General features: G+C 60.9%; 44 protein-coding genes and 2 pseudogenes (1 of these 46 running past the window's edge). 28 read left to right on the top strand and 18 right to left on the bottom strand.

Annotated elements, in window-relative coordinates; genetic code table 11:
- A pseudogene (locus ACGSLL_RS28260) lies at positions 1–169 on the bottom strand (DUF6124 family protein); the annotation flags it as partial.
- Positions 170–832: 663 nt separating this feature from the next.
- Between ACGSLL_RS28260 and flhA the strand changes: the two are divergent.
- From flhA to ACGSLL_RS21545, 14 genes are all read left to right on the top strand, one after another.
- Positions 833–2,962 carry a flagellar biosynthesis protein FlhA gene (gene flhA / locus ACGSLL_RS21610; protein WP_394507860.1) on the top strand — a complete coding sequence of 710 codons (2,130 nt, stop codon included), beginning with the start codon at positions 833–835 and terminating at the stop codon, positions 2,960–2,962.
- 11 nt (positions 2,963–2,973) lie between these two features.
- On the top strand, positions 2,974–4,314 hold the full coding sequence (gene flhF, locus ACGSLL_RS21605; protein WP_090282373.1) for a flagellar biosynthesis protein FlhF: 1,341 nt from the start codon (positions 2,974–2,976) through the stop codon (positions 4,312–4,314).
- A gap of 116 nt (positions 4,315–4,430) precedes the next feature.
- Entirely contained in the window at positions 4,431–5,261 is an 831-nt protein-coding gene (gene fleN, locus ACGSLL_RS21600) for a flagellar synthesis regulator FleN (RefSeq protein ID WP_016771060.1), read from the top strand.
- Positions 5,258–5,998, top strand: coding sequence for an RNA polymerase sigma factor FliA (gene fliA / locus ACGSLL_RS21595; protein WP_090282374.1), 741 nt, complete (start codon positions 5,258–5,260; stop codon positions 5,996–5,998). The genes fleN and fliA overlap by 4 nt, the downstream gene beginning before the upstream one ends.
- Before the next feature lie 167 nt (positions 5,999–6,165).
- On the top strand, positions 6,166–6,537 hold the full coding sequence (locus ACGSLL_RS21590; protein WP_161986607.1) for a chemotaxis response regulator CheY: 372 nt from the start codon (positions 6,166–6,168) through the stop codon (positions 6,535–6,537).
- Between the two features lie 17 nt (positions 6,538–6,554).
- Positions 6,555–7,343: a protein phosphatase CheZ gene (locus ACGSLL_RS21585; RefSeq protein WP_042607546.1), complete on the top strand. Its 789-nt coding sequence runs from the start codon at positions 6,555–6,557 to the stop codon at positions 7,341–7,343.
- A 54-nt stretch (positions 7,344–7,397) separates the two neighbouring features.
- Positions 7,398–9,671, top strand: coding sequence for a chemotaxis protein CheA (locus ACGSLL_RS21580; protein ID WP_394507859.1), 2,274 nt, complete (start codon positions 7,398–7,400; stop codon positions 9,669–9,671).
- 49 nt (positions 9,672–9,720) lie between these two features.
- A complete protein-coding gene (locus tag ACGSLL_RS21575) occupies positions 9,721–10,857 on the top strand; it encodes a protein-glutamate methylesterase/protein-glutamine glutaminase (RefSeq protein ID WP_394507858.1) in 1,137 nt (378 codons plus the stop codon).
- On the top strand, positions 10,857–11,597 hold the full coding sequence (locus ACGSLL_RS21570) for a flagellar motor protein (RefSeq protein ID WP_039763601.1): 741 nt from the start codon (positions 10,857–10,859) through the stop codon (positions 11,595–11,597). The genes ACGSLL_RS21575 and ACGSLL_RS21570 overlap by 1 nt, the downstream gene beginning before the upstream one ends.
- Before the next feature lie 15 nt (positions 11,598–11,612).
- Positions 11,613–12,503, top strand: coding sequence for a flagellar motor protein MotD (gene motD, locus ACGSLL_RS21565; RefSeq protein WP_042607549.1), 891 nt, complete (start codon positions 11,613–11,615; stop codon positions 12,501–12,503).
- A 43-nt stretch (positions 12,504–12,546) separates the two neighbouring features.
- Entirely contained in the window at positions 12,547–13,335 is a 789-nt protein-coding gene (locus ACGSLL_RS21560) for a ParA family protein (protein WP_208938224.1), read from the top strand.
- Between the two features lie 91 nt (positions 13,336–13,426).
- Positions 13,427–14,359, top strand: a complete 933-nt coding sequence (locus tag ACGSLL_RS21555) for a CheW domain-containing protein (protein ID WP_394507857.1) — start codon at positions 13,427–13,429, stop codon at positions 14,357–14,359.
- Positions 14,360–14,449: 90 nt separating this feature from the next.
- The gene (locus tag ACGSLL_RS21550) at positions 14,450–14,935 is read left to right on the top strand and encodes a chemotaxis protein CheW (protein ID WP_016771050.1); all 486 of its coding nucleotides are present in this window, start codon (positions 14,450–14,452) and stop codon (positions 14,933–14,935) included.
- A 1-nt stretch (position 14,936) separates the two neighbouring features.
- A complete protein-coding gene (locus ACGSLL_RS21545) occupies positions 14,937–15,332 on the top strand; it encodes a DUF2802 domain-containing protein (RefSeq protein ID WP_263469768.1) in 396 nt (131 codons plus the stop codon).
- 143 nt (positions 15,333–15,475) lie between these two features.
- On the opposite strand, the gene ACGSLL_RS21540 is transcribed toward ACGSLL_RS21545, so the two are convergent.
- The 3 genes from ACGSLL_RS21540 to fliK form a co-directional block, all read right to left on the bottom strand.
- Positions 15,476–16,870, bottom strand: coding sequence for an RCC1 domain-containing protein (locus ACGSLL_RS21540; protein ID WP_394507856.1), 1,395 nt, complete (start codon positions 16,868–16,870; stop codon positions 15,476–15,478).
- Positions 16,871–17,023: 153 nt separating this feature from the next.
- Positions 17,024–17,353 (bottom strand): EscU/YscU/HrcU family type III secretion system export apparatus switch protein, encoded by a 330-nt coding sequence (locus tag ACGSLL_RS21535; RefSeq protein WP_258450064.1) that lies wholly within the window; start codon positions 17,351–17,353, stop codon positions 17,024–17,026.
- Entirely contained in the window at positions 17,350–18,924 is a 1,575-nt protein-coding gene (gene fliK / locus ACGSLL_RS21530) for a flagellar hook-length control protein FliK (RefSeq protein WP_394507855.1), read from the bottom strand. Before fliK ends, ACGSLL_RS21535 begins: the two co-directional genes overlap by 4 nt.
- A 197-nt stretch (positions 18,925–19,121) precedes the next feature.
- On the opposite strand from fliK, the gene ccmA reads away from it, so the two are divergent.
- The 10 genes from ccmA (at position 19,122) to ACGSLL_RS21480 (ending at position 26,511) form a co-directional block, all read left to right on the top strand.
- The gene (ccmA, locus tag ACGSLL_RS21525; protein WP_394507854.1) at positions 19,122–19,757 is read left to right on the top strand and encodes a cytochrome c biogenesis heme-transporting ATPase CcmA; all 636 of its coding nucleotides are present in this window, start codon (positions 19,122–19,124) and stop codon (positions 19,755–19,757) included.
- Positions 19,754–20,422, top strand: a complete 669-nt coding sequence (gene ccmB, locus ACGSLL_RS21520) for a heme exporter protein CcmB (RefSeq protein WP_090282384.1) — start codon at positions 19,754–19,756, stop codon at positions 20,420–20,422. The genes ccmA and ccmB overlap by 4 nt, the downstream gene beginning before the upstream one ends.
- Before the next feature lie 90 nt (positions 20,423–20,512).
- Complete coding sequence (locus ACGSLL_RS21515) at positions 20,513–21,268, top strand: heme ABC transporter permease (protein WP_394507853.1); 756 nt, start codon at positions 20,513–20,515, stop codon at positions 21,266–21,268.
- Positions 21,265–21,441, top strand: a complete 177-nt coding sequence (ccmD, locus tag ACGSLL_RS21510) for a heme exporter protein CcmD (RefSeq protein ID WP_007939192.1) — start codon at positions 21,265–21,267, stop codon at positions 21,439–21,441. Before ACGSLL_RS21515 ends, ccmD begins: the two co-directional genes overlap by 4 nt.
- Positions 21,438–21,893, top strand: coding sequence for a cytochrome c maturation protein CcmE (gene ccmE, locus ACGSLL_RS21505; RefSeq protein WP_394507852.1), 456 nt, complete (start codon positions 21,438–21,440; stop codon positions 21,891–21,893). Before ccmD ends, ccmE begins: the two co-directional genes overlap by 4 nt.
- A gap of 1 nt (position 21,894) precedes the next feature.
- On the top strand, positions 21,895–23,883 hold the full coding sequence (locus tag ACGSLL_RS21500) for a heme lyase CcmF/NrfE family subunit (RefSeq protein ID WP_394507851.1): 1,989 nt from the start codon (positions 21,895–21,897) through the stop codon (positions 23,881–23,883).
- Complete coding sequence (locus ACGSLL_RS21495; RefSeq protein ID WP_394507850.1) at positions 23,880–24,416, top strand: DsbE family thiol:disulfide interchange protein; 537 nt, start codon at positions 23,880–23,882, stop codon at positions 24,414–24,416. Before ACGSLL_RS21500 ends, ACGSLL_RS21495 begins: the two co-directional genes overlap by 4 nt.
- On the top strand, positions 24,413–24,883 hold the full coding sequence (locus tag ACGSLL_RS21490) for a cytochrome c-type biogenesis protein (protein WP_394507849.1): 471 nt from the start codon (positions 24,413–24,415) through the stop codon (positions 24,881–24,883). The genes ACGSLL_RS21495 and ACGSLL_RS21490 overlap by 4 nt, the downstream gene beginning before the upstream one ends.
- Positions 24,880–26,082, top strand: a complete 1,203-nt coding sequence (ccmI, locus tag ACGSLL_RS21485; protein ID WP_394507848.1) for a c-type cytochrome biogenesis protein CcmI — start codon at positions 24,880–24,882, stop codon at positions 26,080–26,082. Before ACGSLL_RS21490 ends, ccmI begins: the two co-directional genes overlap by 4 nt.
- 24 nt (positions 26,083–26,106) lie before the next feature.
- A complete protein-coding gene (locus ACGSLL_RS21480; protein WP_206414939.1) occupies positions 26,107–26,511 on the top strand; it encodes a hypothetical protein in 405 nt (134 codons plus the stop codon).
- Positions 26,512–26,554: 43 nt separating this feature from the next.
- Here the strand turns inward: ACGSLL_RS21480 and ACGSLL_RS21475 are convergent, their stop codons facing one another.
- Both ACGSLL_RS21475 and ACGSLL_RS21470 read right to left on the bottom strand, forming a co-directional pair.
- Positions 26,555–27,130 carry a PIN domain-containing protein gene (locus tag ACGSLL_RS21475; protein ID WP_258450056.1) on the bottom strand — a complete coding sequence of 192 codons (576 nt, stop codon included), beginning with the start codon at positions 27,128–27,130 and terminating at the stop codon, positions 26,555–26,557.
- Positions 27,127–27,594, bottom strand: a complete 468-nt coding sequence (locus ACGSLL_RS21470) for a helix-turn-helix domain-containing protein (RefSeq protein WP_258450055.1) — start codon at positions 27,592–27,594, stop codon at positions 27,127–27,129. Before ACGSLL_RS21470 ends, ACGSLL_RS21475 begins: the two co-directional genes overlap by 4 nt.
- 267 nt (positions 27,595–27,861) lie before the next feature.
- On the opposite strand from ACGSLL_RS21470, the gene ACGSLL_RS21465 reads away from it, so the two are divergent.
- Positions 27,862–28,272, top strand: a complete 411-nt coding sequence (locus ACGSLL_RS21465; protein WP_394507847.1) for a type II toxin-antitoxin system HicB family antitoxin — start codon at positions 27,862–27,864, stop codon at positions 28,270–28,272.
- 180 nt (positions 28,273–28,452) lie between these two features.
- Here ACGSLL_RS21465 and ACGSLL_RS21460 read toward each other — a convergent pair whose 3' ends face one another.
- The 9 genes from ACGSLL_RS21460 to gcl form a co-directional block, all read right to left on the bottom strand.
- Positions 28,453–29,637 carry an MFS transporter gene (locus ACGSLL_RS21460; RefSeq protein ID WP_394507846.1) on the bottom strand — a complete coding sequence of 395 codons (1,185 nt, stop codon included), beginning with the start codon at positions 29,635–29,637 and terminating at the stop codon, positions 28,453–28,455.
- A 453-nt stretch (positions 29,638–30,090) separates the two neighbouring features.
- Entirely contained in the window at positions 30,091–31,089 is a 999-nt protein-coding gene (locus ACGSLL_RS21455) for a sulfate ABC transporter substrate-binding protein (protein WP_093103385.1), read from the bottom strand.
- 104 nt (positions 31,090–31,193) lie between these two features.
- On the bottom strand, positions 31,194–32,018 hold the full coding sequence (locus tag ACGSLL_RS21450) for an ion transporter (RefSeq protein ID WP_394507845.1): 825 nt from the start codon (positions 32,016–32,018) through the stop codon (positions 31,194–31,196).
- A gap of 21 nt (positions 32,019–32,039) precedes the next feature.
- On the bottom strand, positions 32,040–32,954 hold the full coding sequence (locus ACGSLL_RS21445) for an urea transporter (protein WP_394507844.1): 915 nt from the start codon (positions 32,952–32,954) through the stop codon (positions 32,040–32,042).
- Positions 32,955–33,099: 145 nt separating this feature from the next.
- Complete coding sequence (pyk, locus tag ACGSLL_RS21440) at positions 33,100–34,515, bottom strand: pyruvate kinase (protein WP_394507843.1); 1,416 nt, start codon at positions 34,513–34,515, stop codon at positions 33,100–33,102.
- On the bottom strand, positions 34,512–35,786 hold the full coding sequence (locus tag ACGSLL_RS21435) for a glycerate kinase type-2 family protein (RefSeq protein WP_394507842.1): 1,275 nt from the start codon (positions 35,784–35,786) through the stop codon (positions 34,512–34,514). Before ACGSLL_RS21435 ends, pyk begins: the two co-directional genes overlap by 4 nt.
- Before the next feature lie 162 nt (positions 35,787–35,948).
- The gene (locus ACGSLL_RS21430) at positions 35,949–36,842 is read right to left on the bottom strand and encodes a 2-hydroxy-3-oxopropionate reductase (protein ID WP_056783869.1); all 894 of its coding nucleotides are present in this window, start codon (positions 36,840–36,842) and stop codon (positions 35,949–35,951) included.
- Positions 36,843–37,005: 163 nt separating this feature from the next.
- Positions 37,006–37,788: a hydroxypyruvate isomerase gene (gene hyi / locus ACGSLL_RS21425; protein WP_093103367.1), complete on the bottom strand. Its 783-nt coding sequence runs from the start codon at positions 37,786–37,788 to the stop codon at positions 37,006–37,008.
- A gap of 138 nt (positions 37,789–37,926) precedes the next feature.
- On the bottom strand, positions 37,927–39,702 hold the full coding sequence (gene gcl, locus ACGSLL_RS21420; protein ID WP_096796234.1) for a glyoxylate carboligase: 1,776 nt from the start codon (positions 39,700–39,702) through the stop codon (positions 37,927–37,929).
- A 268-nt stretch (positions 39,703–39,970) separates the two neighbouring features.
- Between gcl and ACGSLL_RS21415 the strand changes: the two genes are divergently transcribed.
- Both ACGSLL_RS21415 and ACGSLL_RS21410 read left to right on the top strand, forming a co-directional pair.
- On the top strand, positions 39,971–40,411 hold the full coding sequence (locus ACGSLL_RS21415) for a GlcG/HbpS family heme-binding protein (RefSeq protein WP_394507841.1): 441 nt from the start codon (positions 39,971–39,973) through the stop codon (positions 40,409–40,411).
- Positions 40,412–40,623: 212 nt separating this feature from the next.
- Positions 40,624–41,081: pseudogene (locus ACGSLL_RS21410) on the top strand (REP-associated tyrosine transposase).
- Between the two features lie 102 nt (positions 41,082–41,183).
- Here ACGSLL_RS21410 and ACGSLL_RS21405 read toward each other — a convergent pair.
- On the bottom strand, positions 41,184–41,792 hold the full coding sequence (locus tag ACGSLL_RS21405; protein WP_394507840.1) for a TetR/AcrR family transcriptional regulator: 609 nt from the start codon (positions 41,790–41,792) through the stop codon (positions 41,184–41,186).
- A 135-nt stretch (positions 41,793–41,927) separates the two neighbouring features.
- Between ACGSLL_RS21405 and ACGSLL_RS21400 the strand changes: the two genes are divergently transcribed.
- Positions 41,928–42,842 carry a DUF808 domain-containing protein gene (locus ACGSLL_RS21400; RefSeq protein WP_394507839.1) on the top strand — a complete coding sequence of 305 codons (915 nt, stop codon included), beginning with the start codon at positions 41,928–41,930 and terminating at the stop codon, positions 42,840–42,842.
- 128 nt (positions 42,843–42,970) lie between these two features.
- Here ACGSLL_RS21400 and ACGSLL_RS21395 read toward each other — a convergent pair whose 3' ends face one another.
- Together ACGSLL_RS21395 and ACGSLL_RS21390 are read right to left on the bottom strand one after the other, a co-directional pair.
- On the bottom strand, positions 42,971–43,759 hold the full coding sequence (locus tag ACGSLL_RS21395) for an MlaA family lipoprotein (protein ID WP_206414944.1): 789 nt from the start codon (positions 43,757–43,759) through the stop codon (positions 42,971–42,973).
- Positions 43,752–43,786, bottom strand: partial view of a serine/threonine protein kinase gene (locus ACGSLL_RS21390; RefSeq protein ID WP_394507838.1) — the 3' end only. The gene runs 1,264 nt beyond the window's last position; only the last 35 of its 1,299 coding nucleotides appear in the window; its start codon lies beyond the right edge, outside the window; its stop codon occupies positions 43,752–43,754. Before ACGSLL_RS21390 ends, ACGSLL_RS21395 begins: the two co-directional genes overlap by 8 nt.

Here is a 43,786-nt window from a genome sequence, read left to right as displayed (position 1 = left end):
CGGTCACGGCGTACATCGTGCGTTTTTTACGCGGCGGTGGCGGAGAGCCGGGCGGGCAGAGGTAGTGATCGAGGGCGCGGTCGGCGGCGTCGTGGAGTTTGTTGGAGTCGAGGGATTCGTAGGGGGAAATGGGGTCGGTTTCGGGTGGGTTGGGGGTTGGTTTGGTCATGGTGGAGCTCCTGAGCTTATGGAGCCACTCTTTTCCCTGTCGCTAAACAGGTGAAGGTGGCAGCTGTACGCAGGTTAGCGAACCGGTCTCAGGCACCCCGGTAGACCCGAAGGTCTCCCGCATACAGCCGCCATAACGTTATTGCGGGCGAAGATCTCCGCAACGTAGCTACGAACGCTGATGCACTGAGAGAATCCGGGTCGCTAAACCCGATCGCTGATTCGTCAGCGACCGATCCACAATAGAACCCGACCCCAAAGCACACAAGCCGGCGGATTCTGGCTTGGCTGTAGGCAATGGCGCAAGGATTTGTAGCCTTGAAGGCGTGTCTTGAGGTGTCGTTTAAACAGCTTCGTTTAAATCAAAAAGTTGTGCCGAATCTGATGGCCTCTTCGCGAGCAGGCTCGCTCCCACAGTTTGGAGTGCGTTTCAATCTGACATTTGGAATGCGGTCCCTTGTAGGCCTTCGCCTGCTCGCGATGGTTTTTCAGTCGATGAATTCGAACCAGACAAACTGCTATCGCGAGCAGGCGAAGGCCTACAGGGGGCGTGATCATTTCTCCAGTTTCATCTCCTTGGCAAAAGTTGGAAGGCTTCTTGCAATAGCCGCCGTGCGCCCACTCGGGGCGTCAAAAGTTTGCTTTAAAGGAACGGGGAAAACCGGTGGATCGCTCTCAGTTATTCAACACTGCTCGCACAAACGTTGCCGACCTCAGTCGAGGCAATCTGGGTGTGCCGTTGTTGCTGCTGGTGATGCTGGCGATGATGATGTTGCCGGTGCCGCCGTTCCTGCTCGACGTCTTCTTTACCTTCAACATCGCCCTGTCGATCGTGGTCCTGCTGGTCTGCGTGTATGCGTTGCGGCCGCTGGATTTTGCGGTGTTCCCGACCATTCTGCTGGTCGCGACGCTGTTGCGACTGGCGTTGAACGTTGCCTCGACGCGGGTGGTAATGCTCCACGGTCAGGACGGCCACGCCGCCGCCGGTAAGGTGATCCAGGCCTTCGGTGAGGTGGTGATCGGTGGTAACTACGTGGTCGGTATCGTGGTGTTCGCGATTCTGATGATCATCAACTTCGTCGTGGTGACCAAGGGCGCCGGGCGGATTTCCGAGGTGAGCGCGCGTTTTACCCTCGACGCGATGCCCGGCAAACAAATGGCGATCGACGCCGACCTCAACGCCGGCCTGATCGACCAGAATCAGGCCAAGGCGCGCCGCCAGGAAGTCGCCCAAGAGGCCGAGTTCTACGGTTCGATGGATGGTGCCAGCAAGTTCGTCCGCGGTGACGCCATCGCCGGCCTGCTGATTCTGTTCATCAACCTCATCGGCGGCATGGCCGTCGGTATCTTCCAGCACAACATGGGTTTTGCTGACGCCGGCAAGGTGTACGCCTTGCTGACTATCGGTGACGGTTTGGTGGCGCAATTGCCATCACTGTTGTTATCGACAGCAGCGGCGATCATGGTGACCCGTGCTTCCGGTTCGGAAGACATGGGCAAACAGATCAACCGGCAGATGTTCGCCTCGCCGAAAGCGCTGGCCGTGGCCGCAGGTTTGATGGCGGTGATGGGCCTGGTGCCGGGCATGCCGCATTTCTCCTTCCTGAGCATGGCCGCGCTGGCCGCTGGCGGCGCCTACCTGTTCTGGAAAAAGCAGAACGTCGCCAAGGTCGTGGCGCTGGAAGAGGTCAAGCGTCAGCAGGAACTGCTGCCGTCGCCGGCCCGGGCCATGGAAACCAAGGAGCTGGGCTGGGACGACGTCACGCCCATCGACATGATCGGCCTGGAAGTTGGCTACCGCCTGATTCCGCTGGTGGACCGCAATCAGGGTGGGCAGTTGCTCGCGCGGATCAAGGGCGTGCGCAAGAAGCTCTCGCAGGATCTGGGCTTCCTGATGCCGACCGTGCACATCCGCGACAACCTCGATCTGGCGCCGAGCGCTTACCGCTTGACGCTGATGGGCGTGATCCTCGCCGAGGCCGAGATCTACCCGGATCGCGAACTGGCGATCAATCCGGGTCAGGTGTACGGCTCGCTCAACGGTATCAACGCCAAAGATCCGGCTTTTGGCCTGGAGGCGGTGTGGATCGAAATCAGCCAGCGCGCCCAGGCGCAATCGCTCGGCTACACCGTGGTCGACGCCAGCACCGTAGTCGCGACGCACTTGAACCAGATTCTCTACAAGCACTCCAGCGAGCTGATCGGCCACGAGGAAGTCCAGCAACTCATGCAATTGCTGGCCAAGAGCTCGCCGAAACTGGCGGAAGAGCTGGTGCCGGGCGTGGTTTCGCTGTCGCAGTTGCTCAAAGTGCTGCAAGCGTTGCTCGCCGAACACGTGCCGGTGCGCGATATCCGCAGCATCGCCGAAGCCATCGCCAACAACGCCGCCAAGAGTCAAGATACCGCCGCGTTGGTGGCTGCCGTGCGGGTCGGCGTATCCCGTGCAATCGTCCAAAGCATTGTAGGCACTGAGTCCGAGCTGCCTGTGATCACATTGGAACCAAGGTTGGAACAGATATTGCTCAATAGTCTGCAGAAGGCAGGACAAGGCTCGGAAGAGGGCGTTCTGCTGGAGCCAAGCATGGCCGAGAAGCTGCAACGTTCGTTGATCGAAGCGGCGCAGCGTCAGGAAATGCAAGGTCAGCCGGTGATCCTGTTGGTTGCCGGCCCGATCCGCGCGATGCTCTCGCGCTTTGGCCGCCTCGCCGTCCCCGGACTGCATGTGCTGGCCTACCAGGAAATACCGGACAACAAGCAAGTGACCATCGTTGCGACAGTAGGGCCCAACGGCTGAGGTAGTGGTTTATGCAAGTTAAGCGTTTTTTCGCCGCCGATATGCGTCAGGCCATGAAGCTGGTTCGCGATGAGCTGGGCGCTGATGCCGCCATCATCGGTAACCGCCGCATTGCCGGCGGCGTCGAGTTGACGGCGGCTCTGGATTACAAATTGTCGGCGCTGGCGCCACGGGTTCCGAACATGGAACTCGAGGACGAGCTGCGCAAGACCCAGTCGCGCATCGTCACCGCTCAGGCCGAATTGAGCCTGCGTGGCGAAGCCGACGGCAACACCAATCAGCAGTTGTTCGCCGGGCTGCCGTTGACGGCCGGCCTGCCGCTGACCGCTGCCGAACCGTTGACCGAGCCGACCTACGCCGCGCCGGCGCGTCCGGCCGCAGCGCCTGCGCAGGCCTCGGCGGGCGTCGATCCGCGTGCGCTGGATTCGATGCGTTTTGAATTGAACAGCCTGCGTGAGCTGATGGAAGTCCAGCTCGGCACGCTGGCCTGGAATCAGCTGCAGGGCAGCCGCCCGGCGCAAGCCAATCTGTATCGCCGTTTGCAGCGCATTGGCCTGTCCGGCCCGCTGTCGCGCGATCTGCTGTCGATGATCACTGACATCGAAGAGCCGCGTCAGGCCTGGCGCATGTTGCTCGCGCATCTGGCGCGGATGATTGCCGTGCCGGAAGTCGAGCCGCTGGAAGAGGGCGGTGTCATCGCCATGGTTGGCCCGGCCGGCATGGGCAAGACCACCACGCTGGCCAAGCTGGCGGCGCGTTATGTGCTCAAGTACGGCGCGCAGAATGTCGCGCTGGTGAGCATGGACAGCTTCCGCATCGGTGCGCAGGAACAACTCAAGACTCTGGGGCGCATCCTCAATGTGCCGGTGACCCACGTCGATCCGGGCCAGTCGCTGGTGCAGGCGCTCGATCCGCTGCTGCGCAAGCGCGTGGTGCTGATCGATACCGCCGGTCTGCAGGCCAGCGATCCGGCGTTGCGCATGCAGCTGGAAAGCCTGGCCGGGCGTGGCATTCGCTCAAAAAATTATCTGGTCCTGGCAACCACCAGCCAGAAACAGGTTCTAACCGCCGCTTATCATAGTTACAAGCGTTGCGGGCTGGCCGGCTGCATTCTGACTAAACTGGATGAAACAGCCAGTCTTGGTGAAGTGTTGAGCCTGGCGATCAGTCATGAATTGCCGGTCGCGTACCTGACCGATGGCCCACGGATTCCGGATGATCTGCATCTGCCGCGCCGTCATCAACTGGTCAGCCGCGCCGTCAGCGTGCAAATGCAGGAAGAACCCAGCGAAGAAGCCATGGCTGACATGTTCGCTGATATCTATCACAGCCCGACCAAGCAGGTTGGCTGAGGTAATCATGAACAGTTTTTGTACCTACATCGATGGTCTGCCACGCATTGTTCCGATCCGGAACGCGCAGCCAGTAATGTGGCCTCCGTCTATGCAAGACAAGGTAAAGAAATAACATGGGCAGCATGCATCCCGTACAGGTGATCGCGGTGACCGGCGGCAAAGGTGGCGTCGGCAAGACTAACGTGTCAGTGAACTTGTCGCTGGCGCTGGCAGAGCTTGGCCGTCGGGTCATGCTGCTGGACGCCGACCTCGGTCTGGCGAACGTCGACGTTCTGCTGGGGCTGACCCCCAAACGCACGCTGGCCGACGTCATCGAAGGCCGGTGCGAATTGCGCGACGTGCTGTTGCAGGGCCCGGGCGGGATTCGCATCGTGCCGGCGGCGTCCGGCACGCAGAGCATGGTCCACCTGAGCCCGGCGCAGCACGCCGGCCTGATTCAGGCGTTCAGCGACATCGGCGACAATCTCGACGTGCTGGTGATCGACACCGCTGCGGGCATTGGTGACTCGGTAGTCAGTTTCGTCCGCGCGGCGCAGGAAGTGTTGCTGGTGGTGTGTGACGAGCCGACCTCGATCACCGACGCCTACGCACTGATCAAACTGCTCAACCGCGACTACGGCATGAACCGCTTCCGCGTCCTCGCCAACATGGCGCAGAGCCCGCAGGAAGGCCGCAACCTGTTCGCCAAGTTGACCAAGGTCACGGACCGTTTCCTTGACGTCGCCCTACAATACGTAGGCGCCGTCCCGTATGACGAAAGCGTGCGCAAGGCCGTGCAGAAACAACGCGCCGTCTACGAAGCCTTTCCACGCTCCAAATGCGCCCTGGCCTTCAAGGCCATCGCGCAGAAGGTCGACACCTGGCCGTTGCCGGCCAACCCGCGCGGCCATCTGGAGTTTTTCGTCGAGCGTCTCGTGCAGCAAACCGCAGGGCCTGTGATATGACCGCCAGTGGCATGAATCTTTACAAGAAGTCGGCGCGTGACGCGCAGTACGAATTGATCGAGCGTTACGCGCCACTGGTCAAGCGCATTGCCTATCACTTGCTGGCACGGTTGCCGGCCAGTGTGCAGGTCGAAGACCTGATCCAGGCCGGGATGATCGGCCTGCTCGAAGTGTCGACCAAATACGACGCCAGCAAAGGCGCCAGTTTCGAAACGTACGCGGGCATTCGAATCCGCGGCGCGATGCTTGACGAAGTACGCAAAGGGGACTGGGCGCCACGCTCGGTCCACCGCAATACCCGGATGGTCAGCGACGCAATTCGCTCGATTGAAGCTAAAACCGGCCGTGACGCTAAAGATCACGAGGTTGCGGCCGAACTCCAATTGAGTCTCGACGATTATTACGGGATTCTGAATGACACTTTGGGCAGCCGCCTGTTCAGTTTCGACGACCTTTTGCAGGACGGCGAACACGAAGGGCTGCACGAGGATGGCGCCAGTGCTCATATGGAGCCGTCACGCGATCTGGAAGATGAACGCTTCCAGACGGCGCTGGCGGACGCGATTGCCAATTTGCCGGAGCGTGAGCGACTGGTGTTGGCGCTGTACTACGACGAAGAACTGAACCTCAAGGAAATCGGTGAAGTCCTTGGCGTCAGTGAATCGCGGGTCAGCCAGTTACACAGCCAGTGCGCGGCCCGTTTGCGGGGGCGTTTGGGGGAGTGGCGAGCGCGCTGAAGGCAGTGTGGGGACACTGCGAAACGAGGCTGGTGCGGTGGTAAGCGGCGCCGGTCTCGATCCGTTGTGCTCCAGACAAACTTTAAGTGCTGCGCCGATTGATTGAAGTGGCGCGTCCAGGTGCTGGGCGCGTTTAAGACTGCTTGGAGGTCGAATTGAACAAAGACATGAAAATCCTCATCGTTGATGACTTCTCAACGATGCGGCGGATCATCAAGAACCTGCTGCGCGATCTTGGGTTCACCAATACCGTCGAGGCCGACGATGGCGTAACCGCCATTCCGGTCCTCAACAGCGGCAGCATCGACTTTCTGGTAACGGACTGGAACATGCCGGGCATGACCGGTATCGACCTGCTGCGCCACGTGCGCGCCGATGAAAAACTCAAGCACCTGCCGGTGCTGATGGTGACCGCTGAAGCCAAGCGCGAGCAGATCATCGAAGCCGCTCAGGCCGGTGTGAACGGCTACGTGGTCAAACCTTTCACGGCTCAGGCGTTGAAAGACAAAATCGAGAAGATTTTCGAACGCATCGGCTGAGAACGCGCGGGGGAGCTATGGAGCATAACGAATCTTCACAGGGCGATTTTGAATCGACCCTGAAAAAACACGCGGTCGAACTGGTCGAAAGCCTTGAAAAAGGCAGGTTCGGCGACGCGGTGCAACTGATCCATGAGCTCAATCAGACCCGTGACCGTGGCCTGTATCAGGAAGTGGGCAAGCTCACGCGTGAACTGCACAGTGCGATCGTCAATTTCCAGATCGATCCGCACATGCCGCAGGCCGAGGAAGTGTCACAAATCACCGACGCCACCGAACGCCTGGGCTATGTGGTCAAGCTGACGGAAGCCGCGGCCAACCGCACCATGGATCTGGTGGAAAGCGCCACGCCGGTGGTCAACAGTCTGGCTGATGAAGCCCAGACGTTGAGCGCCGATTGGGGTCGCTTCATGCGTCGCGAGGTCGGGGCTGAAGAGTTCCGCGAGCTGGCGCGCCGGGTCGACGGTTTTCTGTCACGCAGCAGCACGGACAACCGTGCGGTGTCGAGCAATCTCAACGACATCCTGCTGGCCCAGGATTACCAGGACCTCACCGGTCAGGTGATCAAGCGCGTGACCCAACTGGTCACCGAAGTCGAAAGCAATCTGCTCAAACTCGTGCTCATGGCCAGTCAGGTCGACCGCTTTGCGGGCATCGAACATGACCGTGCCGCGATGCTTGCGGAAAAAGATCCACAAAAACATCTCTCGCAGGGTGAAGGTCCGCAGATTCATGCCGATAAACGAGAAGACGTTGTGTCCGGTCAGGACGATGTGGACGATTTGTTATCCAGCCTTGGATTCTAAGAATTTCTGAATTCGGGTTTTTTGGGTTTTTAGACCTGTAGGAGCACCCCATTAATGAGCTTCGGCGCCGATGAAGAGATCCTTCAGGATTTCCTGGTTGAGGCCGGCGAGATTCTTGAGCAACTGTCCGAACAACTGGTCGAGCTGGAAAGCCGCCCGGATGACGCAGATCTGCTCAATGCAATTTTTCGCGGTTTCCACACTGTAAAAGGGGGCGCCGGCTTCCTTCAGCTCAATGAGCTGGTGGAGTGCTGTCACATCGCCGAAAACGTGTTCGACATCCTCCGTAAGGGTGAGCGTCGCGTTGATGCCGAACTGATGGACGTCGTGCTCGAGGCACTGGACGCGGTGAACAGCATGTTCAGCGAAGTCCGCGAGCGTGCGCCAATCACCGCCGCCACGCCGGAGCTGCTGGCCGCGCTGGCGCGTCTGGCCGAGCCGCAAACCGCTGACGAAGCCCCGGCTTCGCCAGTGGCCGAGATGATCGAAGAACTGGTCGTCGAAGGCGACGCATCCGGCGACATCACCGATAACGAATTCGAGCAGTTGCTGGACTCGCTGAACGCCGTCAAGGCCGAAGCCGAAGCCCCGGCCGCTGCGGCCCCTGCGCCAGCCGCCGAGGTGCCGGCCAGCGATGAAATCACTGACGCCGAGTTCGAGTCGTTGCTCGATCAGCTGCACGGCAAAGGCCAGTTCGCCGTTGACGCAGTCGCACCGACCGCCGCAGCGCCCGCCGCACCGGCCAAGGGCGACAGCTCCGACATCACCGACGATGAATTCGAAGCGCTGCTTGATCAGTTGCACGGCAAGGGCAACTTTGCTGTCGATGCGCTGGAATCGGCAATCGCCTCGGCACCTGCAGCCGCCGCCCCGGCAGCCGCCGCAGCCGGCAGCGACCTGATCAGCGATCACGAATTCGAATCGCTGCTCGACGAATTGCACGGCAAAGGCAAGTTTGACGCCGGCGCTGCCACTGCTGGCTCCGCATCAAGCGTGGCCATGCCGGCCGCCAAGGCTCCGGCTGCTGCCGCTGCTGCTGCGCCAAAAGCCGCGCCTAAGCCTGAACCAAAAGCCGAAACGCCAAAACCAGCCGCCGCTGCTGCACCGGCCCCGGCCCGTGCGCCTGCCTCGCCACCGCCTGAAAAACCGGCGAGCGAAGCCGAGACCACCGTGCGCGTCGACACCGCGCGGCTCGACGAGATCATGAACATGGTCGGCGAGCTGGTGCTGGTGCGTAACCGTCTGGTGCGTCTGGGCCTCAACAGCGGCGACGAAGCCATGTCCAAGGCCGTGTCGAACCTCGACGTGGTCACCGCTGACCTGCAGACCGCCGTGATGAAAACGCGGATGCAGCCGATCAAGAAGGTCTTCGGGCGCTTCCCGCGTCTGGTTCGCGACCTCGCTCGTCAGCTCAAGAAAGAGATCAACCTGGAACTGGTGGGTGAAGAAACCGACCTCGACAAAAACCTTGTCGAGGCCCTGGCCGACCCGCTGGTCCACTTGGTGCGCAACGCCGTCGACCACGGCATCGAGTCGCCGGAAGAACGCGAAGCCTCAGGCAAGGCCCGTGGCGGTCGTGTGGTGCTGGCGGCCGAGCAGGAAGGCGACCATATCCTGCTGTCGATTTCCGACGACGGCAAAGGCATGGACCCGAACGTGCTGCGTGCAATCGCGGTAAAACGCGGGGTGATGGACAAGGACGCGGCCGATCGCCTGAGCGATACCGAGTGCTACAACCTGATTTTCGCCCCGGGGTTCTCGACCAAGACCGAGATCTCCGACGTGTCCGGCCGCGGTGTCGGCATGGACGTGGTGAAGACCAAGATTTCCCAGCTCAACGGTTCGATCAACATCTACTCGACCAAGGGCCAGGGCTCGAAGATCGTCATCAAGGTGCCGCTGACCCTGGCGATCATGCCGACGCTGATGGTCATGCTGGGCAACCAGGCGTTTGCGTTCCCGCTGGTCAACGTCAACGAGATCTTCCACCTCGACCTGTCGACCACCAACGTCGTCGATGGTCAGGAAGTGGTGATCGTGCGCGACAAGGCGCTGCCATTGTTCTACCTCAAGCGCTGGCTGGTCAGCTCCGCCGCTCACGAAGAGCAGCGTGAAGGCCATGTGGTGATCCTTTCGGTGGGCACCCAGCGGATCGGCTTCGTCGTCGATCAACTGGTCGGTCAGGAAGAAGTGGTCATCAAGCCATTGGGCAAAATGCTGCAGGGCACTCCGGGCATGTCCGGCGCCACCATCACCGGTGACGGCCGCATTGCACTGATTCTCGATGTTCCAAGCATGCTCAAGCGTTACGCCACAAAGCGTATTTGAATCCGGGGCGGCGGGGCGCTGACGTCCCGCTGCACCTAATGGAGTGTTTATGGCAGTCAAAGTCCTGGTGGTGGACGATTCGGGGTTTTTCCGCCGCCGCGTCTCGGAAATTCTTTCTGCGGATCCGAGCATTCAGGTGGTCGGCACTGCAACCAACGGTAAAGAGGCGATTGATCAGGCGCTGGCGCTCAAGCCGGACGTGATCACCATGGACTACGAGATGCCGATGATGGACGGCATCACGGCAGTGCGGCACATCATGCAGCGCTGCCCGACCCCGGTGTTGATGTTTTCCTCGCTGACTCACGAAGGCGCGCGGGTAACCCTCGATGCGCTGGACGCCGGCGCGGTGGATTTCCTGCCGAAGAATTTCGAAGACATCTCGCGCAATCCCGAGAAGGTCAAGCAACTGCTCTGCGAAAAGGTTCACAGCATTTCGCGCAGCAACCGTCGTTTCAGTGCCTACAGCGCCCCGGCGCCTGCCGCTGCGCCAGCACCGACGCCTGCTCCGGCAGCATCGAGCTACAGCAGCCACAGCAGCCCTGTTCCGGCGCGTCCGGCACCTGCACCTGCGCCAGTTCGCGCCTCTGCGGCCAGCGCTTCGTCAGCGGCACCGAAACGCAAAGCCTACAAACTGCTTGCCATCGGTACGTCGACCGGCGGGCCGGTTGCGCTGCAACGTGTATTGACGCAACTGCCGGCGAACTTCCCGGCGCCGATCGTGCTGATCCAGCACATGCCGGCGGCGTTCACCAAAGCGTTCGCCGAACGTCTCGACAAGCTCTGCCGCATCAGCGTCAAGGAAGCCGAGGACGGCGACATTCTGCGCCCGGGCCTGGCTCTGCTGGCGCCGGGTGGCAAGCAAATGATGATCGACGGCCGTGGCGCGGTGAAAATCCTCCCGGGCGACGAGCGTCTGAACTACAAGCCTTGTGTCGACATCACCTTTGGCTCGGCGGCGAAATCCTACGGCGACAAAGTGTTGGCGGTGGTCTTGACCGGCATGGGCGCCGACGGCCGCGAAGGCGCGCGTCTGCTCAAGCAGGGCGGCAGCGCGGTGTGGGCGCAGGACGAAGCCAGTTGTGTGATCTACGGCATGCCGATGGCCATCGTCAAAGCTGATCTGGCCGACGCGGTGTACAGCCTCGATGACATGGGTAAACACATCGTCGAGGCGTGTCTCTGATGGATGTTCTCAGCCTTATCGGCCTGATCATGGCGTTCGTCGCCATCATCGGCGGCAACTACCTTGAAGGCGGCCACCTCGGCGCGCTCGCCAACGGTCCGGCGGCGCTGATCGTGCTCGGCGGCACCGTCGGCGCGGCGCTGCTGCAATCGCCCATGAGCGCGTTCAAACGTGCCATGCAGATTCTGGCGTGGATCTTCTTCCCGCCGCGGGTCGACCTGGCCGGCGGCATCGACCGCGTAGTCAACTGGAGCCTCACCGCGCGCAAGGAAGGCTTGCTCGGGCTCGAAGGCGTCGCCGATGCCGAACCCGACAGCTACTCGCGCAAGGGTCTGCAATTACTGGTCGACGGTGCCGAACCGGAAGCCATTCGCAGCATTCTCGAAGTGGATTTCTACACTCAGGAATCGCGCGATATCGAAGCGGCCAAGGTCTTCGAAAGCATGGGCGGCTACGCGCCGACCATCGGCATCATCGGTGCGGTGATGGGCCTGATTCACGTCATGGGCAACCTGGCTGATCCGTCGCAACTGGGTAACGGCATTGCCGTGGCATTCGTCGCAACGATCTATGGCGTGGCCAGTGCCAACCTGATCCTGTTGCCGGTGGCCGCCAAGCTAAAGTCAATCGCGTTGCGGCAGTCGCGTTATCGCGAAATGTTGCTGGAAGGAATCCTGTCGATCGCCGAAGGTGAAAACCCGCGCTCTATCGAGTTGAAGCTTCAGGGCTTCATGGATTGATGGGGGGAATGGACTATGGCTCGTCGCAGGCACCAGGAAGAACACGTTAACCACGAGCGCTGGCTCGTGTCGTACGCCGACTTCATCACACTGCTGTTCGCATTCTTCGTGGTGATGTACTCGATCTCGTCGATCAACGAAGGCAAGTACAAAGTCATTTCCGAAGCGCTGATCGGGGTGTTTACCGACTCCGATCGCTCGCTAAAACCGATCCCGATCGGCGACGAGCGGCCGAAAACCGTGACCCCGGCCAAGCCGCTGGTCAAGGATGCCGAGCAGGTCGACGCCGGTATCGCCGGCGCCAGCGATCCGCTGAAAAGCATTGCCGATGACATCAGCGCCGCGTTCGGTGACTTGATCAGCTCCAACCAGATGACCGTGCGCGGCAACGAGCTGTGGGTCGAGATCGAACTCAACTCCAGCCTGTTGTTTGGCAGCGGTGACGCGATGCCGAGTGACATCGCGTTCAACATCATCGACAAGGTTGCGGCGATCCTGAAACCGTTCGACAACCCGATCCACGTCGAAGGCTTCACCGATGACCAACCGATCCGCACGGCGCAATACCCGACCAACTGGGAGCTGTCTTCGGCGCGCTCGGCGAGCATCGTGCGCATGCTGGCGATGCAGGGCGTAAATCCTGGCCGGCTCGCTTCGGTGGGTTACGGTGAATTCCAGCCGGTGGCCAACAACGCTACCGTTGAAGGCCGCGCGAAGAACCGTCGCGTGGTGCTGGTGGTGTCGCGCAACCTTGATGTGCGCCGCAGCCTGACTGGCACCGGAACCGCGAATGCGCAACCGGATGCCGCACTCAAGCGGGCTGGCACACAAACTGCACCGACCCCGGTCAAGACGCCGGGACGCGAGAGTGCCGTCAATTCTCCGTCGCCCGCATTAACACGCTGAAGCATGTCTCGGCCGAGCCGATTGGCCGGGAGGAACGAACTGAATGAGAGTCTGGGCAGTCGCCAATCAAAAGGGTGGTGTCGGTAAAACCACATCCTCCATCGCTTTAGCCGGATTGCTGGCCGAGGCGGGCAAGCGCGTGGTTGTGGTCGATCTCGACCCGCACGGCTCGATGACCAGCTATTTCGGCTACGATCCCGACAGTCTGGAACACAGCAACTACGACCTGTTTCTGCACAAGGGCAGCGTGCCGCAAGGCCTGCCGGGGCAGTTGCTGTTGTCGACCAGCGACGAACGCATTTCCCTGTTGCCGTCGAGCACCGCACTGGCCACCCTTGAGCGCCAGTCGCCGGGGCAAAGTGGTCTGGGCCTGGTGATCGCCAAGAGTCTGGCGCAGCTGTGGCAGGACTTCGATTACGCCATCATCGACAGCCCGCCGTTGCTCGGCGTGTTGATGGTCAACGCCCTCGCGGCGAGCCAGCAACTGGTGATCCCGGTGCAGACCGAGCACCTCGCCGTCAAAGGCCTGGAGCGTATGGTCAACACCCTGGCGATGATCAACCGCTCGCGCAAACAGGCGCTGCCGTTCAGCATCGTGCCGACCTTGTTCGACCGTCGTACGCAAGCCTCGATGCATACCTTGCGTGTGCTGCGTGACAAATTCCCCGAGGAGATCTGGCAGGGTTACATCCCGGTCGACACGCGTCTGCGCGACGCCAGCCGCGCCGGTGTCACGCCTTCGCAGTTTGACGGCAAGAGCCGTGGCGTTCTCGCCTATCGCGCACTGCTCAAGCATTTGCTCGCGCAGCAACTCGTTGCGCAGGTGGCGTGAACATGATCTCCATTCGCTTGCCCGAGCCCTGTGGGAGCGAGCCTGCTCGCGAAGCAGACGACGCGGTTTTCCTGCCTGGCGCTGATCCCCGATGAACCGCCCAGTGAAACTCACTACGCGTCCGCAACGAGCCTTGCAGTCTTATCTGGAAGACTTGCTACTGGATGTGCCCGAAGAGTTGGTGCCGCCCGTCGCGCAGCAGACCCAACCTGAGATCGTAGAAAGCACCGAGGTGATGGACGAGTTCCAGGCCGCCGTGCTGGAAGAACAGGCCCGCGATGCGCAGAAAGCCGCCCGACCTGCCGCCGCGCCGGTTGTCGCGCCAGTGGTCAAGGCACCGGTGACGTTGCTCGAAGAGCCGCGCGCCGTGGTCTCGACCCTGGCGCCGCTGCTGCAAACCCAGTTACTGAAAGTGCCGGAGCCAGAAATTCCCGCATCGGCGCCAGTGGTTGAAGAGCCGCAGGCTCTGGTGCCGCCACTGGTCGAAGTGCATCTGCCGCCAAACAATCCACCGCCGCCGGTGGAAACCGACGGGCGCCCGGCGTGGGCTGCCGAAGCCTTCGAATGCCTGCTGTTCGACGTCGCCGGATTGACGCTGGCCGTGCCGCTGGTGTGCCTCGGTTCGATCTATTCGCTGGCCGGCCAGGAACTGACGCCGCTGTTCGGTCAGCCGGAATGGTTCCTCGGCATTCTGCCCAGCCAGGCCGGCAATCTGAAAGTGCTCGACACCGCGCGCTGGGTCATGCCGGATCGCTACCGCGATGATTTCCGCCAGGGCTTGCAGTACGTGATTTCGGTACAGGGTTACGAGTGGGGGCTGGCGGTACATCAGGTCAGCCGCTCGTTGCGTCTGGACCCGAATGAAATCAAATGGAGAAGTCACCGGGGGCAGCGGCCATGGCTCGCCGGCACCGTGATCGAGCACATGTGTGCATTGCTTGATGTATCCGCACTGGCCGAGTTGATCGCCAGTGGCGGGGCGAAGCACATGAGCGGCAACAAGCCGCTACATAAACCGACATAGCAGCCGACATAACAATCAGGCGATGGCATTTTTCAATGCCACCACACAGAACACACACCGCCCGGGGCGGTTTTTTCGAGGGGTCAGGGTATGAGTAGTCAGGCGTCGAATGCAAAAGGTTCTGAAGATCCGATCCTGCAATGGGTGACCTTCAAACTGGATAACGAAACCTACGGCATCAACGTAATGCGCGTGCAGGAAGTGCTGCGCTACACCGAGATCGCGCCGGTGCCGGGTGCACCAAGCTACGTGCTGGGCATCATCAACCTGCGCGGTAACGTGGTCACCGTGATCGACACCCGTCAGCGCTTCGGCCTGCACAGCGGCGAGATCAGTGACAACACCCGTATCGTCATCATCGAGGCCGACAAGCAAGTCGTCGGCATCATGGTCGACAGCGTGGCCGAAGTGGTTTACTTGCGTCAGTCGGAAATCGAAACCGCACCGAACGTGGGTAACGAAGAGTCGGCCAAGTTCATCCAGGGCGTGTGCAACAAGAACAACGAGTTGCTGATCCTGGTCGAGCTGGACAAGATGATGAGCGAAGAAGAGTGGTCGGAACTGGAGAGCATCTGATTTGATTCTCGAGGTTGCGGTAATTGTTCTGTTTCTGTTCTGGGCAGGCACGCTGGCGATGTTCGTCTCGTACATCAAGGCGCAGCGGGTAATCGCTGCGCAGCAGGCCCAAGGCGATGCGCTGCGCGATCAGCGCATCAAGGAACTGGCCAAGCGCGTCGACGATTACCAGAACGGCAATGTGCGCATGGGCGAAGCCCTGCACGAGCTGCGCGCGGTGGTCAGCCCGTTGCCGGATAAAATCGTTGCCCTGGAACAGCGCGACCCGTCGAGCCTGTCGTTCGCCCAGGCGGCGAAACTGGTGGGCATGGGCGCCAGCGTTGACGAACTGACGCAGTCCTGCGGGTTGACCCAGGCTGAGGCGGAGTTGATGCGCAAGTTGCACAAAAACAGCTAGGGGCTTCAAGCTTCAAGCGGCAAGCGAGATCAAAAGTTCGCAGCCTTCGACGGCGCCTACAGGAATCTCATGTAAGGCGCTGGCGAAGGCTGCGAACTTTTTCTTGATTGCGTCGGGGGCGTAGCGATCGGCAGTTCTCCGGATCAGCGCGCCGGAGCTTTTGCGTAACCGATCAATCGATACAGGGCCTTCTGCTCACCATTCCCGCCGTAGGCTGCGTTGCCCCACGCCACTACTCGGCGATCTGCCCTGAGCGCCACGAAAGTATCGCCTCCTCCGTACACGGCACGTACGTCGCTAAGTAAATGCTTAATTGCGCTGGTATCGCCGCCGTCGGCCTCTCTACCCCACGCCACCACCACTCCGTTACTGCGCAAGGCGACGGCCGCGTGTTGATTAGCGTTGATGGCGACAATATCCCTCAGTTGGAGAATGTCTGGCGGAATGTTATTGATTTCGCTGGTACCGTCAGCCCAGGCGAGCACTGCGCCATCGCTACACAGCACGACAAATCCTGTCGCCGAACCGATGACGTGGACAATGTCGTTGCGCCTGGCGATCGCTTTTGGCATGGGTGGAATGTGTCCCCATGCGACCAGCGTTCCATTGCTTCGGCGTGCTGCAAACGCTGAGCTGCAGCTGGCCACATCGACGATGTCTCGCAGGCCTGCGACGTCCGGCGGGACCTCGCCTCCGCTGTGTTCACTTCCCCATGCTCGCACCTGGCCATTGTTGCGCAGCACTGCGAAAGCATGAGTCGAGCAGGCCAGTCTGGTTATGTCTGTGAGCAACGCAATATCGGCGGGCAAGTGCGGTGACTGGCTGTCATAACCCCAACAGACGACGTTTCCGGTGCGGCGCAGCGCGGCGAAACCATATTGCCCACCTGAGGCCTGCGTGATATCGGTCAACTCGGCGATTGGCGTCGGAAGTTCGCCTCCCATCTCCGGCCGACCCCACGCGACAATCCTGCCCGACTCAAGCAGGGCCACGAAAACATAAGTGCTGCCCGAGACCGCGACAATCGTATCCAGCTGTGCGATGTCTTCGGGAACCGTCCCGTTGGCGTAATGTCCCCACGCGAGCACATTGCCTAGCGCACGCCGAATCGCAAAGGCGCCCATCGCCGCCGACAGCTCTACGACGTCCTTAGCTTCTTTTATCGGTTCTGGCAAAGTGCCGCCGGCGTCGGCATAACCCCACGCATGGACTTTTCCGCTGTCCAGCCGAGCGCACAGGGCAAATGAGGTACCGACGATATTCGACGGGTTAAGCGTTATCCGTTTCTGGCCTGACGAGACCATCAGCTCGTCATAAGGCCGAACATCGAAAAACGCGCTACCGGTGACGGATTGCTTGTCTCCGACATATTGCCAAGTGACGTTCAACGGGTTGAGCGTTGAGGCATCCAGCGCTACAAGTCGCCAGCTGCGCGTGTAGAAATTGCCCAGACCACCTCGATTGCCGCGTGCGCCCATGACCAGCAGTTGGCCCTTAGCGTGGATGTTCAGTGACAAATCACCTTTTTTGTCTGGCATGGAGTCAATCTCTCGAGATGGTGGACCTGTGCGCGACCTGGGTCAGGTCTGGTCCGTCATCAAGCGCTGCGGGATTGGGCATGCGCTACTGTCAGACCTGACAGTAGCGACGAACGGTGTATGGCAGGGCGAAGAAGAGACTGCGACTGAAACTCAGTAATCATCCCCGCGTGCAGTGACATCCTTCTCGACCATCGGCGCGTCCGGGTCGTGCCCCTCGGGAAACTTCCCTTTCAGATTCCATGCGAAGGCGATGATCTCGGCGATCGTGCGGTACAGCTCTTCAGGAATGCTGTCGCCCAGTTCCATGCGCGCCAGCAGCCGCACCAATTCGGCATTTTCGTAAATCGGCACTTCGCAATCGCGGGCGATGCGCAGGATTTCTTCGGCGAGTTCTTCGTCACCCTTGGCGGTGAGGGTCGGGGCGTGGTTGCCGTCGTATTTGAGGGCGATGGCCTGGCGTGGGGCAGTGGAATCGTTCATGCGGTTTCGTCGACCCAGCGGTGTTCGAGGCGGGTTTGGTTACCTTGCGGCGGGGTGCCGTGGTGGCAGTCGATGTCGCCGACATTCAGTCCGCGATCGAGCAGGCGCTGGCGCAGGGCGAACAGGTTGTTCTCAATCAGGTCGGCGGTGTACGGTCGCTCGGCCCAGAGTTGCCCGGACAGGCTGCCCGCCACCAGTTGCGCCTGAATCTGCAATGGCCCGAGCGGTTCCATGTCGAAGGCCAGATCGACGCGCCACAGTTGCTGTTTGGGTTCGCGCTCGTCGCGGCGTTCGTTGGGTTGCGGCTCGCGTTCCGGCGCTTCTTCGCGCTGGAACTTGACCTGCAACGGCACGATGTCCTGCAGGTTGCGCATGGGGATTTCCAGTTGCCAGGTGCTGAGCAGGCGCCCGTCATCGGTGACGCCGGTCTGTTCCAGGCTCGACAGCTGATGGCTTTGCAAGCGCGAAACTGCGGCGGCGGCCAGGCGCAGCAATTGCTCCAGATCGCCTTCGCCGTCCTGGCTTTGCAGCAAACGCTCGGGCAATGGAAAACTGCTCGGCACGGGTTTGGCGCTGACCTGGCCGAGCATTCCGAGGGCGTTGCGCACGAAACTCGGCAGCGCTTGCGCCAAGGTGTTGGCGGCGATGATCGCGTTGAAACTGGTGCTGCTCGGCAGGCCCGGCGTCAATTGCGCGATCAGCTTGAGCAGATCGGCTTTCATGTCCGGCGCAAGGCTCGGGTTTTGCCCGGTCAGCAGTTTGGTTTCGAGGAACACGCCGCTGTTGGCCAAGGCCAGCGCTACGCCTTTGGCGGTGCTCAGTTGTTGCACGTCCGGCAGACTGGCGAGCAGCTTGTCGACCACCGCGCGCAAATCTGCGGAGGTCTGATCTGTGGCCGGCGGCAGGTTTTGCAGTGCGTTCAACAGGCCGCTCAACGAGGCTTGGCGGCTTTGCTGGCCGAGCAGTTGCTGACTGACTGCCAGTTGTTCCTGGCGGTTGCTCAGGGGCAGAAATTTCAGGCTTTGCGCGTCTTCGACGATGGCTGAAAGCAGGGTGCCGATGCGCAGCGGCTGCGGACTGTCGATGGTCAATGTGCTGCCGCTCAATGCGGTGTTGAGCAGGCTGACCATCGAGCGAAACACCGTCGCTTGTCCCGGCGTCTGCGGCAGGACCTGTGAGGTCAGCACCTTGCCCTGCAGCAGCGTGCCGACCGGCAGTTGCGCGGTATCGAGGCGGGTGAGGGCGGCGACGTTGCTGGCAATCGCCTGCTGCACGGTGATCGCCAGATTGCCCGCCGAGGGCTGGGTGATCGCCAGGTTAGTGCCTTGCGGCAGCGGCAGACTGCTGGTCGCTTGCACGGTGGTCTGGCGGCCGCCGTCGACGGTCACCTTGAGCAGCAATTCAAAGGTCTGGTCGGCCTGCTTGAGCGACAACACCTCGGCCTTGGCGCTCTGCCCGCTGCCGATCAAACCTTCAACCGGGGTCAGCAGCTTGAGCAGTTCGCCGACCTGCGGGCGCACGGTCGCCGCAGAGGCGGGCGGCAGCGGGAGGATGTTGATTTCGCCTGTCATACGCGGACACAACCTGAGGAAATTGCGCTCTTGAGAGTAAGGCACGGCATGTATAATGCCGCGCGTCGTGCGCTTCGTTAAAAAAACATAGCAATTGTTTGATCCAGCTCGCCAGTTCGAGCCTTCAATGCATCTATGCTGCCTCTCTTTAACGGCCGCGCCAGAGCCGACTTGAACCGTATAAGGCCCGTGATCCCTTGACCAGTCCTGTCCTGCAAACCCTTGCCCTCGCGTGTGAACGTGACCTCAGGCTGCTCTTCGAGAATCTCGAACTGACGCTGGCCGGTGGCGACATGGTGCAGATCAGCGGCCCCAACGGCAGCGGCAAAACCAGTCTTTTACGTCTGCTGGCCGGTCTGATGCAACCGACTGACGGCCAGGTCCTGCTCAACGGTCAGCCACTGACCGAGCAACGCCACGAACTCGCCCGCAACCTGCTGTGGATCGGCCACGCCGCCGGGATCAAGGATCTGCTGACGGCGGAAGAAAACCTGTCCTGGCTCTGCGCCCTGCGCCAGCCCGCCAACCGCGAAGCGATCTGGCAAGCCCTGGCAGCGGTAGGATTGCGCGGTTTCGAAGATGTTCCCTGCCATAACCTGTCGGCCGGCCAGCAGCGTCGCGTGGCGTTGGCGCGGTTGTATCTGGACAGCCCGCCGCTGTGGATTCTCGATGAGCCGTTCACCGCGCTCGACAAGCAGGGCGTCGCGCAACTTGAAGAACACCTGGCCGGGCACTGCGAACGCGGAGGTCTGGTGGTGTTGACCACGCACCACACGCTGAGCCGGATGCCGGCCGGTTATCGCGATATCGATCTGGGGAAATGGGCCGTATGAGCGTGTTCGGCCTGCTGCTCGCCCGTGAGTCCCGACTGCTGTTTCGCCGCCCGGCGGAGCTGGCCAATCCGCTGATTTTCTTCGCCATCGTCATTGCCTTGTTCCCGCTGGCCGTCGGCCCGGACACTCAGGTCTTGCAAAACCTGTCCCCGGGGTTAGTCTGGGTGGCGGCGTTGTTATCGGTCCTGCTGTCGCTGGACGGACTTTTCCGCAGTGACTTCGAAGACGGCTCGCTGGAGCAGTGGGTCCTTTCGTCGCACCCGCTGCCCCTTCTGGTCCTGGCCAAGGTGCTGGCACACTGGCTTTTCTCCGGTCTGGCACTGGTGCTGCTCTCGCCGTTGCTGGCGCTGATGCTCGGTTTGCCAACCGCTTGCCTGCCGGTGTTGCTGTTGTCGCTGCTGCTGGGTACGCCGGTACTGAGCTTGCTCGGCGCGGTGGGCGCAGCGTTGACGGTGGGGTTGAAACGCGGCGGCCTGTTGCTGGCGCTGCTGATTCTGCCGTTGTACATCCCGGTGTTGATCCTCGGCAGTGGCGCCTTGCAGGCCGCCTTGCAAGGCATGCCGGCGACCGGGTATCTGCTGTGGCTGGGTAGCCTGACCGCCCTGGCGATCACCCTGACACCGTTTGCAATAGCGGCTGGCCTGAAGATCAGCGTCGGCGAATAATAATGAGGTCTGGTTAAAATTTAACCACTTTGTCAAAAGAATGACCCGCGCCAGCTCACATCGAGGAGCGGCACCCGTGATGGAAACAACATGAACTGGACCTGGTTTCACAAGCTCGGCTCGCCCAAATGGTTTTACGGCATCAGCGGCAAGTTGCTGCCGTGGCTGAGCATCGCCGCGTTGCTGCTGATCGCTGTCGGCGTCGTCTGGGGGCTGGCCTTCGCGCCGCCGGACTATCAGCAAGGCAACAGCTTTCGCATCATCTATATCCACGTGCCTGCAGCGATGCTGGCGCAGTCGATCTACGTGATGCTGGCGGTGTGCGGCGTGGTCGGGCTGGTGTGGAAAATGAAACTGGCCGATGTCGCCCTGCAGTGCGCCGCCCCGATCGGTGCGTGGATGACTGCCGTGGCGCTGGTTACCGGGGCGATCTGGGGCAAACCGACCTGGGGTTCGTGGTGGGTGTGGGACGCGCGACTGACTTCGATGCTGATTCTGCTGTTCCTGTATTTCGGCGTGATCGCGCTGGGCAACGCGATCAGTAACCGCGACAGCGCCGCCAAGGCCTGCGCCGTGCTGGCAATCGTTGGCGTGATCAACATCCCGATCATCAAATATTCGGTGGAGTGGTGGAACACCCTGCACCAGGGCGCGACCTTCACCCTCACCGAAAAACCGGCGATGCCCGCAGAAATGTGGCTGCCGCTGCTGCTCACGGTGCTGGGTTTCTACTGCTTCTTCGGCGCCGTGCTGTTGCTGCGCATGCGCCTCGAAGTGCTCAAGCGCGAAGCCCGCGCCAGTTGGGTCAAAACCGAATTGCAGCACAGTCTGGAGGCCGCTCGATGAGTTTCGCGTCATTCGGCGACTTTCTCGCCATGGGCCATCACGGCCTGTATGTCTGGTCGGCCTACGGCATCTGTCTGGCGGTGCTGGCCCTCAACGTGGCGGCGCCGATCCTGGCCCGCAAGCGCTATCTGCAACAAGAGGCGCGTCGTCTGCGCCGGGAGAACGGCCAGTGAATCCGCTGCGCAAGAAACGTCTGATCATCATTCTGGCCATTCTGGTCGGGGTCGGCGCTGCCGTCGGCCTGGCCCTCAGTGCCCTGCAGCAGAACATCAATCTGTTCTACACGCCGACGCAGATCGCCAACGGCGAAGCACCGCAAGACACGCGCATCCGCGCCGGCGGCATGGTCGAGAAGGGCTCGCTGCAACGCTCAACGGACTCGCTGGACGTCAAGTTCGTCGTCACCGATTTCAACAAGTCCGTGACTATCGCCTACCGCGGCATCCTCCCGGACCTGTTCCGCGAAGGGCAGGGCATCGTTGCCCTCGGCAAGCTCAACGCCGACGGTGTGGTGGTGGCCGACGAAGTGCTGGCCAAGCACGACGAGAAGTACATGCCGCCGGAAGTGACCAAAGCGCTGAAAGACAGCGGTCAATCCGCGCCAACCCCTGCGAAGGAGAGCTGATATGACCTCGGCGATATTCATTCCTGAGCTGGGTCATCTGGCGATGATTCTGGCGCTGTGTTTTGCTCTGGTGCAGGCCGTGGTGCCGTTGCTCGGCGCCTGGCGCGGCGACCGTTTGTGGATGGGCCTGGCGCAACCGGCAGCGTGGGGCCAGTTTGCCTTTCTGCTGTTCGCGTTCGGCATCCTCACTTACGCGTTCATGACCGATGACTTCTCGGTGGCCTATGTGGCGATGAACTCCAACAGCGCGCTGCCGTGGTACTACAAATTCAGCGCGGTGTGGGGTGCTCACGAAGGTTCGCTGCTGCTGTGGGCATTGATCCTCGGCGGCTGGACCTTCGCCGTGTCGGTGTTCTCGCGGCAGTTGCCGCAAGTCATGCTCGCCCGCGTACTGGCGGTGATGGGCATGATCAGCACCGGTTTCCTGCTATTCCTGATCCTGACCTCGAACCCGTTCGCGCGGATACTGCCGCAGATTCCGGCCGACGGTCGCGACCTCAATCCGCTCCTGCAGGACATCGGCCTGATCGTGCATCCGCCGATGCTCTATATGGGCTATGTCGGGTTCTCGGTGGCGTTCGCGTTTGCCATTGCGGCATTGCTCGGCGGTCGCCTTGATGCCGCCTGGGCGCGCTGGTCGCGGCCATGGACCATCGTCGCCTGGGCCTTTCTCGGAATCGGCATCACCCTCGGTTCGTGGTGGGCGTATTACGAACTCGGCTGGGGCGGCTGGTGGTTCTGGGACCCGGTGGAAAACGCCTCGTTCATGCCATGGCTGGTCGGCACCGCACTGATCCACTCGCTGGCAGTGACGGAAAAGCGCGGTGTGTTCAAGAGCTGGACGGTATTGCTGGCGATTGCCGCGTTCTCGCTGAGCCTGCTGGGCACGTTCCTTGTGCGTTCCGGCGTACTGACGTCGGTCCACGCGTTCGCTTCCGATCCTGAACGCGGCGTGTTCATTCTGATCTTCCTGCTGTTCGTCGTTGGTGGCTCGCTGACCCTGTTCGCTCTGCGTGCACCGGTGGTGAAAAGTCAGGTTGGCTTCAACCTGTGGTCGCGGGAAACCCTGCTGCTGGGCAACAATCTGGTGCTGGTCGTGGCCGCGTCGATGATTCTGCTCGGCACGCTGTATCCCCTGATTCTCGATGCCCTCAGCGGCGCGAAGATGTCGGTCGGCCCGCCGTACTTCAATGCGCTGTTCATTCCGCTGATGGCGTTGCTGATGCTGGTCATGGCGGTCGGCGTGATCGTGCGCTGGAAGGATACCCCGGTGAAATGGCTGGCGAGCATGCTCACCCCGGTGTTGCTCGGCAGCGTCGCGCTGGCGGTAATTGCCGGTGTCGCTTACGGCGATTTCAACTGGGCGGTGATCGCAACGTTCCTGCTGGCCGCGTGGGTGCTGCTCGCCGGTGTTCGCGACCTGTTCGACAAGACTCGCCACAAAGGCCTGATCGAAGGCTTGCCGGCGCTGACCCGCAGCTATTGGGGCATGCAGATCGCGCACTTGGGCATCGCCGTGTGCGCACTCGGCGTGGTGTTGTCGAGCCAGAACAGTGCCGAACGCGACCTGCGCCTGGCGCCGGGCGAGTCGATGAACCTGGCCGGTTATCACTTCGTTTTCGAAGGTGCCAAGCACTTCGAGGGGCCGAATTTCACGTCCGACAAAGGCACCGTTCGGGTGATTCGCGACGGCAAGGAAATCAGCGTGCTGCACCCGGAAAAACGTTTGTACACCGTGCAGAATTCGGTGATGACCGAAGCCGGGATCGACGCCGGTTTCACCCGCGACATTTACGTCGCCCTCGGCGAGCCGCTGGATAACGGCGCCTGGGCAGTGCGCGTGCACGTCAAACCGTTCGTGCGCTGGATCTGGTTCGGCGGCCTGCTCACAGGCTTCGGTGGATTGCTGGCAGCGCTGGATCGGCGTTATCGGGTCAAGGTGAAAAGCAAAGTGCGCGAAGCGCTGGGCATGACGGGAGCCGCGGCATGAGACGTTGGTTGATGTTGGTGCCGCTGGCGATTTTTCTGCTGGTGGCGGTGTTTCTGTATCGCGGGCTGTACCTCGACCCGGCGGAGCTACCGTCGGCGATGATCAACAAGCCGTTCCCGGAGTTTTCCCTGCCGAGCGTGCAGGGCGACAAGACCCTGACCAAGGCTGACATTCTCGGCAAACCGGCACTGGTCAATGTCTGGGGCACCTGGTGCATTTCCTGCCGGGTCGAGCATCCGGTACTGAACAAACTGGCCGAGCGTGGCGTGGTGATCTACGGCATCAACTACAAGGACACCAACGCCGATGCGTTGAAATGGCTGGCCGAGTTCCACAACCCCTACGCCCTGGATATCCGCGACGATGAAGGCTCGCTGGGCCTGAATCTCGGCGTTTATGGCGCTCCGGAAACCTTCTTCATCGACGCCAAAGGCGTCATCCGCGACAAGTTCGTCGGGGTGATCGACGAGCAGGTCTGGCGCGAAAAACTTGCGGCCAAATATCAGGCGCTGGTCGATGAGGCCAAGCCATGAAGCGTTTTCTCGCCGCGGTGGTGCTGGGCTTGAGTCTGGCCAGCGTCGCGCATGCGGCCATCGATACCTACGAATTTGCCAAAGAAGGCGATCGCGAGCGTTTCCGCGAGCTGACCAAGGAACTGCGCTGCCCCAAATGCCAGAACCAGGACATCGCCGACTCCAACGCGCCGATCGCCGCTGACCTGCGCAAAGAGATTTTCCGCATGCTCGGCGAGGGCAAGGACAACCAGCAGATCATCGACTTCATGGTCGACCGCTACGGCGATTTCGTCCGCTACAAACCGGCGCTCAACGCCAAGACCGCATTGCTCTGGTTCGGCCCGGCCGGCCTGCTGCTGGGCGGTTTCGTGGTGATCGCGGTGATTGTCCGCCGGCGTCGCGGGCAACGCGCCGTAACGCCGTCATCGCTGTCCATCGAAGAGCGTCAGCGCCTCGACCAACTGTTGGATAAAACCCAAGAATGATTGATTTCTGGCTTGCCGCAGGGCTGTTGCTTCTGGTCGCCCTGAGTTTTCTGCTGATCCCGGTGTTGCGTGGTCGTCGCGCCCAACGCGAGGAGGATCGTACGGCCCTTAATGTTGCGCTGTATCAGGAACGTGTCGCCGAGTTGCAAGCGCAGCAGGCTGAAGGTGTGCTTGATGCTGCGCAAATGGACAGCGGTCGTGCCGAGGCGGCGCGGGAGTTGCTGGCCGATACCGAAGGCGTTGCCGCGCCGCGTGTGTCGAAGCTCGGCAAGCCGTTGCCGTTGCTCGCGGCCGTGCTGGTGCCGCTGTTGGGCTTGGGTTTGTACTTGTATTTTGGCGCTGCCGACAAGGTCGAGCTGACCCGCGAATTCGCCCAGGCGCCGCAGTCGATGGAAGAGATGACCCAGCGTCTGGAGCGTGCGGTCGCTGCGCAGCCGGATTCTGCCGAAGGCCTGTATTTCCTCGGTCGTACTTACATGGCGCAGGAGCGCCCGGCGGACGCGGCGAAGATGTTCGAACGCGCCGCCGGCCTCGCTGGTCGCCAACCGGAACTGCTCGGCCAGTGGGCGCAGGCGCAGTATTTTGCCGACGGGAAAAAATGGTCGCCCAAGATCCAGGCGCTGACCGACGAAGCCCTCAAGGCTGATCCGAAAGAAGTCACCAGCCTCGGTCTGCTCGGCATCGCCGCGTTCGAAGGTGAGCGCTATCAAGAAGCGATCGATTACTGGAACCGCCTGCTCGCACAACTGCCACCGGAGGACAACTCGCGCGCCGCGCTGCAAGGCGGCATCCAGCGCGCCGCCGAACGCCTGCAAGCCAGTGGCGGCACAGTCGTTCAGGCGCCCGCGGCGACGAAAGGCGCGTTGCTGAAAGTCAGCGTCGATCTGGCCAGCGAGCTCAAAAGCAAAGTGCAGCCGGGCGACAGCGTATTCATCTTTGCTCGCGCCACCTCCGGTCCACCGGCACCGCTGGCGGCCAAACGCCTGACCGTGGCCGATCTGCCGGTGACCGTCGAACTCGGCGATGCCGACGCGATGATGCCGCAGTTGAAACTGTCCAACTTTCCCGAAGTCCAACTGGTTGCGCGCATTTCCCGCGCCGGCCAACCCACTGCCGGTGAATGGATCGGTCGCAGCGGCCCCCTGGCCAGCAGCACCACCGCGCCACAAAAACTGACCATCGACAGCCCGGACCAATAACCGGAACCACAGGAAAGCACCGCCATGCACACCATCGCCCGCATCACAGTCCTCACACTGGCCCTGGGCTTGAGTGCATGTGCGGTCCAGCGACCGGAACCGACCACCAACCTGCCACCGATCCCGCCGTCGCAACCGAGCCCGACCCCGTCGACCTCACCGACCCCGGGCAAGAGCATCCCGGCCAAACCGTCGAAACCGGTACCCCGCACCTCCGCCAGCTTCGCCCCGCCGCCGGGCGGCAACAGCCACTGGGACCAGAAGCTCGGCGTGTACGTACTCGACGACCAGTCCAACACCTTCTACCGCCAGCGCACCTACTACCGCTGGAACAACGGCTGGAGCCGCGCCGTCAGCCCCAACGGCCCATGGGAAGACACCGACATCCACGGCGTGCCACCGGGCTTGGGCAAGCAGTTCGGGCAGTGAGGAAAAACGGCGATCTTTGGATCGCCGTTTTTTTGCCGAATTTTTAGAGAATTGCGCGATACCTGCTCAGTGAACGTACTGACTGGTCCAGGCCTTGGCGCTGCAGGAGGGCAAGGAAGCAATCCGCATCCATCGATGGCGTCTTCAGTTGCTGGCGCTGTCGTTGGGCAGCCGCAATGACCGCGGATGAATCCAGATGAAAAAGGTTTTCCACAAACTCGTCCGGGTGTTGGGCTTCGATGCCATAGGGTTCGAGAGAGCAAGCGGGAAAATCTTTCAGGTTGAAAGTCACGATAACGTCCGCGCCACATCGGATAGCAGCAGCAAGAACATGGCGATCATCATCGTCGGGCAGGCTCAGTCCGACGATCAGATCTTCATAACTATCTACACATGCATCCGGAATGGCGAGGTCCATCAGTTGTGATGTCCGGTCCAGTTGCTCGATGCTCAGGTCAGGCCGGTTTTTTAACAAATTGCGCTTCCATTCGCAGTGGATTTCTTCAGTCCAGCGCGCTCGATACAGCCCGGACAATGCGAGCCACATCAGGAAGTCTCTCAGTGGGGCGGGGTATAAAACACATGCATCGTATACAGCGGTGAAAGAGGAGTGCCTCACTCGTATCCTGTCCTTAGCGCCTGTGCCTGCTCTGCGAGAAGCCTCATTGCCTGCTCGCTGGCGGTGTCTCGCCGGGCTTTATATTCCATCAGATCGGCAAAACGCACACGTCGGTGCTTGCCGGTTTTGTGGTAGGAAATCTCACCGCTCTCCAGCAGTTTGATCATGTGCGGACGTGAGACATTGAGCAGGTCGGCAGCATCCTGAGTGGTCAGCTCAGCGTGGATCGGTACGACCTTCACAGCGTGGCCCTGCGACAGCGCCGCGAGGATATCGCTCAGCAAGCGCAGCGCGGACGTTGGCAGCTCGACGCTATGGGCTTCGTTCTGCTCATCGTAGATCTGGATTTTTTGAGTTTCAAAGCCGGTTGCGAGGAAAGCGGTCAACGCACGCTGGCCTTCTATCGCGGCTTTGATTTCACGTTCTTCAGGCAGATTGATAGCGCAAGGGATAGCAGTGGACATAGGACAGTTCCGGCATTCGATGGACGATGCACGAACCGTATTCGAATTAAACGAAAATCGCAATAAACGAAACATTCGTCATGAGCACCTTGTAAAACAACCAACCGTCACTCCACACCATGCTGTGCTTGAGCAAAGATAACTCCAGGGTTGTTTTTGATAGACCATGGCAAGGAGGCCCGGGGGCAAAGCAGGTTATTGATCAACGAGCTTGAAGACGCAGGCTGGGTTGTACAACCCGCCAGCCCGTTATGAAGGAGATCCGTAATGCAATATCCAATCTGCATCGAGTGGGGTGATGAAAATACTGCCATCGGTATTCAGATCCCCGATATTCCGGGTGCCGTGACGGCGGGGGACACGTTCGAGGATGCCTACAACGCTGCCGTTGAAGTTGCCCACATCATGCTGCAGGAAATTGCAGCGGCAGGAGAGCCGATTCCGCTGCCGACGTCGGCGTCGGCGTCGGCTCATCGCAGCAATGCGGATTTTGCCGAGATGGGCTGGGGCATGCTGGAGCTGGATATCTCGCCGTACCTGGGCAAGACCGAGAAGGTCAACGTCACGCTGCCCGGGTATGTGATACAGCGCATTGACCGTTATGTGCGTGAACACAACGTCAAAAGCCGCTCCTCGTTTCTGGCGGATGCAGCGATGGAGAAACTGGTTCGATACTAAGGCTCGGCCAATTGTGGGAGCGAGCCTGCTCGCGAAAGCGCTGTGTCAGTCAGCGTAAATCTCGTCTGAACTGACGCCTTCGCGAGCAGGCTCGCTCCCACACTGGTTTTGTGTATTGCAGTGATTCGGAGGTCATCCAAAACCTGTGGGAGCGAGCCTGCTCGCGAAGCTTTTGAAGCCTTAAGCCGTGGCTAATGAAGCGCGTCGTGAAGCGCTCAAGAAGCGCAACAACGCCAACAGCGGAAACACGCTGCCGACAATCACGATCCACAACCAGCCGCCATGCTCATACACCGCGCTGGCCACCGACGAGCCGAACGCGCCGCCGATGAAGATGCTGGTCATGTACAAGGCGTTCAAACGGCCACGGCTCTTGGCGTCCAGCGAATACACTGCGCGCTGACCGAGGACCATGTTCATCTGCACGCAGAAATCCAGCACTACGCCAGTGACCGCCAGGCCGATGACGCTGTAGGCCGGGTGGATGAAGGCGGGCAGGAAGCTCAGGCTGGCGAAGAGCATGGCCAGCAGCGAGGCGATGCGGGTGTGGCCGGCGTCGGCGAGGCGTCCACTGATCGGCGCCGCGATGGCACCGATGGCGCCGACCAAAGCGAAAATCGCAATCTCGCTTTGCGACAGGCCGTGATTACGCGCCAGCTCCAGCGGCACGGCGGTCCAGAACAGGCTGAACGTGGCGAACATGCAACCCTGGTAGAACGCGCGCTGCCGCAGCACCGGTTGCTGACGCAGTAACGACCACAGCGAGCCGATCAGTTGCCCGTAGGTGGCGCTGTGATCCGGTTGACGCTTGGGGACGGTCAACGCCAGCACCACGCTGATCGCGGCCATCAACCCGGCAGCAATCATGAACATCGCACGCCAGCCCAGATGATCGGCGACCACGCTCGACACCGGCCGGGCCAACAGAATACCCAGCAGCAAACCGCCCATGATCCCGCCGACCACCCGGCCTCGGGATTCTTCCGGCGCCAGGTGCGCGGCGAGCGGAATCAGGACTTGCACCGACACCGAGCTGAACCCCACCAGCAACGAAATCAGCAAAAACACATTCGGCTGATCGGTAAACGCCGCCGCCAGCAGGCTGGCGATTGCCACGAGGGTGGTGACGATCATCAACCGCCGGTTTTCCAGCAGATCGGCCAGCGGCACCAGGAAGAACAGGCCCAGCGCATAACCGATCTGCGTCAACGAGACGATGAAACTGGCCAAGGTGTCGGACAGGCCGATGTCCGGTGCGATCAGACCGATGATCGGTTGTGCATAGTAGATGTTGGCAACGATGGCGCCGCAGCAGAAGGCGAACAGCAGCACCATGCCTCGGGTCATTGCGTGAGTGGTGGGCATAGGAATACTCGCGTCGGGCACAGGAAAGCGGTGAAGGCTAATGGACAATGCGGGTTGGCAGAAGACAGTTTCGGATGATAACTCTTATTACGTTGTGTAATGACTGGTCTTGCGAGGCGGTTGAGCAGTGCCAGGGCTGGATTTACTCGCCCAGCCGAAAAGCCCCTCACCCTAGCCCTCTCCCGGAGGGAGAGGGGACTGATTGGGGGATGCTTGGGATTTACGGCGACCTGAAGGTGCATCTGTGAATCCGCAATTGGTTCGAATCCAGGAAAATCGCTCCACTCCATAATCGACGCGGTCCTTCAGGTCGATGTCTGACGCAAGACATCTCGGTCAGCTCCCTCTCCCTATGGGCGGTCCGACGTTTCGGGAGGGCTGGGGTGAGGGTGCATTGGCTCACAACGAAAAAGGCGACCGCAGAGGGTCGCCTTTTTTTTAATCGCTCAAGTCTTACTGCCCGGTGTAAATCTGATCAAACACCCCACCATCATTGAAGTGCGTCTTCTGCACCGTTCGCCAGTCACCAAACGTCTTCTCCACCGAAAGGAAATCCACTTTCGGGAAACGATCGGTGTACTTCGCCAGCACCGCCGGATCCCTTGGGCGCAGGTAGTTGGCCGCGGCAATCTCCTGGCCTTCAGGCGACCACAGGTATTTCAGATATTCATCAGCCGCCGCACGCGAACCTTTCTTGTCGACGACTTTATCGACCACCGATACCGGCGGCTCGGCTTCGGCGGACACGCTCGGGTAGACCACTTCAAATTGATCACGACCAAATTCACGGGCGATCATTTCCGCCTCGTTTTCGAAGGTCACCAGCACGTCGCCGATCTGGTTGGTCATGAACGTGGTGGTCGCGGCGCGGCCACCGGTATCGAGCACCGGCGCTTGTTTGAACAGTTTGCCGACGAACTCCTTGGCCTTGTTTTCATCACCGCCGTTCTTCAGCACATAGCCCCAGGCCGACAGGTAGGTGTAGCGGCCGTTGCCCGAGGTTTTCGGGTTCGGCACGATCACCTGCACGCCGTCCTTGAGCAGGTCCGGCCAGTCTTTCAGGGCTTTCGGGTTGCCCTTGCGGACGATGAACACCGTGGCCGAGGTAAACGGTGCGCTGTTGTTCGGCAGGCGCGTGACCCAGTTCTCCGGCACCAGTTTGCCGTTGTCGGCGAGGGCGTTGATGTCGGTGGCCATGTTCATGGTGATGACATCTGCCGGCAGCCCGTCGATCACCGAACGCGCCTGCTTGCTCGAACCACCGAATGACATCTGCACGGTGATGTTCTCGTTGTGCTCGGCCTGCCAGTGTTTCTGGAACGCAGTGTTGTAGTCCTTGTAGAAATCGCGCATCACGTCATAGGAAACGTTAAGCAGCGTCGGCGCTGCCTGAGCGATGTTGGCCAAGGCGAGGCCGGCGGCGAGAAGTGAGGCGCCAAAGAGTTTTTTCACTGCGCATTCCTTGTTCTGTGGGGGTGTTGAGTCAAAGGTGAGGCGATTTGCCAGCGACTATAACGGGGCCGGCATAGTCGCTTAAAGATTAAAAAGCTCTGTGCTTATTCCAGTTTCTTGAACAGTGCATTGCCACATCGTGAACAGAAAGCGGCGGACTGTTCATGGCTGCTTTTTTTGCACACCGGGCAGTCGTGCTGCAACTGATCGCCGCGCATGGCATTGGCCAGTTCAGCGGTGAAGATCCCGGTGGGCACGGCAATGATCGAATAACCGGTGATCATCACCAGCGACGAAATCACCTGGCCCAGCGGCGTCTTCGGCACGATGTCGCCGAAGCCGACGGTGGTCAGCGTGACGATCGCCCAATAGATGCCTTTTGGAATGCTGGTAAAACCGTGTTCCGGGCCTTCGATCACATACATCAGCGTGCCGAACACCGTCACCAGCGTACAAACGCTGACCAGAAACACGACGATTTTCTGTTTGCTGCCGCGCAGCGCCGACATCAAGTAGTTGGCCTGCTTGAGGTACGGGCTGAGTTTGAGTACGCGGAAAATCCGCAGCATCCGAATGATGCGGATGATCAGCAGATACTGCGCATCGCTGTAATACAGCGCAAGAATGCCCGGCACGATCGCCAGCAGATCCACCAGCCCGTAAAAGCTGAAGGCATAGCGCAGCGGTTTCGGCGAGCAGTACAGACGCAGGATGTATTCGCCGAGAAAAATCGCCGTGAAGCCCCATTCGATGTAGGCCAACAGGTCTGCGTAGTTACGGTGAACGCTGTCGATGCTGTCGAGCATCACGATCACCAGACTGGCGAGGATGATCAACAGCAGGATGCCATCGAAGCGACGCCCGGCCGGGGTGTCGCTCTGGAAAATCATCACGTAAAGCCGTTCGCGCCAATTGTTGCTGCTGTCCATGGATAACGCCTGAATCGAAGATCAGCGCAGCCTAGGGTGATTCTCCCGATGAGCGCAAGGCTCATGCGCAAACGACGCTTTGCCAAACATCTGCATGCCGGCATGGATCAGCCAGCCGGCGAGGATGAACGGCGCGGTCAACGTCGCAAGGCCGACGGCGGCAAACAGCGGCGTCACCAACAGCGCCAGAACGATGCCAAGCAGCGGCAGCCACGGATATTGGCGTTGCGCAGAGAAGGCGAGGGCGGCGAGCACGGCGTTGTAACTGCCCAGGCCCAGCAGAGCGGTGGCGGGTTCATGCTGCAGCAGACTGGAAGCGAGGCCGAGCGCCGACGCGAGCAGCGCCCAGCAGAACCCACGGCGATCGGCGATCAGCAAACCGCAGGCAATCAAACCACCGGCCAATGGATGATCAAGAAACATGGCTTGGCCGAATCCCCTCAATTCCGCGGCCAGCACATTCGCCGTATGCAAATCGATAGAGGCGATGGGCGCGGACGGTTCAGCGAACAGCAGCAACAGCCAACTCAAGGCCACGAACGGCGAGGTATACGCCGGTATCGCGCGGGTGCGGTAGATACGTTTGAGCCATTGCTGGGTGATCATTGCACTGAGACCGCCAGCAGCGAGAATCAGCGGTGGCAACAGCGGTGACCAAGGGAAATACAGGCTCAGCAGCAGGCCGAGCAACACGCCGTTGTAGCTGAACAATCCGGCCTGGCGATCGGCCTTGGCATAGTTGCGCCGTTGCGCGGTGAGCAAACCGGCGACGCCACCGAGCAGCGCCCCGGCGAACAGCACCGGCGCGGTCAGCAGGATCGCCAACAAACACAGCAGACCGCACAGCGGATGGCGCTGAAGAAAAATCTGACTGAAACCGTTGAGCAAAGCCTCGGCCCAGTCGGGGCAGTGGGTGTTGAAGTGATTGGCAGGCATGGCAGTTCTGAAAGTCAGGAAAACCGAGGTGCCTGCTTCGCGAGCAGGCTCGCTCCCACACCGGATCTGTGTCCAGTCTCGGTTCTGTGATCGACAAAGAACCAATGTGGGAGCGAGCCTGCTCGCGAAGAGGCCGGTACAGGCGCTAAATCAACGTCTCGATACGCAGCGAATTGGTCGACCCCGGCTGACCAAACGGCACGCCGGCAGTAATCAGCAGCGTGTCGCCACGCTCGGCCATGCCTTGTGCCTGGGCGATTTCCAGCGCGGTCGAGCAGACTTCGTCGACCTGACGCAAGCGATCGTTGACCACCGAATGAATGCCCCACGCCACGCTCAAGCGCCGCGCCGTCTGCAGGTTCGGCGTCAGGTTGAGGATCGGCGCTTTCGGCCGCTCCCGCGATGCGCGCAGCGTCGAGGCGCCGGACTCGCTGTAGTTGACCAGCACCGCCACCGGCAGCACGTTGCTGATCCGGCGGATCGCGCAACTGATCGCGTCGGACACCGTCGCCTCGGCTTTTGGCCGGCTGACGTCGAGCTGGGTCTGGTAATCCGGGCCGTTCTCCACCTGGCGAATGATCTTGCTCATCATCTGCACCGCTTCCAGCGGATATTCACCGGACGCGGTTTCCGCCGAGAGCATCACTGCATCGGCACCTTCGGCCACGGCGTTGGCGACGTCGGTGACTTCGGCGCGGGTCGGCGCCGGGGAGAAGCGCATCGATTCGAGCATTTGCGTCGCCACCACCACCGGTTTGCCGAGTTCGCGGCAGGTGGTGATGATGTTTTTCTGAATCTGCGGCACGCTTTCGGCCGGCACTTCGACGCCGAGGTCTCCACGGGCGACCATGATCGCATCGCTCAACTCAGCAATCTCACGCAGTTGCTCGACCGCCGAAGGCTTCTCGATTTTCGCCATCAGAAACGCCTTGTCGCCGATCAGCGCACGCGCTTCGACGATGTCCTGCGGGCGCTGCACGAACGACAACGCAACCCAGTCCACGCCCAGCTCCAGACCGAAGCTCAGGTCGCGACGATCCTTGGCCGTCAGCGGGCTGAGGTCGAGCACCGCTTGCGGCACGTTCACACCTTTGCGGTCGGACAATTCGCCACCGTTGAGCACGGTGGTGTCGATCGCATCGGCGTACTGGGTCACCACGCGCAGGCGTAGTTTGCCGTCGTCGAGCAGCAAATCCATGCCGGCTTCCAGCGCGGCGATGATCTCGGGATGCGGCAGATTCACCCGACGCTCGTCGCCCGGTGTCGCGTCCAGATCGAGGCGGAACGCCTGACCGCGATGCAGCTGGACCTTGCCGTCAGCGAACTTGCCGACCCGCAATTTCGGCCCCTGCAAGTCCATCAGAATGCCCAGCGGGTAGTTGAGCTGGCGCTCGACTTCGCGGATCCACTGGTAGCGCTTGGCATGGTCGGCGTGATCGCCGTGGCTGAAATTCAGCCGGAAAATATTCACCCCGGCCTCGACCAGTTCACGGATATCGTCGATGCCATCCACCGCAGGCCCGAGGGTGGCGAGGATTTTGACCTTTTTATCAGGCGTCATGATTTGCAGTTCTCAAGGATCAGGATGGCGCGGAAGTCGTTGACGTTGGTGCGGGTCGGCTCGGTGACGATCAACGCGTCGAGCGCCTGGAAGTAGCCGTAACCGTTGTTGTTATCCAGCTCGTCGCTGGCGCTTAATCCCAGGGCCGCGGCGCGGGCGTAGCTGTCCGGGGTCATGATCGCGCCGGCGTTGTCTTCCGAGCCGTCGATGCCGTCGGTGTCACCGGCCAGCGCGTAGACCCCGGGTTGGCCTTTTAGGTTGTCGGTGAGGCTCAAGAGGAATTCGGCGTTGCGCCCGCCACGGCCATTGCCGCGCACGGTCACGGTGGTTTCGCCGCCGGAGAGAATCACGCACGGCGCCGCCAGTGGCTGGCCGTGGTTGATGATCTGCCGGGCGATACCGGCGTGGACCTTCGCCACCTCGCGGGATTCGCCTTCGAGATCACCCAGAATCAAGGTGCTGAAACCGGCCTGACGGCATTTCACCGCAGCGGCATCCAGCGATTGTTGCGGGCGGGCGATCAACTGGAAGTGACTGCGCGCCAGACTCGGATCGCCGGGTTTCACGGTTTCCGACTCGGGGCTTTGCAGCCAGTTGCGCACCGAGGCCGGAATGTCGATGCCGTAGCGTTTGATGATCGCCAGGGCTTCGGCGCTGGTGCTCGGGTCGGCCACGGTCGGGCCGGAGGCGATGACCGTGGCGAGGTCGCCGGGCACATCGGAAATCGCGTAGGTGTAAACCGTCGCCGGCCAGCAGGCCTTGCCGAGGCGGCCGCCCTTGATCGCCGAGAGGTGCTTGCGCACGCAGTTCATCTCGCCGATGGTCGCGCCGGATTTGAGCAAGGCTTTGTTGATCGACTGCTTGTCGGCGAGGGTAATGCCCTCGGCGGGCAAAGCGAGCAGGGCAGAGCCGCCACCGGAGAGCAGGAAGATCACCCGGTCGTCTTCGGTCAGGTTGCTGACCAGTTCCAGCACACGTTTGGCCACGGCCAGGCCGGCCGCGTCCGGCACCGGATGCGCGGCTTCGACCACTTCGATTTTCTCGCACGGGGCGCCGTGACCGTAGCGGGTCACCACCAGACCGGACACTTCTCCCTGCCAGCAGCGCTCGACCACTTGTGCCATGGCGGCAGCGGCTTTGCCGGCACCGATGACAATCACCCGGCCACTGCGATCGGCGGGCAGATGGGCTTCGAGGACCTGGTTCGGATGGGCCGCGTCGATGGCTGTGGCAAACAGCTCGCGCAGCAGTTGTTGCGGATCTACCGACATGGCGGGCTCCCAATCTTATTGTTCTTGGTTAATGCTGATGATCGTTCCCACGCTCTGCGTGGGAATGCCTCAATGGACGCTCTGCGTCCGCTTCGGCAGGGACGCGGAGCGTCCCGGGCTGCATTCCCACGCGGAGCGTGGGAACGAGCGACGGGGCAGGCTTTATTTTTTGTCGCGAATCGAGAAATTGGCCATGTGTTCCAGGCCCTTGATCAGCGCCGAGTGGTCCCAGTTGCTGCCACCGATGGCCGCGCAGGTGCTGAACACTTGCTGGGCATTGGCGGTGTTCGGCAGGTTGATGTTCAGCTCTTTGGCGCCTTGCAGGGCCAGGTTCAGGTCCTTCTGGTGCAGGCTGATGCGGAAACCCGGATCAAAGGTGCCTTTGATCATGCGCTCGCCGTGCACTTCGAGGATCTTCGAGGAGGCGAAACCACCCATCAGCGCCTCACGCACCTTGGCTGGATCGGCACCGTTCTTCGAGGCGAACAGCAGCGCTTCAGCGACGGCCTGAATGTTCAGGGCAACGATGATCTGGTTGGCGACCTTAGCGGTCTGACCGTCGCCATTGCCGCCGACCAGGGTGATGTTCTTGCCCATGGCCTGGAACAGCGGCAGGGCGCGTTCGAAAGCATCGGCGTCGCCACCGACCATGATGCTCAGGGTCGCGGCTTTGGCGCCGACTTCACCGCCGGACACTGGCGCGTCAAGGTATTGCGCGCCTTTTTCGTTGATCTTCGCCGCGAACGCTTTGGTTGCGGTTGGCGAGATCGAGCTCATGTCGATGACGACTTTGCCTTTGCCAATACCAGCTGCAACGCCATCGGCACGGAACAACACGTCATCGACCTGCGGGGTATCCGGGACCATGACGATGATGAATTCAGCTTCCTGCGCCACTTCGCGTGGATTGGCCAGCGCGACGGCGCCCGCGGCAACCAGGTCGGCGGGTGCGGCGTCGTGGTGTTGCGACAGGAACAGGCTGTGACCGGCTTTCTGCAGGTTCGCCGCCATTGGGTGGCCCATGATGCCGGTGCCGATGAATCCGATTTTAGCCATGAGAAATTCCTCTTGTTTTTATTGCTGCTTCAAGCAAAAAGGGAGCTGTTTTTAATGTGGGAGCGAGCCTGCTCGCGAATGCGGTAGAACATTCAATATCCGTGTTGACTGACCCACCGCATTCGCGAGCAGGCTCGCTCCCACAGGGGATTTGCAGTGTTTCTTAGATTGCGTTGTGGGTCTTGAGCCAGCCCAGGCCAGCCTCGGTGGTGGTCAGCGGCTTGTACTCGCAACCCACCCAACCCTGATAACCGATGCGGTCGAGGTGTTCGAACAGGAAGCGGTAGTTGATTTCGCCGGTCCCCGGTTCGTTGCGCCCCGGGTTGTCCGCGAGCTGCACATGGTTGATCTCGCCCAGATGCGATTGCAGGGTGCGGGCCAGATCGCCTTCCATGATTTGCATGTGATAGATGTCGTATTGCAGGAACAGGTTGGCGCTGCCGACCTGTTCGCGAATCGACAGGGCCTGCGCCGTGTTGTTCAGGTAGAAACCGGGAATGTCGCGGGTGTTGATCGCTTCCATCACCAGTTTGATGCCCACCGCTTGCAGCTTGTCGGCGGCGTATTTGAGGTTGGCAACGAAGGTCTTTTCCACGGTGGCGTCGTCGACGCCCTGCGGACGAATACCGGCCAGGCAGTTGATCTGCGTGTTGCCCAGCACTTGCGCGTAGGCAATGGCCAGATCGACCCCGGCGCGGAACTCCTCGACGCGGTCCGGCAGGCAGGCAATCCCGCGCTCACCCTTGGCCCAGTCACCCGCCGGCAGGTTGAACAGCACTTGGGTCAGACCGTTGGCGTCGAGTTTTGCCTTGATTTCAGCCGAGCTGAAGTCGTACGGGAACAGGTATTCCACGCCACTGAAACCGGCCTTGGCGGCGGCGTCGAAACGGGCAAGGAAATCCTGTTCGGTGAACAGCATGGACAGGTTGGCTGCGAAACGCGGCATGGTGGTCTCCCGTTCTAGATTCTCGTTCCCACGCTCTGCGTGGGAATGCCTCAATGGACGCTCTGCGTCCGCTTTGGGACGCAGAGCGTCCCGGGCTGCATTCCCACGCAGAGCGTGGGAACGATCAGCTGTCAGCAGTCAGTCAAGCAACGAAATCGCCGTCGGCGCATCGTTGCCGACCAGTGCCAGGTCTTCAAACTCGTTGACCGCGTTGATCTCGGTGCCCATGGAGATGTTGGTCACACGCTCCAGAATGATCTCGACGATCACCGGCACCTTGAACTCCTCGATCATCTGTTCGGCCTTGCGCAGGGCCGGGGCGATTTCCGATGGTTCGAATACCCGCAGTGCTTTACAGCCCAGGCCTTCGGCGACTGCGATGTGGTCAACCCCGTAACCGTTGAGTTCCGGCGCGTTGAGGTTATCGAAGGACAGCTGCACGCAGTAGTCCATTTCGAACCCGCGCTGCGCCTGACGGATCAGACCCAGGTACGAGTTGTTCACCACGACGTGGATGTACGGCAGTTTGAACTGAGCGCCGACCGCCAGTTCTTCGATCATGAACTGGAAATCATAGTCCCCCGACAGGGCCACGACTTTCCGGCTCGGATCGGCCTTCACCACACCCAGCGCCGCTGGAATGGTCCAGCCCAACGGGCCGGCCTGACCACAGTTGATCCAGTGACGCGGTTTGTACACGTGCAGGAACTGCGCGCCGGCAATCTGCGACAGACCAATGGTGCTGACGTAGCAGGTGTCCTTGCCGAACACCTGGTTCATTTCTTCGTAAACGCGCTGCGGCTTGACCGGCACGTTGTCGAAGTGGGTCTTGCGATGCAGGCTCGCCTTGCGCTGCTGGCAATCCTGCAGCCAGGCGCTGCGGTTCTTCAGCTTGCCGGCGGCTTGCCATTCACGGGCCACTTCGATGAACACGGTCAGCGCAGCGGCGGCGTCGGAAACGATGCCCAGATCCGGCGTGAACACACGGCCGATCTGCGTGCCTTCGATGTCGACGTGAATGAACTTGCGGCCTTCGGTGTAGACGTCGACCGAACCGGTGTGACGGTTGGCCCAACGGTTACCGATACCCAGCACCACGTCGGATTTGAGCAGGGTCGCGTTGCCGTAGCGGTGCGACGTCTGCAGACCGACCATGCCGACCATCAGCGGGTGATCGTCGGGGATGGTGCCCCAGCCCATCAGCGTCGGGATGACCGGGATGCCGGTCAGCTCGGCGAACTCCACCAGCAGATCGCTGGCATCGGCGTTGATGATGCCGCCACCGGCGACCAGCAACGGACGCTCGGCCTGATCCAGCAAAGCCAGCGCCTTCTCGACCTGCACGCGGGTGGCGGTCGGTTTGGCCAATGGCAGTGGCTGATAAGCGTCGATGTCGAATTCGATCTCGGCCATCTGTACGTCGAACGGCAGGTCGATCAGCACCGGGCCTGGGCGGCCGGAGCGCATTTCATAAAAGGCTTTCTGGAACGCGTAAGGCACTTGGCCCGGCTCCAGAACAGTGGTTGCCCACTTGGTCACTGGCTTGACGATGCTGGTGATATCGACGGCCTGGAAATCTTCCTTGTGCATACGGGCGCGGGGTGCCTGGCCGGTGATGCAGAGGATTGGAATCGAGTCGGCCGAGGCGCTGTAGAGCCCGGTGACCATGTCGGTACCGGCCGGGCCGGATGTACCGATGCACACGCCGATATTGCCGGCCTTGGTGCGGGTGTAGCCCTCGGCCATGTGCGAGGCGCCTTCAACGTGGCGAGCAAGGACGTGATCGATGCCACCGACCTTCTGCAAGGCGGAGTACAGCGGGTTGATCGCTGCGCCCGGGATGCCAAAAGCGGTATCAACCCCTTCACGGCGCATCACCAGAACGGCGGCTTCGATTGCTCTCATTTTGCTCATGGTTTTGTGCCTCTTTACGTTTTGTAATTGTATACAAGTGGCTTTGCGCTGAGTGTATTCACGGTGGACGGCGCAGGTCAATCCATTTTCTCAAGCGTCTGTTTCATTCGTCGGAAGCCCGTTTGAGTGTGGCTTTTCGTCGCATGTGGCGCTTTTCGAGAATTATTGTATACAAAAAAATAGCTCATTGTGTTCTATTTGTTGGATCGGACTGCGGCACAAACGCGCAGCCCCACGACTTTCCCTATAACAAAATGAGGACGGCACCATGAGCGCTTTAACCTTGAAAGTCGCAGTCAACCTGGTCAGCGAAGCCATCAACGCCGGACGCGGCATCAACGCCGCACCGTTGACCATCGCGGTATTGGATACCGGCGGCCACCTGATCGCCCTGCAACGCGAAGACGGCGCCAGCTTGCTGCGTCCCAACATCGCCATCGGCAAAGCCTGGGGCGCCATCGCCCTGGGCAAAGGCTCGCGCCTGCTGGCCCAGGACGCGCAACAACGTCCGGCCTTCATTGCCGCCCTCAACAGCATGGGCCAGGGCAGCGTCGTCCCGGCACCGGGCGGGGTGTTGATTCGGGATCAGGCGGGGGTGCTGCTGGGGGCGATCGGGATCAGTGGGGATTTGTCGGATGTGGATGAGCAGGTGGCGATCAGAGCGGTGGAGGCGCTGGATTTGAGGGCGGATGGGGGGGTGGCTGTTTGAATGTCAGTGTCTGAATAACCGCTTTCGCGAGCAGGCTCGCTCCCACATTGAGTTTGGATTGGACACAAAATGTTCGAGTGTTCGAAAGCCCCTGTGGGAGCGAGCCTGCTCGCGAATAGGATCTGCGCTACACATCTTGCTAAAAGTCTGACGCTCCCTTTGCCATCTCCACGGCTAGCCTTCTCATGATCAACATATGAAAAGGCAACGGAATGCCGGATTTATCTGCTTCACATCGCTTGCGCATCGGACGCTATCAGAACACAACCGCATTTACCTTCTGACCGCCAATACCGCCTGGAGAGAACCCGTATTCAGCGATTTCTTCCTTGGCAGAATGCTTGTAAGCCAATTCCGGGCAGTTGAGGAAACGGGATTGGCCAATTCTCTGGCTTGGGTCGTAATGCCAGATCATTTTCACTGGTTGATTGAATTGAAGAGTGGCTCGCTCGGCGAATTGATGCAGCGAACCAAATCCCTCAGCACCAAAGCGGTAAAGCTTTCGACCGGCCGAAAGACCAGCCTTTGGCAACCTGGCTTCCATGACCGTGCACTGCGTAAAGAGGAGAATCTGGTGAAGATGGCGCGGTATGTCATTGCCAACCCATTGCGGGCAGGGCTGGTCAAAAGCCTTGGCGACTATCCGTTGTGGGACTCGATTTGGTTGTGAGTCGAGATCTGAGTTGCCGCCATTCGCGAGCAGGCTCGCTCCCACAGGAGAATGCATTCCAAATGTGGGAGCGAGCCTGCTCGCGAAGCGGTTCCCCCGATCTCACTGATCCGGCTCACACCCCTTCAACACCAACCGGATAATCGTCTGCGCGGCCGCTTCATAATCTGCTTCATCCAGCTTGTCCTTGCCGGTTACCGCAGAAATCTGCCAGTCGAAGTCGGCATACGTCTGGGTGGCGGCCCAGATGCTGAACATCAGGTGGTTGGGGTCGATCGGGGCGATCTCGCCGCGGTCGATCCAGCTCTGGATGCAGGCAATGTTGTGCTTGGCCTGGGCGTTCAGTTGTTCCACCAGATCGGCGTTCAGGTGCGGCGCGCCGTGCATGATTTCGCTGGCGAACACTTTGGAGGCGAAGGGCAGGTCGCGGGAGATGCGGATCTTCGAGCGGATGTAGCCGCTGAGCACTTCGCTCGGCACGCCGTCCGGGTTGAACGGTGTCGAGGCCTGCAGAATCGGCTCGATAATACTTTCCAGCACCTCGCGGTAGAGGTTTTCCTTGGATTTGAAGTAGTAGTAGACGTTGGGCTTGGGCAATCCCGCCTTGGCGGCGATGTCGCTGGTTTTGGTCGCCGCGAAGCCCTTGTCGGCAAACTCCTCGCTGGCGGCACGCAGGATCAGTTCTTTGTTGCGCTCGCGGATTGTGCTCATAAACCCGGTGGTTCCTTGCCTGTTCTGGCGGTGGCGCATGGTAGCACCGGCCTCGCGCGGCGCTCAACAATGCACCACGTGGGCTGTGGTCGCGTTATGCTTCGCAACATTCATACACAGAAGGAAACAGGATTCATGGCAGGAAGCAGTTTGCTGGTGCTGATCGACGACATCGCCACCGTTCTGGATGACGTGGCGTTGATGACCAAAATGGCCGCCAAAAAGACTGCCGGGGTGCTCGGTGACGATCTGGCGCTCAATGCCCAGCAGGTCTCCGGTGTGCGGGCCGAGCGCGAGATCCCCGTGGTCTGGGCGGTGGCCAAGGGCTCGTTCGTCAACAAACTGATCCTGGTGCCGTCAGCGCTGGCGATCAGTGCATTCGTGCCTTGGCTGGTAACGCCGCTGCTGATGGTCGGCGGTGCCTATCTGTGCTTCGAGGGCTTCGAAAAGCTCGCGCACAAGTTCCTGCACAGCAAGACCGAAGACGAGGCCGAGCATGCGCAATTGACCGAGGCGGTGGCGGACCCGGCGACCGATCTGGTGGCCTATGAGAAGGACAAGATCAAAGGCGCGATCCGCACCGACTTTATCCTCTCGGCAGAAATCATCGCGATCACCCTCGGTACCGTGGCGGATGCCTCGCTGACTCAGCAGGTGGTCGTCATGTCCGGCATTGCGATCGTGATGACCGTGGGGGTTTACGGTCTGGTGGCGGGCATCGTCAAACTCGACGATCTCGGCTTGTGGCTGACACAAAAGCCTGGGCAAATGGCGAAGAAGATCGGCAACGGCATTCTCAGCGCCGCGCCGTACATGATGAAAACCCTGTCGGTGGTCGGTACGGCGGCGATGTTCCTGGTCGGCGGCGGCATCCTTACCCACGGCGTGCCGGTGGTGCATCACTGGATCGAAGGCGTCGGCGCAGCGGCTGGCGGCGCCGGGTTTGCGGTGCCGATGTTGCTTAATGGCGTTGCGGGGATCATTGCCGGTGCGGTGGTGTTGGCGGTGGTTTCCGTCGTCGGCAAGCTCTGGAAAGCTCTGAAAAACTGATCAGCAACACATAACAAATGTGGGAGCGAGCCTGCTCGCGAATGCGGTAGTCCAGTCAATATCTACGTCGACTGATACGCCGCCTCCGCGAGCTGGCTCGCTCCCACAATGTTTTGTGACAGCCTTTTTTACTCGGCAACCTGCAACTTGCGCGCCTCGGTGTACACGTAACGCACCTTCTCGTACTCGAACGGCGAGTTCATCTGGCCGTAGCGGAAGCTGGTCTGGTAGCGCTTGTCGACCGCACGCAAAGCCCAGACTTCCGGGTGGTTGGAGCTGACTTCCGAGACGTTGAGGAAGTTGATCGCCGATTCGGCGGTGTAGTCCACGGCAAGGCCCGCGGTGTCGCGGATGTTCGACGGGCCGAGGATCGGTAGGACGAAGTAGGCGCCGCCCGGTACCCCGTAGAAGCCCAGGGTCTGACCGAAGTCTTCGCTCTGGCGCGGCAGGCCCATGGCGGTGGCCGGGTCCCACAGACCGGCGATACCGATGGTGGTGTTGAGCAGCAGCCGCGCGGTGGTTTCCATCGAGCGCTGGCCCTTGAACTGCAACAGGCTGTTGACCAGGTTCGGCACGTCGCCGAGGTTGTTGAAGAAATTGCTCACCCCGGTGCGCACGAAACTTGGCGTGATGTAGCGGTAGCCATCGACCACCGGCAGGAACACCCATTGGTCGAAGCGGTAGTTGAAGTGGTAAACCCGACGGTTCCACGACTCCAGCGGGTCGTAGACGTTCAGCGCGTTGAGCGTCGAGCGCTCGAATTCGCGCTGGTCCAGGCCCGCGTTGAATTTCAGTTTGGTCAGCGGTTCCTTGAAACCGTCGCTGTCGACCACCACCGGCGCGTTGGCTTTGCTGTTGTCGGCCTGGGCCACGCCTGCACAGAGGAGCGCTGTAATCAGCAGGAGATATTTAGCCACGGAAGAACTCCAGCATGGCGTCGCTGT

It is taken from the genome of Pseudomonas retamae, assembly GCF_043496865.1.
GTDB classification, from domain to species: Bacteria; Pseudomonadota; Gammaproteobacteria; order Pseudomonadales; family Pseudomonadaceae; genus Aquipseudomonas; species Aquipseudomonas retamae.
The sequence above is the reverse complement of the archived record's forward strand: the minus strand, read 5'-3'. Positions and strand labels throughout refer to the sequence as shown.

What these genes read in the sequence shown, in the direction of transcription:
- ACGSLL_RS21445 (WP_394507844.1), bottom strand. Translation starts at nt 32,954, where the DNA reads ATGCCTGCCAATCACTTCAACACCCACTGCCCCGACTGGGCCGAGGCT.
- ACGSLL_RS21460 (WP_394507846.1), bottom strand. Translation starts at nt 29,637, where the DNA reads ATGCCCACCACTCACGCAATGACCCGAGGCATGGTGCTGCTGTTCGCC.
- ACGSLL_RS21515 (WP_394507853.1), top strand. Translation starts at nt 20,513, where the DNA reads ATGAACTGGACCTGGTTTCACAAGCTCGGCTCGCCCAAATGGTTTTAC.
- ACGSLL_RS21415 (WP_394507841.1), top strand. Translation starts at nt 39,971, where the DNA reads ATGAGCGCTTTAACCTTGAAAGTCGCAGTCAACCTGGTCAGCGAAGCC.
- flhF (WP_090282373.1), top strand. Translation starts at nt 2,974, where the DNA reads ATGCAAGTTAAGCGTTTTTTCGCCGCCGATATGCGTCAGGCCATGAAG.
- ACGSLL_RS21450 (WP_394507845.1), bottom strand. Translation starts at nt 32,018, where the DNA reads ATGGACAGCAGCAACAATTGGCGCGAACGGCTTTACGTGATGATTTTC.
- motD (WP_042607549.1), top strand. Translation starts at nt 11,613, where the DNA reads ATGGCTCGTCGCAGGCACCAGGAAGAACACGTTAACCACGAGCGCTGG.
- ACGSLL_RS21465 (WP_394507847.1), top strand. Translation starts at nt 27,862, where the DNA reads ATGCAATATCCAATCTGCATCGAGTGGGGTGATGAAAATACTGCCATC.
- ACGSLL_RS21470 (WP_258450055.1), bottom strand. Translation starts at nt 27,594, where the DNA reads ATGTCCACTGCTATCCCTTGCGCTATCAATCTGCCTGAAGAACGTGAA.
- fleN (WP_016771060.1), top strand. Translation starts at nt 4,431, where the DNA reads ATGGGCAGCATGCATCCCGTACAGGTGATCGCGGTGACCGGCGGCAAA.
- ACGSLL_RS21430 (WP_056783869.1), bottom strand. Translation starts at nt 36,842, where the DNA reads ATGGCTAAAATCGGATTCATCGGCACCGGCATCATGGGCCACCCAATG.
- ACGSLL_RS21490 (WP_394507849.1), top strand. Translation starts at nt 24,413, where the DNA reads ATGAAGCGTTTTCTCGCCGCGGTGGTGCTGGGCTTGAGTCTGGCCAGC.
- ACGSLL_RS21435 (WP_394507842.1), bottom strand. Translation starts at nt 35,786, where the DNA reads ATGTCGGTAGATCCGCAACAACTGCTGCGCGAGCTGTTTGCCACAGCC.
- ACGSLL_RS21590 (WP_161986607.1), top strand. Translation starts at nt 6,166, where the DNA reads ATGAAAATCCTCATCGTTGATGACTTCTCAACGATGCGGCGGATCATC.
- gcl (WP_096796234.1), bottom strand. Translation starts at nt 39,702, where the DNA reads ATGAGCAAAATGAGAGCAATCGAAGCCGCCGTTCTGGTGATGCGCCGT.
- ACGSLL_RS21480 (WP_206414939.1), top strand. Translation starts at nt 26,107, where the DNA reads ATGCACACCATCGCCCGCATCACAGTCCTCACACTGGCCCTGGGCTTG.
- ccmB (WP_090282384.1), top strand. Translation starts at nt 19,754, where the DNA reads ATGAGCGTGTTCGGCCTGCTGCTCGCCCGTGAGTCCCGACTGCTGTTT.
- ACGSLL_RS21575 (WP_394507858.1), top strand. Translation starts at nt 9,721, where the DNA reads ATGGCAGTCAAAGTCCTGGTGGTGGACGATTCGGGGTTTTTCCGCCGC.
- ACGSLL_RS21570 (WP_039763601.1), top strand. Translation starts at nt 10,857, where the DNA reads ATGGATGTTCTCAGCCTTATCGGCCTGATCATGGCGTTCGTCGCCATC.
- ACGSLL_RS21585 (WP_042607546.1), top strand. Translation starts at nt 6,555, where the DNA reads ATGGAGCATAACGAATCTTCACAGGGCGATTTTGAATCGACCCTGAAA.
- hyi (WP_093103367.1), bottom strand. Translation starts at nt 37,788, where the DNA reads ATGCCGCGTTTCGCAGCCAACCTGTCCATGCTGTTCACCGAACAGGAT.
- ACGSLL_RS21495 (WP_394507850.1), top strand. Translation starts at nt 23,880, where the DNA reads ATGAGACGTTGGTTGATGTTGGTGCCGCTGGCGATTTTTCTGCTGGTG.
- ACGSLL_RS21555 (WP_394507857.1), top strand. Translation starts at nt 13,427, where the DNA reads ATGAACCGCCCAGTGAAACTCACTACGCGTCCGCAACGAGCCTTGCAG.
- ACGSLL_RS21535 (WP_258450064.1), bottom strand. Translation starts at nt 17,353, where the DNA reads ATGAACGATTCCACTGCCCCACGCCAGGCCATCGCCCTCAAATACGAC.
- ACGSLL_RS21560 (WP_208938224.1), top strand. Translation starts at nt 12,547, where the DNA reads ATGAGAGTCTGGGCAGTCGCCAATCAAAAGGGTGGTGTCGGTAAAACC.
- ccmI (WP_394507848.1), top strand. Translation starts at nt 24,880, where the DNA reads ATGATTGATTTCTGGCTTGCCGCAGGGCTGTTGCTTCTGGTCGCCCTG.
- ccmD (WP_007939192.1), top strand. Translation starts at nt 21,265, where the DNA reads ATGAGTTTCGCGTCATTCGGCGACTTTCTCGCCATGGGCCATCACGGC.
- pyk (WP_394507843.1), bottom strand. Translation starts at nt 34,515, where the DNA reads ATGACGCCTGATAAAAAGGTCAAAATCCTCGCCACCCTCGGGCCTGCG.
- fliK (WP_394507855.1), bottom strand. Translation starts at nt 18,924, where the DNA reads ATGACAGGCGAAATCAACATCCTCCCGCTGCCGCCCGCCTCTGCGGCG.
- ACGSLL_RS21550 (WP_016771050.1), top strand. Translation starts at nt 14,450, where the DNA reads ATGAGTAGTCAGGCGTCGAATGCAAAAGGTTCTGAAGATCCGATCCTG.
- ACGSLL_RS21580 (WP_394507859.1), top strand. Translation starts at nt 7,398, where the DNA reads ATGAGCTTCGGCGCCGATGAAGAGATCCTTCAGGATTTCCTGGTTGAG.
- fliA (WP_090282374.1), top strand. Translation starts at nt 5,258, where the DNA reads ATGACCGCCAGTGGCATGAATCTTTACAAGAAGTCGGCGCGTGACGCG.
- ACGSLL_RS21540 (WP_394507856.1), bottom strand. Translation starts at nt 16,870, where the DNA reads ATGCCAGACAAAAAAGGTGATTTGTCACTGAACATCCACGCTAAGGGC.
- ACGSLL_RS21400 (WP_394507839.1), top strand. Translation starts at nt 41,928, where the DNA reads ATGGCAGGAAGCAGTTTGCTGGTGCTGATCGACGACATCGCCACCGTT.
- ACGSLL_RS21405 (WP_394507840.1), bottom strand. Translation starts at nt 41,792, where the DNA reads ATGAGCACAATCCGCGAGCGCAACAAAGAACTGATCCTGCGTGCCGCC.
- ACGSLL_RS21500 (WP_394507851.1), top strand. Translation starts at nt 21,895, where the DNA reads ATGACCTCGGCGATATTCATTCCTGAGCTGGGTCATCTGGCGATGATT.